This is a genomic window from uncultured Tessaracoccus sp. (assembly GCF_947286155.1).
GTDB lineage: Bacteria > Actinomycetota > Actinomycetes > Propionibacteriales > Propionibacteriaceae > Arachnia.
The window spans coordinates 1-50,955 of the sequence record NZ_CAMYPD010000019.1 but is presented as its reverse complement, the minus strand read 5'-3'; the positions used below and the strand labels follow the sequence as shown (position 1 = coordinate 50,955).

Genomic DNA, 50,955 nt, shown 5'->3' with positions numbered 1-50,955 from the left:
GCCACCGTCGGGGATGATGCGATCTTCCAGCTGGTCGCGGGTGAAACCCATCTGCTCCGCGATCTCGTTCATCGCTTCGCCGGCGCGCTTCTTGATGGCGGCGAATTTCACCTTGGCTGCGATACCTGCGATCTGCTGCAGTGCCACGTCGGTGCCGACGTTGCGCAGCGCATCCAGCCCGGTGACCGCCCGCTTGTGCTGCGACACACCTGGCCATTCGCGGATCATCGGCGTCAGGTGGTGCACGAACCGCTCGTCGCCGACGCACCCCGCACCCGTCATGAGCCACTTGTCCTTCGACGGGGCCCCGATCGCCAGCCACAGGTCCAGCAAAGCGACGGCGAAGGCGTCGCGGTGGCGCACGGATGCGTGCTCCCGCAGTGCTACCAAGAGCGGCTGGTCACTGTCGTCGGCCTGCATCGCTCCGATGACAAACCGGGCCTCTTCCTCGCCCAGCTTTGCGCCGTCGACGACGATCGGGGGCAGCCCCGCAACGTTCAGGTACTTGGGAAGCCGCTTCGACATGGTCACGTTCTCCACCGCGTCCTGCCACCATGGGGTCGACGGGTCGAACGCGCTCAAGGAGGATTCCTCGAGCACTTCCTGAGCCACGTGGCGCACACCGCCGGAGGCCTCTTCGACGATGCGTTGCAGTTGTTCAGTGGGCAGGGGACGCAGCAGTCGAGCGATGCCGGCGGCCTGCGGCACGCTGAGGTCGGCTGCGAGTACTTGCTCGAGGTGGGCCTCCAGCCAGGCCTCAGCTGCAGCGGCGTGCCGAGTGTTGGCGATCTCGAGGAACAGCGGCACCGCGGCAGGCCCGTGCAGCCTGGACGTGAGGAACCGCAGGGTGGCGTGTGCGTCGTCCTTGCCATACTCGTCGAGGTCTGAGGCGAGCTTCGAGAACCCGAGCGGCCCGACGTTGATCACCCAAGCGAGGGCTTGATACTGGTCGTTGCCATAGCGGGCTCCCAGGCGTTTGGCGTGCCGGAGGCGCTCCTCGGGCGTGGCATACAGCAACGGGAACATGGCGGTATCGGTGTACAGCCCGCCCAGCGCGCCGTCTGGCAGCTCGTCGAGGCTGGCTCGGATTTCGTCTTCCCGCCCGCCGAGGAGCCGCGCGAAGAACATCCGCAATCCGATGGGGTGATACGACTGACGCTGCGGGGAGACGAGCGGCCCTCGCAGCGCGTCGGCAAGCTCCTGCTTCTCTGCTTCGGGGATGAAGTTCCAGATTGCACGCAGCGCCAGCACCCGCATGGTGAGCGTCTCGTCACCATCTCGCCTTGGCGCGCCGGGCGGGCCATTCACGCCTTCGTTGAGCTTCTGCGCGTGCGCAAGCAGGGGCTGCTTGCCCAAGGCCTGATCGAGGATGAGGCACAGCCCCTCGGGGGGTTCCATGTACGACTTCTGCCACTGATCCGCGTCCTTACCCAACGCTGCCGTGTCGAAGAAGAACTCAGACCACCACTTGGCGCACTCGGCGCTGGGGTAACCGTCGAAGGGCTCGCCCGACAGTGCCCAGTAGCTGGCGTACTTGTTTGGGTCTTGCACCCACTCGCATATCTGCTCGGCGCGAGCGGCGGCTTCGTCGGGGCTGAAGGGCGACGTGTCTTGCAGCTGCTCGAGATCAGCCGACAGGTCCCAGCTGCGCTCCCACCAGAACAGCTCCAGGCCGAGGTCTGCTGCATCGCCTGCCGGAGCTACGGGGGCTGCCGGGGCCTGGGCGCTCTCTGCGGGCTCCGGCGCGTTGCGCTTGGCGGCTGGCTTCGGCGCCGACGTGTCCGTGACATTCTCCGACGGCGTGAGCCAGCCCTCGATGGGATCCTCCTCGTCGACGTATCCCTTCTTCAGCTTCGCGGCCACCTGCTTCTCCGCGTCGGCAAGGGCCTTCTCTTCGGAGGGATAGGCCTTGGTCTTCGTCGTGCCGGCGGTGCCACGTCGCCCGTAGACCACCGTGACCTGCTCCCCCACCTGATCGATGTACCAGAACTTGTCCGAGGTACCTTCAGTGCATATCAGACGTCGCTGCATGCCAAAAGCCTACGGCAGGGGTGGTGCAGCTGCGGTCACACCAGCGTCCGCCCGAACGCGCTCGCCAGGAGCAGCCGACGAAGTGCCTGCGCGTCGTGACGCTCGGCGAGGCCGGCGATGAGCGACGATCCGACGTCGCGGGCGCGGCGGGTGAACTCGTCGAAGGTTCGAGGGTCTCGCTCCAGTCTGTCGAGGCCTGCGAGCAGGGCGATGCCCAACAGCTCGTCCAACGCCGAAAGGAGCGCGGCGGGGCTGGTCAGCGGGCGCTTCGTCGCATCGGAGGTTGGCACGTTCCAGCCGGGCACCGCCTCGGCGATCTGCGGCTGCAAGCTCCGGTTGCCGGCGCTCACGAGCGTCGGTTCCACGGTTACGCCCCCGCCGCCCCACCGCCACACGCCGGCGACGAAGCACTCGTCGAGCACGTCGGCGCCCACCACGTCGCACCACGCCGCGAGTGCGGAGGCACCATCGGAACCGGCCCCGGCGGTGGGAAGCTGCAAGCGCGCGAGGGCGCCGTCGCAGTCCTCCAGCGAAGCGACGAATGCGGCGGTGACGGGATCGAACCCGAAGTCGACGATCCGGGTGCACCGCACCACGGCGAGCCCGGTGCCCGCTGCGCGGTCGTCGAGGATGGCCGGCAGCCTCGTCTGCTGCTCGGCCACGGCGGCCAGCGAATCAGCCAGGTACGGCGGGGACAACTCCCCCAGCGCGGGTGCGGGCATGGGCGTCGCGCGGCGGCGGCCGGGCAGAAAGTTGCCCCACCCGTCGCGTCTACCGCCTTGCACGAGCACTTGCCCGCCGCCCCAATGCGCAAGCGAGACGCTGCCGACCAGCCGCCGGGCAAGCTCCGCCGGGCTGGACGCATCATCCTCGACGCGTTTCCTCACCCGCATGGGTGCCCCACTCCGGGCATCGACGACGTGCGCGATCACCTCACGCCAGCCAGCGCCCTCCGTCACTTGGCAGCCGAGGCCTATGAGTTTGGCGCGCGACACCTCCACCTCACGGGCGGCGGAGCCCGCGACGAGCCGGTCGGGGATGCGCTCCTCAAAGCCGCTTCGGAGGCTTTCGGCCCGCGCCAGCAGCTCACCGAGCAGCCTGACGAGCCTCGTCGGATCAAACTGCACGCTGCGCGACGCGTGGCGTTCCTGTTCGTGCACCAGCTCGTCGACGAGGGCCGCCAGGTGAGGCATCTCCGTCTGTTGCAGCTGCGCACCGAGCCGCTGCCAACCGGCCCGCAGCGCGCTCCCGCCAGCCTCGACGCCCACCTGGAGCAGGGTGTCGATCTGCGCGACGATGCGCGTCAGCAGGGCTTCGTCGGGCTTCCACCCGTCGCCTGGGAGCTGACGCAGCCCGGTCTCACCGAAGGGCGCACCCCGCGCGGCTTTGACGGCGAGCGCGACGTGGATGCATGGGTCGGGGTCGGCGCAGGTGCAGCGCACGTAGCGGAGATCGGCGCCCGCCAGGAAACGCACGGTCACCGCCACGGGGTGATGCAGGCGCACCACCGCGATGTCGTTAGTCACGCCCACCTGCGCGAGGAGCCCGTCGGCCACCAGCCCCCGCGCCTGCGTCTGGATGCGCCCGAGCGCTGCGGCCAGGGCCTCGTCGGTGATGCTGCCGGGGTCGAACGGAGCCGCGGGTTCCGTCTTGGGCGGATGGGGTTGTTCGTCGAGGTTTTGCGCGTACGCCCAGCGCTGATAGGCCAGCACCGCGCGCACGAGGTGCCTGCACTCAGCACCCGCCAGGCAGGTGCACGGCCAGTCGCCGAACGGCTTGTTGGCCAACAGCTCGCAGCGGGTTCCGTCGTCGGCCGTCACAACGACGGTGCCGTCATCGCGCGCCTCGACGGTGCCGTCGAACCCATCCAGCTCTTTGAGCGCGCGGCGGACCGTGCCCTTGTTAGTGAGATCCACCAGCACGTTCTCGGTGAGCTGGAGCAGGTCGTCGCGGATCATCGCATGGCCTCCCCTACCCAGGCTGCGAGCTCGAACGGCGTCATCACGCCCACGTGCGCGCCGAGCTCCGCAAGCTCCCGGCCGAGCGCCATGTCGTACGACGCCGTGCCGGACGCATCGAGCGCGCCGAGGATGAGCACCCGCGCGCCCTCGCTGACGAGCCTGCGCACGGCTGCCTTGAGCTGGAACACGGAACCGCCCTCGTACAGGTCGGTCACGACCACCACCATCGCCCGCCGCGGGGTGTCGACGAGCTGCTCGGCGTAGCGCACGGCTCGGTGAATGTCGGTGCCGCCGCCCAGCTGCACCTGCATCAGCGTCTCGACGGGGTCGATCACTTCGTTGCTGAGATCCACCACCTCGGTATCAAACGCGAGGAGGTGGCTGCGCAGCGCCGGTATGCCGTGGAAGATCGACGCCGTCACCGCCGAGTGGATCACGGAGTCCAGCATGGAGCCCGACTGGTCGACCGCGATGATGATCTGCCAGCGCTCCGAATGGCGCTTCGTGCGCGACACGAACACCGGGTCGGCGATGACGAGTTTGCCGAGCTCCGGCGACCACCGTTTGAGGTTGGCGCGGATCGTCGCCACCGGATCAAAGTTGGTGGCCACCTTGTGTCGGCTTCGACGATGCGGCTCCAGGCGGCCCGTCACCGCGCGGCGCACGTCGGTGGCGAAGAGCTCGACGAGTTGCTGCACCACCTTGCGCACAATCTGTTTCGCTGCGGCGAGCACTTCCTGGTTCATGAGGTGCTTCGTCGAGAGCACCGCCTTCAGCAGGGTCTCGGAGGGCTCGATGCGCTCCAACACCTCCGGGTCGGTCACCAGCTCGCTCAGCCCGTAGCGCTCCAGCGCGTCGGTCTGGATGCGTTCCTGCACCGCCCGCGGGAACAGCTCGCTGATTTCGTTGATCCAGGTGGGCACTGTGAGCTGCGACGGCCCGTCGCCGCCCAGGAGGTCCACGGTCTCCCTGTCGTAGAGGAAGTCCAGCGACGCCGCGCGGCGGGCGTCGACCCCCGACAGCTCGCCGAGTTTCTCGGATCCGTCCCCCAGGATGAGCCGCCAACGGACGGCGCGTGCGTCGCTCACCAGACCTCCTCTCCCAAGAAGCCGCGGACGTGGCCAAGCAGTGCTTGCTCGAAGCTGGCCACCGCCATCACGTCGTCGAAGGAGCCCTCGAAGCGCCGCAGCACGTCGTGGCCTTGCTCGCCCAGCAGCTGATTGGCGATCTGGGCGCGCTCGCGTGGCGGGTACGCGGAGAAGGCACGACGCAGCCCCGGTAGCGCCGCGAGGAAATCGTCGTCGTCGAAGCTCGTCACCGCCGCGTCGAGAGCACTCACGAATTCGTTCCTGCGCGTGGCCGCTTCTCTCGCCACCGTGAGCAGCCCAAACACAAAGTCGCCCAGCTCCGCAGGGTTCGGCAGCAGCGTGATCGACGTGGCGAGGGCCTCGTCATCCTCCCCATCGAGTAGCCACTGGGCGCCGGTGCCGGCGCCACGCAGCGCCGCGGCCTGGTCTGGCGAGTCGCTGATGTGATGCAACGCTCGTCGCCATGCTGCGCGCGCCAACGGCAAGTCCTGGCAGCGTTCGATGACGTCAACGCCGCTGCGGATGGCCGCTACGACGGGGTCCGTCGACGGCGCGTCGGGGAGCGCCCCGATACGTTCCACAAGCATGGCGAGACGTTCGAAGGCGACGGTGATGAGCGCACCGAGGTCGGCTCGTCCGGTGGTCTGCCACAGTGCGTCGTAGCGGTAGAGGCGCAACAGTGAACGCAGTGCGTCGCCAAGTCCGCCGATGTTGCCGGTGGTGGCGAACAGGGTCTCGGTGCGGGCCTGGAGGGCAGTGCCGAGGTCGTGCACCCCACACAGTGCCGCGCGGAGCATGAGTTCAGCGGCGGCGCGGGGATCGTCGACGATGTCCACGGCGTCGGCGAGTAACCGCGTCGTCACGGCCTCGTCGCGGGTGCCGCCATACCTGGAGGCTTGGACGAGCGAGCTCTCGTATTCGGGGGTCCACCACAGCCGCCAGTGCTCCACGCCGTCGGCATCCGCGCTGCGCACCAGGGCGCCGACGCGCACATCCAGTGCCACGAGGCTGTGAAGCAGTCTGGAACCGCGAAGACCGTCGTCGCTCGTGAGGTCGACCTTCGCGATGCGCTCCTTCGGGTGAGGAGTGAGCCCCAGAGCCTCCAAGTCGGCGACGAGTTCCACCACCAGCGGCGGGCGACGCGTGCCGGGCGCGAGCTGACCCACCCGGTTGCCGCGCAGAATCTCGTGCACCCTCGCGACGAGCGGGTGGGCGGCGCCGTCGTCGTCCTTCACCAGTGCGCTGATGACTCCGTCGACGAGATCGGTGCGCCACACCTCACCGTGCCCGCGGAGCGCGGCGAGCGCCTGCGCGGTGGTGGAGACGGCAATGAGGTCGGCGACGGAGATCCGCTGCTTGGAGTCGCGGAGCCCCTCGGCAATGCCTTTCAGCAGCCGCTCGGCGGTTCCCGTGCGCCCGGCGCATCGGTCGGCGTACAGCGCTTCGTAGAATCCGGGGTTGCGTTGGCCGGCGTCGTAGCCGGTGAGCGCGTCGAGGGCGGCGTAGGACGTCGGGGTGAGCGCGACGCCGTAGCGTTCGTCGTCGGGCGATTCCCAGCGGGCAACGGGCTCGAACCCGGCGGTCAGGCAGTGCCGCAGCCCCGAGATATGCGCTGCGCCGCACACGACGAGCACCGTCCCCGACGTGCGTTCCCCGGCCTCGCGGATGCGGGAGGCCATGTAGCGCTCGCGCTGGCGGTTCTCGTCGCTGTCGCTTCGTAACATCTCCCCGAGGCGTTCGATCCGGGCGCGGTAGTCGTCCATGCCGAGCGCGGGATCGAGCTCCAGAAGTTCGTCGATCAGGGCATCGACGTCGTCGACGCCCACTTCACGAAGCAGTGATTCCAGCGCCGATTCCTGCAGTTCAGCGGGTTCCGCCAAGAGGTTCGCCGCGTTGGCATGCTCGGCGCGCGCGCCCCAGGGTAAATCGATGAACTCCAGCGCGATACCCCGCTCCTGCGCGGCGCGCACGGCCGCCCACTCAGGCGCGTAGGCGCTGAACGGGTAGAACGCCCCGCGACGATCGGACCACTGCTCGCTGCCCGGTTCCGCGTGCGGGTGCATCGGCGCCCAGGTGTAGATCATCACGGGGAGCTTGTGCGGCAGCGCGAGCTCCTCCAGGTAGTCGTTGTATTCGCTCGGTCCTTCGACGAGCACCGCCTGGACGTCGTCGGCGCGGATTCGCTCAGCGACGAGCCTCGCCCCTGCTGGCGAGTGGTGCCGAATCCCGAAGAACTCAACCTGATCGGCCACGGTCAACCCGGCAGCGCATCCTGCGCCTCGGGCGACGGCCGCTGCAACTGCTTTGTCATGGATGTCCCTCCTGGACGCCCAGCCTAGCCGGGTCAAGTGGTCAGACGCAGTCGTCGAGGTGCCTTCGTTTCTCAGCCTCTCAGCCGGCAAGGCAGATGACACATGATCCGCTCAGTTGCCGCACAGGTTACACCGGCCCTGCATCAGCCCTTGATCGCGTTGATCGTGGCCAGCACTTCGCTCACGACGGCACGCGGCGCCTGAGCCCACGGAACGTGCTGCACGTGCCCCAGGATGGCGACGGTCTCCGGGGACAAGCTGCGGCCGGGCATGGCTCCCATCCCGAGCGCCTTCGGGTCGATCGCACCTCGCAGCAGATACACCGACGAAATCCGCTGCGGGAACTGCGCTGTCACCGGCCCCATGCCGAGCCCCGGGGTGAGCTGGATCACCGCCGTCACGTCGCCTTGCGGGAAGTAGCGCCCCATGAGGTGGTAGACGCCTCCGTCCAGCACCTTGCCGGGCTCCCAACGGTGTTTCTCCCGCGCCCCGACAACATAGCCCGCATCTACCGAGTCTGGCCGGAGGCCGTGCAGCTCGAGATCTTCGCCCTGGCTGGCAGGCAGCTCGAACCAGGGACGGGACAGTTGCGGGAATGATTCCACCAGCTCGTAATCGGCCTGCACCCGACTCCAGCGGGCACGTTCGTCGTCGGAGAGCTCTGCGGGATGCACGATGTACAGCTCGCGTCCGGCAAGACTGATCGGCGCGTCGTCGGCGTCGACGAGGATGCCTTCCTCATCGAGGCGGCCGAGCCCGACGCGGGTAGCGCCGTCGAGCACTCCCCACACCACCGCCTGCAGCAGGACGCGGAAGATCGGCTTCGGCGCCAGATGGTGCTGGAACTCCTCTGCACACCACCTCCTGCCGACAAGCATCGCCTGCTCCAGCCTTGTCCGCTGCAACTTCGCGCTGCCGGTGAGCGTCTTCTTCAGCTCCTTGAACTCGGCCCGGGCCTGGTTAGCGAGCCGACTGTCGTCGGAGCCGGTCACCGGCGGCAGCGTCGTGCGCGTCTTGCCGGTAGGACGCCCGTCGTTGTCCAGCTTCCGCACGGCGATGGTGCCCTTGGGGGTGAGGGCTGCGCGGAACCGGCGCGTGCCGTAGCTGAACTCCCGCGTCCCCCGGGCGTCGAGGCCGATGTCTGCGACGCTGCGGTCCTCGAGCTGGTCTCGCGTGAGGCCCAGCTCGCTGGCGACATCCTCGATGAGCTCGCCTGCCGCCTTCTTGATCATGGCGGTCTTCATCGTGCTAGCGACGGTCATGAGTGCCTTCAGCGCCGCATCAGAGCCGACGTCGCGAATCGCTTTGAGGGTGTCCACGGCACGGTTGTACTGGGACCGTTCGCGCCAGTAGTTCACCAACGGTTCGATTCTGCGCACGAACCCATCGCCGCCCACACAGCCCGCGCCCCACATGAGCCAAGTCTCATATGCACGAGTCCCCCGGGCGAGCCACGTCTCCAACAGTTGGATCGCGAAGCGGTCCCTGAGTTCTTCCGGCACGTGCTCCCGTATCGCTATCACCAGCGGATCGTTACGACGCCACCGCTGCAACAGTGCCAGCAGCAGCTGCAGTTCAGGCTCCGCGAGGCGCTGGCGCTCGTTGACAACGAAGGTCGGCAACATCGCGGCGAGGCGACGTTGCACAGCCGCTGGCTCCGTTCCCTGCGCGGCCTCGGCCCACCACGGAGTCTGGGGGTCAAACGGCTCGAACTCACGCTCAGCGAGCACCTCCTCAATCACGGCGCGTACACCGTCGGAGGTGTCCTTGACGACGCTCTTCAGTTCACGGGTGGAGACGGGTCGCAGCACGACCGACAGCGGCGCCGCGTCCTGGGCGGAGAGCTTCGCGGCGTAGATGAGCGGACGGTTGGCCTGCAGCCACTCCAGTGCCTTTTGAGCGTAGGAGCTGTCGAGGAGCCTCGTGAAACCCAGCACTGCGCCCGGGCCGTGCAGGCGAGCGGTGAGGAGCTCCATCTCCAAGGTGGCGGCGTGCTTGACGGTGTTGCCCTTGATCTGCTCGGCGAGTAGCTCGAATCCAGGCGAACCTGTGTTCTGCAGCCAGGCCAACGCCACGTCGGGATGGATCAGGCTCACACCCAGCCGCCGCGCCTCACGCACCCGCTCCTCAGGTGTCGACGCGAACAAGCTGAGGCCGGGCTCGTCGTAGACCCACTTGCGGGTGAACCAGCCGTCCTCGAGCGCATCGATGGCCTTGCGTGTGTCGTCGGCATGGGTGCCAAGGAGCGCGGAGAGATAGGGCAGTTGCCGCCACTCCACTTGAGTGAGCTGCCCATGAAACCACCACCGGGCGTCGACAACGCTGGCCAGCTCAGCGCGTTGTGCCTCGTCCACGTGCGGCCAGAGCGCACGAAGGCCAAGCCAGTTGAACCTCGATGAGTGCGTATGCACACAGCTGCCGCCTGCACACCACTGGGACTGCGTCATGCAGTTCTCGAACGTTGCGATCAGCTCGGGCAGCGTGTCCCCGCCTGTCAACACGTCCAGCATCACTGCCAACGGACCGGGTAGCACCACGTAATCCGCGGGCAAGTCCAAGCCGGTGTTGTCCGGGTCCTTGAGGTACTGCAGCCACCAGGCCGCACGTTCACGACTGGGCACGCCCTCGAACGGCGATTCCTCGAAGATCCAACGCCCGAACAGGAGGCCGTTTTTGCGGCAATAGACATACCTGGCGATCCGCTGCGCCCGCTCCCGCTCCGAATCGGGGTCGAAGGGCCGATCATCGACCGCGTCTACGATTGCTCTGGTGAAGTCGGTGCCCTGTTCGTGCCAGAACACCTCAAGGCCCAGGTCCTGCGGTTCAAGGTGGTGGGGAGTCTGCTGCATGCGCCCCATGCTAGGGCCCAGGCGAGTCATCGGCGCCGGAGCGCGCGTTGCGAGGCCCTTTCGGCCAGCCTTGGGGCCCGAGAACGCCGGCCCAGGCCGGCTGCTGGTGCCGGATACGGCAAGGGCTCAACCTGGTCGGCCGCGGTCAATCCAGCAGTTCGCGATGCGCCCACGCCTGGGCGCGAATCGGGTCCTTCGCCCCCTGCATGCGTCGCTCGTAGTAGCCACGCAGCCGCGAGCGATCCTCGAGGTCATCCTTCAACGCAGACCCGGCGAGTGCTGACGTGAGTTCCTTGCCTCCAGGTGTGCCGTCGCCGAACCAGGCCGATTCCAAGCCTGCGGCGAGCCCCGTCGACACCGCCTCTGCCGTCGACATCGCGCTGCTCAGTCGCTCGACGCCCTGGTCGCCCGCGCGCCCTGAACGCAGCTCTCGAAACACCTCGACGATGACCCTCGTCAGGTCGCGCGGCAACCGGGCGGGGACTCCGGCCTCCGCGAGCAGCGCGTCGGTCTCGCGCTGCACGAGCGCGGCCTCGACATCGGCGTCGGGGATGGGGCCGATGGTCTCGAAGTTGAACCGTCGCTTCAACGCTGCGGACATTTCGTTGACGCCGCGGTCGCGGGTGTTGGCGGTGGCGATGACGTTGAAACCGCGTAAGGCGTGCACGGTGCGGGCGTCACCGTCGAACTCGGGGATGGTGAGGACGCGGTCGGAGAGAATCGACAGCAGCGCATCTTGCACCTCGGGCGCGCAACGCGTGATCTCCTCAAAGCGCACCACCTTGCCCTCAGTCATGCCACGGTGGATGGGGGCGGGCACCAGGGCGCGCTGCGTCGGCCCCTCTGCCAGGAGCAGCGCGTAGTTCCACGAGTATTTGATGGCGTCCTCCGTGGTGGCGGCCGAGCCTTGCACGGTCAGCGACGTGTCGCCCGAAACCGCCGCCGCCAACAGCTCGCTGAGCAGCGACTTCGCCGTGCCCGGCTCACCGACGAGCATCAGGCCCCGGTTCGTCGCCAGGGCCACCACGCAGCGCTCCACCAGTGCCCTGGAACCGACGAATTTCGGCGAGATCTCTGCGCCGTCGCCGAGCACAAACTCCACGACGGCAGGAGCCGACAGGCGCCAGCCCTCTGGCGCAACCCTGCCCAGATCCGCATCCCGTGCTGCGAGCGTCGCTAATTCATCAGCGAAACGCACTTCGGCTGGCAGGCGTTGTATGCGTGCGGCCATGATGGCTCCTTTCTCGATGACGCAACGAGCCTAGCTTCGCTGGCGTGCATCCGAGTGCCGCGTCACTGTTCCTCGACCGCCGCGTCACGTTGCCGGTCTCCCCGCCTGGGCAGGCTCAGTTCGTGGGTGTAGAGGCCCCACGCGATCACCGCTACGAGCACGAGCATGACGGGCCAGGGGCCGTTGCGCATGCCGAAATTCAGGGCGCTAAACGTCAGCAACCCGGCGGTGACAAGCATCGCAACACGCATGAGGCGTTGCGGTGGGCGGCTCATCGGCAGCAGCACCGCGCCCCACAGGAAGTACCAGGAGTGCATCGCGGGCACCCACAGCGCGAACCACAGCAGCGACCACGACACGAAGCGCAGCGGCTGGGTGCCGAGGTATTTCACCGCGAACACCACCATGCCGACGGCGATGATCACGTATCCGAGCTGACGGACGATCTCGAAGGCCACCGCACCTGCCGCCGCGTGCCCCGTCGCGGCGAAGAGGTATTCCACGCCTCTACCCAGCAGTACGACGATGGCCACCGTGTCCACCTGGCCGGGCACGTCGGAGGAATGCAGCCAGCCGAATCCCAGCCTCGTTGCGAAGGTGATGGCGCAAAACGTCAGTACGCCGATGCCGAGCGACAGCAGCGAACGCCCCAGCGCCATCATGAGAGGCTTCGCTTTGAACGATGTCCATGGACGCACGAGAAATGGCAGCGCCACCGTGGCGATGATGGCTGGCTGCTTGATCGAGGCCCCCACGCCGACGGCCACTGCGCCGACGAGCACCGCGAACCAGCGATCCCGGAAGCGGAGCGTGAGCCAGATGCCGAGCACCATGAAGCCCGTCATGAGCGCGTCGTTGTGTGCGCCGCCGACGAAGTCGATGAGCAGCAGCGGGTTCAGTGTCACGAACCAGCTGGCGAAGCCTCGGTCGAGTTTGAGGAGCCCGGCGATGCGTGGCACGGCGAAACCGATGAGCGCGACGCCGACGATGGCGGGGATGCGGTGCAGGAGCGCGGCTTTCAGTGGGTCGAAGCCGCCGAGTAACATCAGCCCTTGCGAGATGCGCAGCGACAGCGGCCCGTACGGTGCAGGCGTGTCGCGCCACACCCACGCCACCTGGTCGGCGACGTACCCCGGCAGCGCGCCCGGGCCCACTTGGTACGGGTCCAGGCCGTTGTGGAGCAGCCATCCGTGCGCGACGTAGGAGTACACGTCGTGGGAGAACACGGGCGGCGCGAGGAGCAGCGGGGCGCAGGCGATCACGAGCACAGCCCAGTTGCGCAGCGGGGAGCGCTCTCGAGCGTGGCGGTCGCTCGGGCGAAGGCGGAACCAGGCGACGAACATGAGCGCCAGGCCGAGCATCACCAGTACCGTGCCGAGCCAGCGCAGCACTTCGACGCCCTGTGATGTGTGCGGCAGCACGCTCCAGAACGGAGACGCCTGCGGCAGGTATGCGGGGCTGAGCGAACCGAGCAGGATGCACAGCGAGCCGGCGAAGGCGCCCCACACTGCGCGCGAGCCCGCAGCCAGCTGCAGATCGCGGAGCCTTCTCGCAACCATCAGACGTCCTCAGGCGCGAGCGCAGCTTTGCCGTGCACGAGATCGTCGAGCCGATTCGTCGGTATGACGCGGCTGTCGCTCCACTCCAGCGCATCCGTCGGGCACTGTTCGATGCATACGCCGCAGAACATGCACAGCGACCAGTCGATCGAGAACGTGTCGAGCACGTTGTGGGTGCGTGGCCGCGCCCCGGGGGCAGGCACCGTCTGTTCTTGGTGCGAGGTGAGGCGGATGCACCAGGTCGGGCACTCGCGCGCGCAGATCATGCACGAGGTACACAGGGATTCTCGAAGCTGGATGGAGCCGTGGGTCATCGACGAACCCGCACTCTCGTTCCCGTCGCGCTGAGCGCAACGTCTTCCGCCGTCGCGGCAGGATTCTCAGCGACCGCGGGGTCCGGCACGCCGACCGGCAGCAGCGAGCGTCGGCTCGGGGATGCACTGCCTGGTTCCAGTGCGCCCGGCCACGACGTCTCGCCACGCTCGGGCAGGAGGAACTCTTTGCGCAGCGGATGGCCTTCGCCGTGGTGGATAAGCGGGGCGTTGTCGGCGCCGTCGAAGGTGATGCCAAACATGTCATGCACTTGTCGCTGCAACCAGCCTGCGCCAGGCAGCAGATCATCGATACGCGGCGCGGTGGGCTCGTCGCGGCTCGTGGAGTGCGAACATTCGCGGCGCTCACCGTCGCTCGGGCGCTCCAGCATGGCCACGACGCGGAACCCGCCGTCGCGGCCCAGCTCGTCGACGGCGGTGAGGAACAGGAGGAAGGTGAACCCATCGTCGATCGCGTGTTGCACCGATTCCCGGAACTCAGCCACGTCGCACCTCCTCGATGACTTCGGCAAACGCCTCGGGTGGAGGCGGGCAGCCGGCGACGAAGTGGTCGACGTCGACGAGGCCGCCGGCCCCCTTCTCCACCGCATAGGAATCCCAGTACGGACCACCGATGCAGGCGCAGGCACCGAACGCCACCACCGTCGGGCGCGACGGCAGCGCGTCGATAGCGGCTTGCGCGGCGGGAGTCATGGCGTGCGTCAGCGTGCCTGACAGCGTGAGCACCACGTTCGCGTCGGCGGGGAGTTCGTCGACGGGCACCCGCGGCCGGGCAGCGAGTGCGGCCTGTGACTCGAGGGCGCAGCAGGCGAGCGCGAGGTCGACGACGTACACCGAGCCGTCGGAGCACCAGTCCACTGCCTGCAACATGGCAGACAGTGTACTGACACCGTGGGCTTCACCACTCGCACCCGCCTGGCGACGACGTCAGGCGAAACGCACCTGGCGACCCAGCGTGCCGCGAAGGCGCTCCGGGTCGGGCTTTACCGATCTCGCCCACTCGAGACGCTCCGCGAGGCCGAGGCGTTCACTCGCCTCCTGGTTCGTGGGATCGGCCATGAACTCCTCGATCGCGGCGATAGAGCGTTCAAGGAGAACACGTTGGTTATCAGCGGCGGACTGCAGACGCTCGGCGTACCACGCGGATGCGAGTACCGACTCCCTCGTGAACATCCCACGGAACTCCGGCGAGTCCAGCGTCATCCCTTCGTACTCCCCGTACGCCATGATGCCCAGCAGCGCCTTGATCGGCGGCACCGCGTACTCGACGGTGCCGTCGTCGAAGTAACTCTGCCCCACTCGCTGGTGCGTGGTGACGATGGTCTCCACCGACGACGCGTACTGCGCTGCATCCTGTTCTTCCGGGTGCAGCATGTCGTCGGAGAACACCACGTGCGGGTGCAGGAAGATGCGCCCGAAGTACTTCGTGGTGAACTTCTGCGTGATGCGGTAGCCCAGACGGCTGGCCTCATACGTCTTGCCTTCGAACTCGAAGTCGGGCACCGGCTCGAGCGCCCCTTCGTCGATGAGGTGCTTCGCGTCGCGTTCCTCGGGGCTCATCCGTGAGAAGAGCTCGGGGATGAGCAGCGAGATGTCGTGGTCAACGCGCACGTTGGGGCCGACCACACCGGCCGACGACAACCAGCCGTCGTAGCCCGTGAGCACGAACGACAACAGCGCCGCGTTGAGGTCGTAGGTGGTGGGCAGTGCATTGAACGGCTTCTTCGTCATCGCGCCTTCGGAGCCCGCGCCGGTAGTGGAGGGCGATTTGCCCGTCATCGACGAGATGAACTCCATCATGAGCTCCGGCAGCTCCATGTAGTGCAGCGGCGCGTAGGCGCACAGGGCCGGGACACCGTCGGAGGCAGCGTTGTTGCGCCGCCCGGCGGCCACCACGTCGACGCTGTGCCTGAGCGGCTCGTCGTGGCGAAGCCCAAGCGCCATGCGCTCACCCAACTCAGCGAGTTGGGTGGCGCGCGCATTCGCGATGTCGGGACGCACCTGCAAGTAGCGCGGGTTCTTCGTCCGAGCACCGTTCACGATGCGTGGGTGCGCCGACGACACCACGTACGTGGCCTTGCTGTGGCCGGCCGCGAAGCGTTCGAGGCGACGCCGCATCGGCTTGGTGAACTGCGAGAAGCCCACCGCGTCTTGGGTGATCTCCTGCACTTCCTCGCGCGTGAGCGGCGCGAAGTTCGACAAGAAGGCGCCCTCCGCGATGTCCTTCTCAGTCTGCTTATCGTAGCCACGGTGGATGGCGTCGTCGGGGCGCTGGAAGAGCAGGCGCTCCGCGTTTTCGACGTATTTTCGGCTCAGCCCCTCGGCGATTCCGTGCTCGCCACCGGGCGCGACGATGGATGCGGTGATGTCGTCCTCGGTTTGCACCTTGGCTGCCGGGTGGAAGTCGTGGCGCAGCCCAAACAGCCGCCACGAATCGCCTTCCTCGTAGCCGACGCGCAACATGTTGACGCGAATCTTGTCGCCATCCAGGCGCAACGCGTGCCCGGTGCGGCCGTTCAGGCTCGGCACCGCGAAGTGGCTCGCCCAGTCGTCGCCCCACTCGGGCCGGTAGAAGCGTTTCACCACGAACACGAGTTCCTTGATGTGGTTCGGGATGCTGTCGAGCCAGGCGTTGTACTCGTCGGTGTAGTCCGCCGACGGGCTCAGCAGCTTGATGACCGACCCGACGCTGCGCTCGTCGGAGAGCAGCGGGCGAACGTCGTGCGTGGCTGGATCCTTGAAGCGGTCGGAAAAGTCGCGACCGACGATGTCGGCTACCTGGCGCATGTCCTCGTCGAAGTTCTCAACGTAGGCGTTGCCGACGATGAACGCGTCGGTGATGTCCTTCGAGATCTCTGATTTACCGCCGCCGGAGACCGTGGCCGGCTTGTGCGCCTCGGTGGCTACCGCGACGGTGCCGACGAGGGTCCACTGGCTGCCGTCGACTTCCAGGTGCAGCGGCTCGATCTGGTACCCGTCGGGCGTGATGTAGGTGTGGTCGCCCTTGAGCGGGAGCGTGTGCTGCCCTTGTGCGTTGCGCCACGTCACCGTGGAATCGCGCAGCGACAGCTCGGTGTTCGGCGGAATCAAGAGGAGCCGTTCGATGTCTGTCGCGACGGCATATCCCTCAGGCTGTACGTCCCAGCGCTCCGGATCGCGTTCGACCGCCTGCTCGAAGGTTTGGTTGGGGTTCTCGTCGGTGGTGAATGTCTGACCGAGGTTGTACCTGGGGTAGGTTCGGGCGCCGCCTGAGTGCTCCTCTTCGACGAGGCCGAGGAGGTTGCTGGCGTAGCTGATCTGCGCTTTGACCTCTTTCTTGCAGTAGCCGAAGTAGTTGTCGGCGATGACGGTGCAGATGACGCCCCGCTCGTCGCGCACGCACAGCTTGAACGCCGTGCCGCCGTTGTAGCGCTCCTCCGGGTCGCTCCAGCACTGGCCGTCTCGACGCTGGCGCTCGGTGGCGTCGTCGATGTGGGGCAGGCCGAGTTCCTTCTTGGTGAGGTGCGTGAGGTGTGGGGCCAAGATGACGGCGCCGGTGTGGCCGGTCCAAGTCTCCGGGTCGAGCGCGGCGTCATTGTCCGGCAGCAGCGGGTCGCCGGCGTTGCCGAAGATGCCCTCGACGAAATCAAGGTTGGCCATGAGCGTGCCGGGCGCGAAGAAACGGACCTCCATGGTGCGGCGCGGGGTGAAGCCAGGCACCGGAGGCACCACTACTGGGCGAAGGAGGAGCGACGCCCAGCAGTAGGCAGGCTCTTCTTCCTCCGCCGTGTACGGCAACAGCATCGCGTCCTTGGGCGGCTGCAGAGCTGCGGCGAAGATGCGGGCAGCCACCTCGCGCGGCACGGCAATCTTGTCGTCTTGGATGGGGAGACCACCTTCGGCGATGTGGAACACGCCCTTGGTGGTGCGACGGTCATTCGCAGGGTTGTGCAACACCCCGTTGGCGAGGCGGTAGCTGCTCAGCTGTTCGGAGTGGAACTCGTCGCTGTGGCGCGGGAGGGTGAGTTCGCGAGCCAACCCCGGCTGATCGAGTACGAAGGAGCGGCTGGGAAGCTTCTCATCCCAGTCGGTGCCCTCGAAGTAAGAGTCGAGGAACGCCTGAATGCGGTCGTCGACGGGAGGCATTGCGAAACTCAGCCGACGGTTCAGCTCGCGCTGGCGCTCGAGAATGGGGCTGACCAGAGCCGCTTCCTGCTCACGTCGTCCCTTGCGAGGCCTGTAATACCCCAACAGTCCAAGTCGAAGCTCAATTGCTGCAGTCGTCATGTCATTGGCCATGCATCCATTGTCACCCTCAAGGAAAACCAGCCAAAGGGCACCCCTCACTTCAGTCAGCGCTCCTGCTCGTTTCGCGAGCGGCGCGCGACGAACACTAGGGGCGCTTGCGGCGGCGTTTGCGCACGCGGCTGCGCACCGACTCGATGAAGTGCAGCGTCGACGGGTAATTCCTGGCACCCGACAACAACAGCCCGCCCACAACGAGCGCGGTGATACCGGTTGCCGCACCTCCCACAAACACCGACGCCCTCGCACCGAAGTAGTCGCCGATCCAGCCCACTAGCGGGGCTCCGATGGGCGTGCCGCCGAGGAAGATGGCCATGTAGAGCGCCATCACGCGCCCGCGCATCTCGGGTTCGGTGGTGAGCTGCACGCGGCTGTTGGCTGCGGTCATGACGGTGATGGACAGGAACCCCGTGGGCACCAGCAAGAGGGCGTAGAGCCAGTACCAGGGCGTGACGGTGAGCGCGCACATGGCCAGCGAGAACCCGAAGAGCGCACCGACCAGTAGGCGAAGCCTCGGGTAGCCGCGACGAGCTGCGAGCACCGCACCGGTGAGCGTGCCTGCAGCCATCATCGAGCCCAGTAGGCCGTACTCGCCCGCTCCGAGTCCGTAGGCTTCCGTCGCCATGAGTGCGTTCGTGATCTGAAAGTTCAGCCCGAAGGTGCCGAGCATGAACACCATGATGAAGATCTTCACCAGGTCGGAGCGTTTCAGCACGTAGGCGATGCCCTCCCGGATGGCGCCCTTCCCCTTGCGTGGCTTCGGCGGGTGGAGTTCGTCGACGCGCATGAGGGCGAGGGCGGTCACGGGAGCCACGAAGCTCACCGCGTTGATCCACAGCGCCGGCACCACTCCGAACGCGCCGATCAGCACGCCAGACACAGCCGGGCCGATGAGGCGTGCGCAGTTGAACTGCATCGAGTTCAACCCGACGGCGTTGGGCAGCAGGTGCTCCTCCACCATCTCGGAGACCATGGCCTGCCGTGCGGGAGAGTCGAACGCCTGCACCAAGCCGGTGAGCGCAGCCAGCACATAGATGTGCCACAGTTCGGCCACGCCAAAGGTGACGAGCAGCGTGGTACACAGCGCGGTGACGCCGAGCCCCACCTGCGTGAACTGCAGCATGCGCCGCTTCGACATGCGGTCTGCGAGCGCGCCGGCATACGGGGAGAAAATGGGAATGGACAAAAATTGCAGCCCGGCGACCAGGCCGAGCGCGGCCGCGTCGTTGTCCGTGAGGATGGTGAGCACCAGCCAGTCCTGGGCGATCACGCTCATCCAGCCCGCGATGTTGGAGATCAGCGACGCAATCCAGAACAGCCGGAAATTGTAGACTTTGAGCGATGTGAAGGTGGAGTGACGACTCACGCGATCACCCGCTGCAGGATGGCCGCCGCACGCTTGAGCACTTGGCGCTCGTCGCCACTCAGTGCGGTGAGGCGCTGCTCCATGAAGGAATCCCGGATGCCGGCGGTACGTCGAAGCTCAGCCCGCCCCTCGTGGGTGATGCACACGTTGCGACGACGACCGTCGTCCGGGTCTTTACTGCGCTCGATGAAGCCCAGCGCTTCGAGTCCGTCGAGGGTTTTCGTGATCGACGGAGCGCTCACCTGCTCCGCTTCAGCGAGTTCGCCGGGCGACTTCGGGCCACGATTGAGGTTCCACAGCACGGACAATTGGTGAGGTGGAATGGAGGAGCCAGATTCGAAGCGCACTTTGTGGCTCACGAGCTGACACGCCAGACGTACCTCGTTGGCGAGCTTCGTCGTCGATTCCTTGCCACCCATGTTCTTTGCCCAATCTAATTAGCCACAACTAGTTAGCCGAGGTGAACTGTATCACCTCGGGCAAGAGTGTCAGGCTGAGTGGCCGGAGCCCCGAAAGCCAAGAACCAGCCGACGCCCTGCAGCTACCTCGCGCGGATGGAACCGAGCCCCTGTACAGTTCTTGGAGACTGGCGCGCCATCGGAGACCGCCGGCGAAACGATCATAAGGAAGTGGTTCACATATCCCCCACTGATGGACTAGTCAGGGAGGAATCCGAGGTTCCGGCGGCAAGGGCCCACAGCGGCAATGCTGCCCCGGCCGCAGTGACCAGATATTCCAAAGGCACCAGCTGGGCAGCAACCAACCACTATCTGGTGGTCGGCTGAACGGGGGAGTCTTTGGCTGATGGAATGATCCGGTCACGAAGTTCCGCTACTCGTTCGACTACATCCATCCACCAGCTTGCTGAACGGAGACGAGTAATGCACCGATGGTTCGACGGTGACGGCCGGTGGCTATGGACAGGCCTTTGTGCCTGTTTCGCCGCTTTGGCAGCGTTTCTCCCGCTGCAGACGGCAGACACCGTGGCCCTCAAGGTGCTCGAGTCATTCGGACATGACGGAGCCACCCTGTCTCAGGTGGTGGTGGCGCCCCCTTCCGAGATCGATCGTTCTCGTCTCACAACGGAACTGACGGACTTGGTGATCCGTCATGGCGGGGCTGTCGCCATGACTAAGGACCCCGAATCCGGGTTCGTCGTGGCACTCGATCCTGCCGGGATGTTCCATCCAGCATTCGCGGATTTGCAATCAGGACAAATACTCGTAAGCCCCGGCCTCGCGGCTGATGAAGGCTTCCTGGAGACAATGGACAAACGCGGCCACACTGTTGTCGGCACAATACCCTCAGACGCCGAGTTCATGGACGCTGCCCCGTTCCTCGTAGCCAAGGCTCGCCCAGAGTCATTCAGCGCTGGGTACTACCTGTTTGCAGCACCTCGGGGGCAGAACGTCGATGCTTTGGCCGACGACCTCGAACAGTTGTGGCAGGAGCACGGCCTCGACGTCGTACATGACGCACGAGACCCCGAGCCCTCGAGATGGGCGGCCCTCGGGACGCTGCACAACCCTTACACAGTCTTCGTCTTGGTCTCGCTCGGCGCATCGCTGATCGGGCTCATGTTCATCGCAGACTTCCCCTCCCAACAGACGAGAGATTCGCTGCGTATCGCCGCCTCATGCGGGGCGGCCAAGGGTCAGGCCCTGCTCCGGGTATTCGCACCATACGCATTCCGCGCCATCGCTGGCACAATCATGGGGTTCGTCACAGCTCTCTGGGCCGCCTTGGCCATCGGACAGCCGATCTTGGCTTCTGACCCACCATACCTGTTGCTGGAGATGGCCGCCGGGGCGCTGACAGCCCTTGCAGTGGCGCTACTCGTCGCGCTCATCACAGTGGCAGCCGCATTGAGGAGAGTTGGCCGTGAGATTCTTTGGTGACCTCCGGGCTGCCGGGCCATGGTTGCCGGTTGCCGCGGCCACCTTGGGCATAGTGTCGGCCGTCGGGCTGCTCTTTGCTCTCGAGGATGTCAGCCGGAGCCCGTGGGGGCAAGAGCCGTCCGACGTCACCCAAGTCATTCGACTCGGCGCTGTGCACACCGGCTCGAGCTTGGTCCACGAGTACCGCAGCGAAGCGGAGCTGGCTGCCTCACGACTCGACGATCCGGGAATGCATGTGCTGATGTCCGCCATCGCCGAGGATCCAAGGATGCGACTCTCCGTCGCTCCCGGCCGGCTGAACGGTCAAACGGACGGCGACGTTGACTTGGTCATTGCGAGCGCCACGGAGCCTGGCCCGGATGCTGTCACCGCCTACGGGGGCCACCTATTCCACGCGGGCGCTGTCCGTTTCTCCCCGGCATCGATCGATGAGCTCCTGCAACTTGGAGTCGCGCCCTCGGTGACCCCATCCGAATTGGTTCGCGGGTTCGTTTGCGAGCCCTGCTCACTGTCCGAGGTTCGCGAGTTAGCGCAACGTATGTCCGACGCAGAGACTTCCACGGGTACCGGGACCGCCTACTTTGCGCTTCCCGGAGACGGAGATCAGACCCAGGCGCAACGCATGCGGAACAGGGCCCAGACGCTGGAGCGATGGCACCTTGGACTCGCTGTATTCACAGCCCTGCTGTTCGCCGGTGGCATCGTGAGTCATGTCTGGCGCAGGCGCCGAGACGCCTACCGCATCGATCTTCTGGCCGGCGCTTCACTTCTGCACATCTGGGGACGTGCCCACGGCGTGCTGTTTCTGGGCGCAACGATGCCCGCTGGATTGATGCTCTTGGGGCTCCAACGGCTCACGTCGACCGACGACATGGCCAACCCCCTCTCGCTCGGCAGGTTCATGATCACGCTGATCCCGTTAGCGATCTTCCACGGCACTGCCAGCTGCTACTTAGCGATCCAAGCACGGCACCTGCAAGCGACCTTGGCGGAAAGGACTTGATGATGGATGGTACGGATCTGGTGCTCCAGGTGAGAGGCCTCCACCATGCGTTTCAGGATGGGCCCACCATCAGGCGGGTTCTGCACGATGTCTCAGTGCACGTCGGGGTAGGCGAGATGGTGGCGATCACCGGGCGATCCGGCAGCGGCAAGACCACGCTGCTGCACATCGCAACGGGCCTCCTCACGCCCGATAGGGGTGACGTCGAGGTGTGCGGCCACAGCCTGACCCCGACGTCCCGTGGCTCGATCGCGCACATTCGTCGAGAGCACATCGGCCTCTCCTCACCCCAGTTCGGCCTTCACCCCAAGGAGACCGTCGCAGCCAACGTCGAGTTGCCGTTGCTGTTCCAGCAGCCCCGCCGACCTACCGCAACTCGACGTGCCGCAGTCGCCGCTGCGCTCGAGCGCGTCGGTCAGACTGGCTTGGCTTCGCAACGGGCCGCAACGTTGTCGACAGGTCAGGCGCAGCGCGTGTCTCTTGCCCGGGCTATCGCCACGCGTCCAGCGCTCTTAGTCGTCGACGAGCCCACAGCAGCCCTCGATGAGGAGGCTGCTGCCGGGATCGTGGCGGTGCTCAAGTCCGTCGCCTCCGAAGGTACGGGCATCCTGGTTGCCACCCACGACATGCAAGTCAGCCGCGCCAGCCACCGAGTGCTGCGCCTCCGGGACGCCAGGTTGGAACCGTGCGCAGTCGGCCGTTGAACAGCGTCGGCGCTTGCCCCTGATCTGCTTCTCAGCTGAGCTGAGGCCACGCCACCCGTGCATTCCGGCATCCACGCAACTACACTGGCGAGGACGTCTACCCACTAGTTTCGAGGATTCGTGACCAAGCAACTCAACAGAGTCGTCATCCGCTTCGCCGGCGATTCCGGCGACGGCATGCAGCTGACCGGTGACCGCTTCACCGCAGAATCGGCTAGCTTCGGCAACGACATCGCCACACTCCCCAACTTCCCCGCCGAGATTCGCGCGCCGCAGGGCACACTGCCCGGGGTGTCGAGCTTCCAGCTCCACTTCGCCGATTTCGACATCGTCACCCCCGGCGACGTGCCGGACGTGCTCGTCGCGATGAACCCGGCCGCGCTCAAGGTGAACCTCAGCGACCTCCCCGCCGGCACGGTCATCATCGTCGATACGCACGACTTCACCGCGCGCAACCTCAAGAAGATCGGGTGGGATACGAACCCCCTCGAAAACGGCACGCTCAGCAATTACACCGTGCATGAGCTGGATCTCACGACGCTGGCGCAGGGCTCCGTCGAAGGCTTCGGCCTCACGCGCAAGGACGCGTCGCGGACGAAGAACATGTTTGCGCTCGGCCTGCTGAGCTGGATGTACTCGCGCCCCACCGAAGGCACGGAGCAGTTCCTCTCGTCGAAGTTCGCGAAGAAGCCTGACATTCGCGACGCCAACCTCGCCGCGTTCAGGGCCGGCTACGCGTACGGCGAGACCACCGAAGCGTTCGCGGTGCAGACCGTCGTCGATCCGGCCCCGATGCCGCAGGGCCGCTACCGGCAGGTCTCCGGCAACCTCGCCACGGCCTACGGCCTCATGACGGGTGCCCACAAGGCCGGCATGCAGCTCTTTTTGGGCTCGTACCCCATCACCCCTGCCTCCGACATCCTGCACGAACTCTCCCGCCGCAAGGACGTCGGCGTGATGACGTTCCAGGCGGAAGACGAGATCGCCGGCGTCGCGTCCGCGCTGGGCGCGAGTTTCGGCGGTGCGCTCGGCGTCACCACCACGTCGGGCCCCGGCGTCGCGCTGAAGTCGGAGACCATCAGCCTCGCCATCATGACCGAGCTCCCGTTGGTGATCGTCGACGTGCAGCGCGCCGGGCCGTCGACGGGTATGCCGACGAAAACCGAGCAGGCCGATCTGTTGCAGGCGCTCTACGGCCGCCACGGCGAGGCTCCGCTGCCGGTGCTCGCGGCGAAGTCGTCCACCGACTGCTTCGACACCGCGCTCGAGGCGTGCCGGATCGCCGTCACCTACCGCACGCCGGTCATCATGCTCTCCGACGGGTACCTCGCGAACGGTGCCGAGCCGTGGCGCATCCCCGACCTCGACGCGATCCCGGCCATCGAGCCCAACTTCGCCGACCGCGTGCACGACGACGATCCACACTTCATGCCGTACCGACGCGACCCCGAGACGCTCGCGCGCGAGTGGGCGAAGCCCGGCACACCAGGGCTGGAGCACCGCATCGGGGGCCTGGAGAAAGACCAGCTCTCCGGCAACGTCAGTTACGACCCGGACAACCACGATGCGATGGTGCGCACCAGAGCTGACAAGGTGGCCGGCATCGTGCGCGACATCCCCGACCTCCAGGTGGACGATCCAACCGAGGACTCGAAACTACTCGTGCTCGGCTGGGGGTCGACCTACGGGCCGATCACGGCTACGGCCAGGCGCATGCGTAAGAACGGCCACAAGATCGCGACGGCGCACCTACGCCACCTGAACCCCATGCCTGCCAATGTCGGCGACGTGCTGCGTCGTTACGAGCACGTCATCGTCCCGGAGATGAACATGGGCCAGCTCGCGCACGTGCTTCGGGCGAGGTACCTCGTCGATGTCGAGAGCTACTCGCGCGTGCGCGGGCTGCCGCTGTCCATTGCGGAGCTGGAGGAAGATTTCGTACAAGCAGTGCAGGCATTGGAGGAGCAGCGATGAGCGGTCTTGCAGGCGTTCCACTGGCCATCGAGCCCTTGCAGCGCAAGAAGATGGTGAGCGATCAAGAGGTGCGCTGGTGCCCAGGCTGCGGCGACTACGCAATTCTGTCTACGTTCCAGCAGATGGCGGCGGGGCTCGGCATCCGGCGCGAGAACATCGTCATGATCTCGGGCATCGGCTGTTCGTCGCGTCTGCCATACTACGTCGACTCGTACGGCATGCACTCCATCCACGGGCGCGCGCCCGCCATCGCGACGGGGCTCGCCGCCACGCGCGAAGACCTCAGTATCTGGGTCATCACCGGCGACGGCGACGCGCTCTCCATCGGCGGCAACCACCTCATCCACGCGCTGCGCCGCAACGTGAACATCAACATCTTGCTGTTCAACAACCGCATCTACGGGCTCACGAAGGGGCAGTACTCCCCCACCTCCGAGCTCGGCAAGGTGACGAAGTCAACCCCGTACGGTTCGCTCGACGAACCGTTCAACCCACTGTCCGTGGCGTTGGGCGCGGAGGCGACGTTCGTGGCTCGCGCCGTCGACTCCGATCGCGCCGGGCTCACGGAGGTGATGGAGCGCGCGGCCCAGCACCGCGGCGCATCCTTCATCGAGATCTTCCAGAACTGCCCCATCTTCAACGACGGCGCATTCGATGCCATCAAGGGGCCTGAGGCCGTCGAGACCCTCATCCCGCTGCGTCACGGCGAGCCCATCACGTTCGGCAAGGACGGGCACAAGGCGGTGGTCCGCGACGAGTACGGTGCGCTCAGCGTCGTCCAGACCGCCGACGTGGACCCGTCGGCCATCGTGGTGCACGACGAGACGCGCGACGACCCAACGTACGCGTTCGCGCTGTCCAGGCTCACTCAGCCAGGTGTGCTTGATCAGGCCCCGATCGGGGTGCTGCGTTGCGTGGATCGCCCCACCTACGACGATCTCGCGCGCGAGCAAATCACCGCTGTCGCGTCACCTGACCGGGCTGCTGCGCTAGCCTCAGTCATCGCAGGACCTGACACGTGGGAGGCTCGGACACAATGAATCAATGGCGGCCGTCTGCGCCACCTCCACCGGGTGGCTGGCAGCCGCCAGATTCCGGGCGCGCACGCGCGCCAGAACCTCGCCCCTCCGCTGCGCGGCCTGACGCGTCGCAGGAGCAGGACCCGGAGGCGATCCAGTCCATCTTGATGCGCGCTCGCGACCAGTCGCGCTACGAGGCGCCTGTCATCGAGGAGGAGCGCTCGCGCGGCCCCTTCCCCTGGAAGATGGTCGTCGCAGTGTTCACGGTCGTGGTCGTGCTCGCCGTCGCGGCCGGCACGTTCTATGCCCTCGTGCTGCGCAAGCCCACCGTCGATGAGCGCACCATCGTGAAGCCTTCCGGCAGCGAGTCTGCGGGGACTATCCGCACTCCGCAGGCGGCCGTCTCCGAGTATCTCCATGCGCTCGCCGACGGCGATATCGACAAGGCCTTATCCCTCGGGAAGCGCGGGGGCGACGAGACCAGCACGATGGTGCTGCTCTCCCGCAAGGCGCACCAGGCGATGCGCGAGAAAGCGCCTATCGATGACATCAAGATCCTGACCACCGACAAGAAGGCGTCGGACGTGGAGGTGAGCTACACACTCGCCGGGCAGCCTGTGCACACAAGTATCCCCGTGGTGCTCGACGACCGCGGGAGTTACGAGCTGGAGCGCACCACCGTTACCGTCGTGATCGAGCTCGTGCAGGCCGAGTCACTGCCGCTGAAAGTGAACGGCGTCGAGGTGCCCAAGATGCAGCCCATCGAGGTGGTGCCCGGCGTGTACAACCTTTCGACGGAATTGCCGTTCATTCAATACCCCTCTGACAACAGCTTCACCATTGGCTCGCTACAGTTCGCGGAGGAGACGCTGCTGCCGGCAACGCCGGCCTTCACGAACGCCGGTAACGACGCGTTCCGTTCAGCGTTGGAGCGTTCTCTCGAGCAGTGCGTGGAGATGCAAGCTCCCAGCTCGAAAGGGTGCCCGCAAGGGGTTCGTCCAGCGAAACCCATCAAGCCAGGCTCGATCCGGTGGAGCCTCGTCGGCAATCCTTTGGTAGGGGTGCAGCCCAGCCTCAGCACCGACGATCTGTCCATCGGTGTGGCCACGCTGGATATGACCTTCAACCTGGAGTTCGAGTACGCCGACGGTTCCAACCCAGGCACCCAGGAGCTCAAGGTCACTGCCCGCGCATCGGCGAACATGCTCGCTGAGAACCCCGATGAGGTCATCATCACCTGGAACAAGTAAGTAGCCGCACGCCGAGCGCCAACTAGGCTGGACGGCATGACTGGACTCGATTTTTCTCACCGCGACGACGAGGTGCGCCTCGTCGACGACCTGTTCCGCCACTTCCACGGGCGTTGGCTCGCCACCGCGCAGATCGATCCCGATAAATCGTCCGCCGGTGCCTTTGTTGATCTCCGCGACGATGCGGAGGCGAATGTGCGTGCGATCGTCGAGGGCATCCGCAACGCTGAACCCGGCTCCGAGGAAGCGAAGATCGCGCAGCTCTACGCGTCGTTCATGAATGAGCAGAAGGTGGAAAAGCTCGGTGCCGCACCGCTGCGCCCGCTCCTGGAGGCCATCGAGGGCATCACCGACGGCGCCTCGCTCGCCAGCTACCTGGGTGACGCGGCGCGTCGGGGGTTGCTGAGCCTCGTCCACTTCGGCGAGGAAACTGACCCGGGAGACCCTTCTCGCTACGTCTTGTTCATCGCGCAGAGCGGGCTGGGACTGCCGGATGAGGAGTACTACCGACTCGAGGAACACGCCGAGACCCGAGCTGCGTACCGTGCCCACGTCGAGCGCATGCTCGCGCTCGGCGGTGTTTCCGACGCCGCCGATCAGGCCGACGCCGTGCTGGCGCTCGAAACCAAGATCGCTGCGCAGCATTGGGACAAGGTGCGGTGTAGGGACATCGTCGCGATGTTCAACCCGAAGTCGTGGGAGGAGCTGCAGAGCGTTGCGCCTGGATTCGCTTGGGAGCGGTTCCGCGAAGGGGCGGGCATCCCCGTCGAGAAGCTGGAGTACGTCGTCGTCGAGCAGCCGTCGTTCGTGGAGGCGCTCGCCAGGCTCGTCGAGGAGGAACCTGCCGATGCGTGGCGCGCGTGGGCGCGCTGGCACGTGATCTCGAGCGTCGCGCCTTACCTGTCGTCGCAGTTCGTCGAAGCCAACTTCGACTTCTACGGGCGCACACTCTCCGGTACCCAGGAGTTGCGTCCCAGGTGGAAGCGCGGCATCGCGTTCGTCGAGGGTGTGATTGGTGAGGCCATCGGTAAGCTGTACGTGGCGAAACACTTCAAGCCCGAGGCCAAGGCCGCCATGGATGCGCTCGTCGGCAACCTCATCAAGGCCTACGACCAGTCCATCCGCGAGCTCACGTGGATGTCCGAGACGACGAAGGAGCAGGCGCTCGAGAAGCTCAGGGGATTCACGCCGAAGATCGGCTACCCGTCGCGTTGGCGTGACTACTCCGCGCTGGAGGTGGGCGACGACCTGCTCGCGAACGTGCTTGCCAGCAACGAGTTTGACTTCGAGTACTCGCTGTCGCGCGTGCTCGGCCCGGTGCAGGAATCCGACTGGGCCATGCTGCCCCAGACGGTGAATGCGTACTACCACCCGCTGCGCAACGAGATCGTGTTCCCCGCGGCGATTCTGCAGCCGCCGTTCTTCAACATCGACGCCGACGATGCCGTCAACTACGGCGCCATTGGTGCGATCATCGGGCACGAGATTGGGCATGGCTTCGACGACAAGGGCTCGACGACCGATGCCGAGGGCAAGATTCGTGACTGGTGGACCGCCGACGACAAGGCCGCGTTCGAGCAAGCCACGGCCCGACTCGTGAGCCAGTACAATGGGCTCTCCCCCGAGGGCGTCGACGGGCACGTGAACGGCAAGCTCACACTCGGTGAGATCATCGGTGACCTCGGCGGCGTCGGCATCGCGTACAAGGCGTGGTTGATCGCGGGCGGGCGCCCCGACGGGGAGCCGATCGACGGGTTCACTCCCGCGCAGCGGTTCTTCCTGTCGTACGCGCAGGTGTGGCAGTCGAAGCGCCGCCCGGAGATGGCGAAGATGCTCCTCAGCGTCGACCCCCACTCCCCCGCTGAGTTTCGCGTGAACCAGATCGTAAAGAACGTCGATGCCTTCCACGAGGCCTTCGACACAGCCCCTGGCGATGGTCTCTGGCTCGAGCCTCAGGAGCGCGTCAGCATCTGGTGATCGGGTCGCCCTGCTCAACCACCGGTCAGGTCCAGCCCATCGAGTAGGCGACGCAGTCGCCGTATCGAGATGCTGTCTCCGTGAAGAAGTAACCCAATATCCACACGCGTTTGCCGTAGAAGGCGTTTTTGGCCGATTTTCGGAAACGAATGTGGATATTGGGTTAGATGACGGATGCGATGTGGTTTCGATACGCCCGCTCCGCGGGCTACTCAACCACCGAAGATCTGTGGCTCAGTGCTCGCGGCGGACGAGCTCGTCGCACACTTCGAACAGCGCGGTCTTGGCGTCGCCCTCCGGGAGCGGAGCGAGCGTCTGGCGGGCGAGCGCAGCGTGGCGTTCCACCTCGGCCTTCGCTTCGTCCATGATCGGGTGGGCGCGGAGCTGCCGCAGCACCTCCGCCAGCGTGGCGTCGTCGGTGAGGTCACCGTCGATGAGCGTCAGCAGCTCGGCGTCAGCCGGGTCGTTCTTCTTCCGCAGCATCAGCACCGGCAGCGTGGGCACGCCCTCACGCAGATCGGTACCGGGCGTCTTGCCGGTTTGCTCAGAGGTGATGTCGATGAGGTCGTCGGAGAGCTGGAACACCACGCCGATCTCCTCACCGAAGCTGCGCAGCGCCTCGATATGCTCGGCGCTCGCGTTCGCAGCCATCGCACCGAAGCACGCCGACGCCGCGATGAGTGAGCCCGTCTTGTCGGCAATCACCTGCAGGTAATGCTCGAGGGGGTCATCTTCCTCCGACGGGCCAATCGTCTCCGCGATCTGCCCCTGCACGAGCCTGGAGAACGTCCTGGACTGCAGCTGCACGAACTCCGGGCCGAGACCGGCCACCATGTCAGAGGCCTGCGAGAACAGGAAATCACCGACGAGGATCGCCACCGAGTTGCCATAGAACCGGTTCGCCGACGGCGCTCCTCGCCGCACGTCAGCCTCGTCCATAACGTCGTCGTGGTACAAGCTCGCGACGTGCGTCAACTCCATCACCATCGCGGCGTTCTGGAGTCGCTGCTCGTCGCTCACCTCTCCGAATTCACTCGCCACGAACACCAGCATGGGGCGGAATCGTTTGCCTCCTGCTTCGATCACGTGGCGCGCTGCCTGCGTGACGTACGGAGTGTTCGCCACGGCCGCAGCGGCCAGAAGCGGCTCGAACTCGTCGAGCCGCTTCTGGATCCGTGCGTCAAAGGATGCAGTCATCAGCGGATGAACTCCGAGAACTGTCCGAACAGGTCAAGGACACCGCCGGGCACCAGGCCGAGGATCACCGTCGCGAGCGCGGAGATCACCACGAGGCTCCACACCCACAGCGACGGAGTAGCCACGACCACTTCGGAGTCCTCGTCGGCGGAGTCGAACCACATCACGACCGTCACCTTGAGGTAGAAGTACGCCGCCACCACGCTCATGATGATCGCGACGATCACCAGCCACGCGTAGCCACCCTGGAAGGCCGCCGCGAACACGGCGAGCTTGCCGACGAAGCCGGCCGTGAGCGGAATGCCAGCGAAGCTCAGGAAGAACAGCGTCATCACACCAGCCAGCAGCGGGTTGCTCTTGCCGATGCCCTTCCAGTCGTCAAGGGACGTGGCTTCGCCACCCGCCCGACGCACGCACATCACGAGGCCGAACGCACCCAGCGTCGCCACGCCGTAGGTGAGCAGGTAGAAGGCCACCGCGCCGAGGGACGTCACGAACACGTCCTTGTCGAGCACAACCGCGCCGACGACACCCACGAGGATGAAACCAGCATGCGTGATGGCCGAGTACGCGAGGAGGCGCTTGATGTCGGTCTGCCACAGCGCGATCACCGCGCCGACGACCATCGACAACACCGCGACGACCGCGATGAACGGCTGCCAGTCCCATCGGGCGCCGCCCAAGCCGACGAACAGCACGCGCACCAACGCAGCAACGGCGGCGGACTTCGTCGCAATCGCCATGAAACCGGTGACCGGGGTCGGGGCGCCCATGTAGACATCGGGCGTCCACGAGTGGAACGGCACCGCGCCGATCTTGAACAGCAAGCCGACGGACACCAGCACGAGGCCCAGCAGCAACAGCCAGTAGTTGTCGGTCTGCGACTTCACAGCCTCTTCGAGGCCGGTGAGCTTCAGCGAGCCCGAGTAGCCGTACAGCATGGCCACGCCGTAGAGGAAGATACCCGAGGCGAGCGATCCGAGCAGGAAGTACTTCAGACCAGACTCCTGCGACAGCAGGCGACGGCGTCGCGCCATCGACGACAGCAGGTACAGCGGCAGCGAGAACACCTCGAGCGCCACGAACATCAAGATGAAGTCGTTGGCGGAGGCGAACAGCATCATGCCCAGCAGCGTGAACAGCAGCAGCGGGAATACTTCGGTGTGCTCGCGACGAAGGCGCACGGCCTCACGTTCGAGAGGGGATCCAGGGGCCGCCGAAGCCGACGGCGCGAATGCCGACTGGCCGTCGGAGACGCCCCGCTCAGCGAACAGCGCGACGCCACCCAGCCCGAACACGAGCAGGAGGACCCAGAACACCAGTGTCGGACCGTCGTACGAGATCGTGTCCATCGCAAGCTTCTGCGGCTCGAAGTTGCCGAGCTGTAGCGCGAGAGCCGCGCCAGCGCCCAGGATGGTGAGCGACGCGAGGCTGGTCTGCACGACGTAGCGCGAGCTACGGGGCGTGAATGCCTCGACCACGACGGCGAGCACGGCGCCGCCAAACACCACGAGCAGCGGTGCGAGCAACGCCCACTCGATAGTGGGTGCCGTAATCTCCAGGACGTTCATCAGCGTCCGCCTTCCTTCATCTGTGGGGCGGGATCCGAGACACCTGCAACCGTGAGGAAGCCCGTCGAGGCTTCATCAATGATCTGCAGTGCCGGCTTGGGCAGGAAGCCCAGGACGAGGAGCAGCACGATCAGCGGGAACACCGCCGCCTTCTCGCGAAGGCTCAGGTCCTTGCTCACCTTCTCCTCAACTTGCTCGGTGACGGGGCCGGTCATGGTGGTCTTGTACAGACGCAGCACGTAGCTGGCAGCCAGCACCATGCCCACCACCAGGAAGGCGACGTGCACGGGGTACCGCTGCCATGTGCCGGCCATCACCAGGAATTCCGAAACGAAGCTCGACATGCCAGGCAGTGCGAGCGCCGACAGGCCAGACAGCAGGAAGAAGCCGGCCAGCACGGGGGCTACCTTCTGCACGCCGCCGAAGTCGTTGATGTCCTGGCTGCCGCGGCGGGCGACGAGGAATCCAACGACGAGGAACAGCGCCGCCGTCGAGAACCCATGGTTCAGCATGTAGAAGATCGAGCCGGTCATCGACTGCGTCGTGAGCGCGAAGATGCCCACCACCATGAAGCCGAAGTGGCTGATGGATGTGTAGCTCACCAGGCGCAGCATGTCGGTGGCGTTCAGCGCCATCAGCGCGCCGAAGAACATCGAGACGATAGCCCAGACGATCACCACTGGCGCGGCCCACTGCACCGACTCGGGGAAGATCACCAAGCAGATCTTGATGATGCCGAAGGTGCCGATCTTGTCCAGCACGCCGACGAGCAGCGTCGAGGTGCCCGGAGACGCGGCCGCGGCAGCGTCGGGCAGCCAGGAGTGTACGCCCACCAGGGGCGCCTTCACGGCGAACGCGAAGAACACCGCGATGAACAGCCAGTGCGCGGTCGACGTCGCCATCTCCAGCGAACCGAGATCCTGAATCAGCAGGCTCGGCTGACCCTGCGAAACGGACACGGCGTAGAGCCCGACGATGCCCACCAGCAGCACCAAACCGCCGGCCAGCGAGAAGAGCAGGAACTTCACCGCAGCGCGCTGCCTGCCCTCGCCGCCGAAGCGTCCGATCAGGAAGTAGATCGGAATGAGCGTGGCTTCGAAGGCCAGGTAGAACAGCAGCAGGTCGCCCGCGAGGAACACGAACAGTGCCAGGCCCTGCATGAGCAGCGCGAGCGAGAAGAAGCCCGACGCAGTGCCGCGCACGTCGCTGCGCTCGTCGATGTGCCACTCAGCGAGCAGCACGACCGGCACGAGGATGACGGTCAGCAGCACGAGCACCGCGTCCATGCGGGTCATGTCGAGGGCGTAGAACGCACCAATCGGGCGAATCCACGGCACCGAGATGGCGAGCGACATCGTGCCCGAGATGCTCATCGCGGCAGTCACGACGCCGAGCACCAACGTGGTCAGCGCAAAGCCCATGCCGATCAGCTTGGCGGTCTGCCCCTTGAGCAGGGCAACGACCACCGAACCGACGATCGGTAGCAGGGCGAGGATGGTCAACAACATAGTTTCAAATCTCCTTAGCCCAGCTGTCCCAGTACGACGACGAGCAGCAACACGACGACACCGCCGACGAGCGTGAGTCCGTAGCTGCGGGAGTACCCGTTCTGGGTCTTCCGCAACGCACCGCCGAGGCCGGCCGCCACCGACGCTCCGCCCTCGGGGATCCCGTCGAGCGTCGTGCGATCAAACCATGCGAAGCCCGACGCGATGCCCTTGACCGACTGAATGACGGCGTACTTGTTGAATTGGTCACCGTAGAGATCCGCGCGGCCAGCGAGCAGCAGCGGGTTCTTCGTAGCGGGGGCCTCCTTCGGAATGTTGTCCTTGAACATGAACCAGCCGACGAGCACACCCACGGCGACCGTGGCCATGGTGAGCCATCCGATCGACGTGATGTGCAGCAGCCCGGTCTCGTGGACCTCGTGGCCGGTGGGAACAGCGAGCCATTCCTGAATCCAGCCGTTCATGAACAGGCCAGCCACGAGCGACAGCACCGCGAGGATGATGAGCGGAATCGTCATGCTCAGCGGCGACTCGTGCGGATGCACGTCCTTGTCCCAGCGCTCCTGACCGAAGAACGTCATCATCATCAGGCGCGTCATGTAGAACGCGGTGATACCCGCGCCCACCAGTGCGAGGATGCCCAGCACCATGTTGGTGTCGAAGGCGGCTTCGATGATGTGGTCCTTCGAGTAGAAGCCCGAGGTGAAGGGGAAGCCGATGATGGCGAGGTACCCCATCGCGAAGGTGAGGAAGGTGATTCGCATCGCCTTCGACAGCCCACCGAAGTTGCGCATGTTGACGTCGTCGTTCATGCCATGCATGACGGAGCCGGCGCCCAGGAACATGTTGGCCTTGAAGAAGCCGTGCGTGATGAGGTGGAAGATCGCGAACGCGGCACCGATCGGGCCGAGACCGGCCGCGAGCATCATGTAGCCAATCTGTGACATGGTCGAGCCAGCGAGCACCTTCTTGATGTCGTCCTTGCTGGAACCGATCCAGGCACCAGCCAGCAGCGTGACGGTACCGACGATCGCGACAGCGAGCGTCGCCTCGGGGCTTTGCGCGTAGATCGCGTTCGAGCGGATCACAAGGTACACACCGGCGGTGACCATCGTCGCCGCGTGAATGAGCGCGGAGACCGGTGTCGGGCCTTCCATGGCGTCGAGCAGCCAGGATTGCAGCGGAACCTGCGCCGACTTACCGCACGCGGCCAGCAGGAGCAGGAAGCCGAGCAGGGTGGCCCAGCCGCCCATGTTCGGCGCCGCCTCGTTGACCGCCTGGAAATCGACGGAGCCGATGAGGGCGAACATGGTGAAGATCGCGGTGGCCATGCCGAGGTCACCCACGCGGTTGACGATGAACGCCTTGTTACCAGCCGCTGCAGCGGACTCACGGTGAGCCCAGAACGAGATGAGCAGGTACGAGGCGAGACCCACGCCTTCCCAGCCGATGAACAGCATGAGGTAGTTGTTGGCCAGCACCAGCGTCAACATCGCGGCGATGAAGAGGTTCAGGTAGGCGAAGAAACGTCGACGACGGGGATCTTCGGCCATGTACCCGATGGAGTAGATGTGGATGAGCGAACCCACGCCCGTGATGAGCAGCACGAACAGGATGGACAGCTGGTCGACCAGCAGGGCGATGTTCACGCTCCACGAGCCGGTGGCGAGCCACTCGTACACCTGAATATTCACGGCTTCGGGCTGCTCCAGCATCTGCAGGAACAGCAGCAGGCCGATGACGAAGGAGGCGATGGGCGCCAACGTCGCCAGCCAGTGCCCCCAGCTGTCCGACACCTTGCCGAGCAGCAGGAGCAGGAACGACGTCGCAAGCGGAATCGCGATCATCAACGGAGCGAGCGCAAAGAGGCCGACGGCCACGTTCGCTTCCAGGGTTTCGAGAAGAATCACGGTTTCGCCTCTCAGAACTTCATGAGGTTCGCGTCATCGACCGAAGCCGAGCGACGCGTCCTATAGACGGCAACGATGATGGCGAGGCCAACCACGACCTCAGCGGCGGCAACGACCATCACGAAGAAGGCCGCCATCTGCCCCTCGAGGCCGCCGTGCTGGCGGGCAAACGCGACGAACGCGAGGTTCGCAGCGTTCAGCATGAGCTCGATCGACATGAACGCGATGATCGCGTTACGGCGCAGCAGGAATCCTGCTACTCCGACCGTGAACAAAATCGCGGAAAGCACGAGCAGTGATGCGGTGGTCATGCCTGGCCTCCTTCGATGTCGGCGCGAGCGGATTCGATGGCCTTGCGGACCTCGTCGGTGGGTGCGCGCAGCTGGTCGACGTCGACGGCGATGCCGCGGTCGAGCAGCGTCTGCGAGAGCGAGGTCTCAGCGACGGAGCCGTCAGGCAGCAGCGCCGGGGATGCAATCGAGTTGTGGCGCGCGTACACACCGGAGCTGGGTCGGGGCCCGGGGTGAGCGCCTTCCTCGGCGTAGGCCTTGGTGCGCTCGGTAGCGGAGCCCCACTGGCTGACCTTCTTCTTCAGCTCGTCGCCGTGGGTAAGAATGAGTGCGCCCATGGGTGCGACGATGAGCAGCGCTGCAGCGAGCTCGAACACGATCACGTAATCGTGGAAGACGAGTTTGGCGAGGCCCTCGACGTTGCCGGCCTGGTTGGCAGTCGCCAGCCCAGCGGGTTCCCCGAAGGTCGCCAGCTGTCCGACCACCGCGATGATCAGGATGCCGAAGCCAAGCGAGGCGACGATCGACGCGGCGCGGTGGCCCTTGATGGTTTCCACCAGCGAATCGGTGCTGTGCACGCCGATGATCATCACGACGAACACGAACAGCATCAAGATGGCGCCCGTGTAGACGATGATCTGTGCCACGAACAGGAAGGGAGCGTCCAGCGCACCGTAGAGCACCGCCAGCCCGATCATAACGCCGGCCATGCACACTGCCGAGTGCACCGGCTTGCGGGAGACAATGAAACCCAGAGCGCAGGCCACCATGATCGGCGCTGCGATCCAGAAGGCCACATCCGATGCCGTGGCCAAGGGAATGAAGGTCGTCATTCAACCGCTCCTTGGGTGGTGGCGCTGCGGGTATCCAGCTCTCCGGTGGCGGGGAGTCCGGCGTAGTAGTCGTCCTCGTCGTCGCCGAGTCGACGCGGGTGCGGCGGCTCTTCCATACCGGGCAGCAGCGGTGCGAGCAGCTGGTGCTTCTCGTAGATGAGGCTCTCGCGCGTCTTGTCGGCGAGCTTCCACGTGTTCGTCATGGTGAGCGCCCGTGTGGGGCATGCCTCGATGCACAGGCCGCAGAAAATGCAGCGCAGGTAGTTGATCTGGTAGACGTGCCCGTAGCGCTCGCCGGGCGAGAACCGCTCGTCCTCCGTGTTGTCTGCACCTTCGACGTAGATGGCGTCTGCCGGGCACGCCCAGGCACACAGCTCGCAGCCGACGCACTTCTCCAGCCCGTCGGGCCAGCGGTTCAGCTGGTGACGTCCGTGGAAGCGCGGCTGCAGTACCTTCTCAGGTTCCTTGTGCGGGTAGTCCTGGGTGAAGGTCTTGCGGAAGATCGTCTTGAATGTGATGCCAAATCCGGCCCACTCATCGGTGAATCCCATCAGGCGTCCTTCCCAGTCGTCTCGGTATCTGCGTCGTCCTCGTCGTCGGTGGCCCCGGCGACGACACCCGCGAGCTCAGGCAACACCTGGCCCTTGCGCGGCGGCACAGGATAGCCGCCCGCGAACGGATCGAATACCTCGGGGTGCTCCGGTTCGGGTTCAGGCGTGGGCTCGAGATCGTCGCGACGCTTCGAAGCGAGGAGCCAGAACCCGCCGATGGCGACCAGCACGCCGGTGAGCGCAGAGGCCTGCGGGAACAGCATCACGAGCACGAGGTAGACCAGCACGATCTCGATGAGGTACTTCCAGCCGAGGTTCATGAACTGGTCGTAGCGGAAACGCCAGGTTGCGCCGCGCAGCCACATGAAGAAGCTGAAGACGAGCTGTACCTTGATGATGAACGAGAGCACGCCCCACCAGCCCGGATCAGCGAGGCCCGGGATGAGGTTGAGCGGCCACGGCATGAGGTAGCCGCCCAGGAAGAGCGTGACGCACATCGCCGACACCGTGAGCATGTTGATGTACTCCGCGAGGAAGAACATCGCGTAGCGGAAGCCGGAGTAGTCGGTCATGAATCCCGACACCAGCTCCGACTCACACTCGGGCAGGTCGAAGGGTGCGCGGTTGGTCTCGCCCACCATGGAGATCACGTACACCACGAAGCACGGGAACAGCAGGAAGAAGTACCAGCCGGTGATGTGGTGGTTGCCATCCATGAACAGCTGGTTGGTGAACGGAATCGCGAAGGGAATCGGTTCGTTCTGCGCCTCGACGATCTCCCACGTGGACATCGAACCGGAGCGCATCAGCACACCGACGATCGCCAGGCCCATCGCGAGTTCATAAGAGATCATCTGCGCTGCCGAGCGGATCGAACCGAGGAACGAGTAGGAGTTCGACGACGCCCAGCCCGCCAGCACGATGCCGTAGATACCGATGGACGCAATCGCCATGACGAACAGTGCCGCCACCGGAAGGTCCGTGAGCTGGAGCCTCGTCTCGACGCCGAACATCGTGACCTCACCGGCGAAGGGAATCACGGCCCAGCCGGTAAAACAGGCAAAGCCTGCGAGGATCGGTGCGAGGTTGAAGATGAACGCGTCGGTGTTTGCCGGACGGTAGTCTTCCTTGAAGATCAGCTTGGCGCCATCGCCGAGCGCCTGCCCCAAACCGAACGGGCCGTTCATCACTGGGCCGATGCGGTTCTGCATCTTGCCCAGCAGGCGCCGCTCGTACCACACGTTGAAGATGGTCCAGACCAGCAGCACTACGAACAGCAGCAGGATCTTGACCACGGTCAACCAGAACGGATCGTGGAAGAAGACGGGATTCATGCCATTGCTCCCTCGTTGATCGTGACGGCGGTCACCGTCACGGGTGTGCCGGGCAGCGCCGCGAGACGGCCGCCCCCCGGATTCAGCGGCGCCCACACGACGTCGTCGACCATGCCGCGCACCACCTCGACGGGCAGCACCTGCTCGCGCCCGTCGCATTCGATGCGGGCGTGAGTGGTGAGGCCGAGCCGCTCAGCCGTGGCGGCGGAGACGCGTGCGACGGCGGGGCGGGCGGTCTTGCGCAGCGCGACCTCGTGGTCGTTACCGCGCGAAGCATCCAGCAGCTCACGCCAGCCGGCGAACAGGACGCCGTCAGCCTTCGTGGCAGGGGCGCACTGCGGTGCGGAGGCGCGAGCGCCTTCCCAGTCCTGCAGTTCCTGGAAACTCGCCCAAGCGGATGCGGTAGTGCGAATGCCCAGGTCGGAGCCCAGTGCGTCCGACAGTGCGGCAAGGATGCGCAGGTCTGTCATCGGCGAGTGCGTCGACGACGTCACCAGCCCGATCGGCAGCTCTCGGCCTTCCCAGTTCAGGAAGTGGCCGCTCTGCTCCTCCACAAGCGCGGCGGGGAACACGACGTCGGCGCGCTCCGTCACCTCGGAGGGGCGCTGCTCGATGCTCACGACGAACTCCGCGGCTTCGAGCGCCGCCAGGGCGGCGGCTGGATCAGCCATGTCGCCCGGCTCGACACCAGCCACGACGAGCGCCTTCAGCGTGCCCTGCTGTACAGCGTCGAACTGCTGCTGCGCGTTCAGCCCTTCGGCTTCCGGCAGCGCGTCGACGCCCCAGGCGGCAGCGACATCGACGCGGGCTCCCGCGTCGGAGACCTGCCTACCCCCCGGCAGCAAACCAGGCAGACAGCCTGCATCGAGCGCGCCTCGGTCGCCTGCACGCCGCGGCATCCACGCCAGGTGGGCGCCGGATGCGTCGGCGATCCTGGTAGCGGTGCTGAGCAGACCGGGGATGGTGGCCGCCCGCTCCCCCACCATGATGATGGTGCTGTCGTCGAGATTCTCCAGCGCCTCCAGCGCCGCAACCTCGTCGCCAGGAGCGGTCGGGATCAACGTCGCGGACAGCTTCTCGGAGCCCTTCGACGCGAATGGCGCGATCACCTGCACATTGAGGTTCTGCTTGCGCACCGCCTTGCGCAACCGCAGGAAGGCGATGGGCATCTCATCCTCGGGCTCGAAGGCGACGAGGATCACGGTGCTCGCCTGTTCCACGTCGGCCCAGCTGACCTGGGTGCGCCCAGCGACGCGGGCTGCCAGGAATACTGCTTCCTCGTCGGCGGACGGGCGGGAGCGGAAATCGATGTTGTTCGTGCCCAGCACGGCGCGTGCGAAGCGCGAGTAGCCGAGCGCATTCTCGACGCTGAGGCGTCCACCGGTTTGTACACCGACGGCGTCGCCGGCCTGCTTGAGGCCTGCCACCGCAGCATCGATGGCTTCCGGCCACGAGGCGGGACGCAGCACCCCGTTCTCACGTACGAGCGGGTGGGTGAGGCGATCCTCGCGGGCGTAGACGAAGCCAAAACGGCCCTTGTCGCAGCTCCATTCCTCGTTGATCTGCGGGTTGTCCCCGGCGAGACGACGCTTCACCTGGTGGTGACGGTGGTCGACACGCAGCTCACAACCGGCAGCGCAGTGCTCGCAGGTGCTCGTCGTCGACACGAGATCGAACGGGCGAGCCTGGAAGCGATACGCCGCCGAGGTGAGCGCACCCACCGGGCAGATCTGCACAACGTTGCCAGAGAAGTAGGAATCGAACGGCTTGGAGTCGTCGATAGCGATCTGGCTGACCGCACCACGCTCGGAGAGGTGGATAAGCGGGTCGCCCGCAATCTGATCTGCGAAACGGGTGCAGCGCTGACACAGAATGCAGCGCTCGCGGTCCAGCAGGATCTGGGCGGAGAGGTTGATGGGCTTCGGGTAGGTGCGCTTGGCGAGGCCGTAGCGCGACTCCCCCGTGCCGTGGCTGAGCGACTGATTCTGCAGGGGGCACTCGCCGCCCTTGTCACAGATGGGGCAGTCGAGCGGGTGGTTGATGAGCAGGAACTCCATCTGCCCCTGCTGCGCCTTCTCGGCGACGGCGGAGGTGACCTGGGTCTTCACCACCATGCCCTCGGCCACCGGCATGGTGCAGGCGGGCTGGGGCTTCGGGAAGCCGCGGCCATTGCCGGCGTCCGGAATATCGACGAGGCACTGGCGGCAGGCACCGGCTGGATCGAGCAGCGGGTGGTCACAGAAGCGAGGGATGTTCGTGCCGATGCTCTCCGCCGCGCGGATGATGAGGGTGCCCTTCGGCACGCTGACCGACACACCGTCGATGGTGCACGTGGTGAGTTCCTCCGGCGGCAACACCTGGGCTGCGCTCTTGGCGTCGACGCTCATCGCGTGGCTCCTTCCTTGGCGAAGATGGCGCTCTTCTCGTAAGGGAAGAGTTCCCGTGCAGACGTGTGATACCCCTGCTCGAACTCCTCACGGAAGTGCGTAACGGCGCTGCGAACGGCTGCGACGGCGCCGTCGGCAAGCGCGCAGAACGAACGACCGCCGATGTTCTCGCAGATGTCGAGCAGCTTGTCGACATCGCCTTCCTGTGCTTCGCCGCGCTCGAACGCCATCAGCAGCTGCACGAGCCACCACGTGCCTTCACGACACGGGGTGCACTTGCCGCAGCTTTCGTGCTTGTAGAACTCGACGAAGCGCAGCGTGGTGCGCACGATCGAGACGGTGTCGTCGAACACCTGCAACGCCTTGGTGCCCAGCATGGTGCCGGCACCAGCCATGCCCTCGTAATCGAGCGGGAGGTCGAGGTGCTCGTCGGTGAGGATGGGCGTGGAAGAACCACCCGGGGTGAAGAACTTCAACTTGTGGCCCTGGCGGATGCCTCCGGAGAGTTCGATGAGCTCCCGCATGGTGATGCCCATGGGTGCTTCGTACTGGCCCGGATGGGTGACGTGCCCAGACACGGAGTACAGCGTGAAGCCCTTCGACTTCTCAGTACCCATGGCCTGGAACCATTCCTTGCCGTTGGCGATGATGGACGGCACAGATGCGATGGATTCGACGTTGTTCACCACCGTCGGCGACGCGTACAGGCCTGCGACGGCGGGGAACGGTGGGCGAAGTCGCGGCTGGCCGCGCCGGCCCTCGAGCGAATCCAGCAGCGCGGTTTCCTCACCGCAGATGTAGGCACCGGCTCCGGCGTGGACGATGATGTCCAGATCGTAGCCGCTACCGAAGATGTTCTTGCCGAGGTAGCCCGCGTCGTAGGCCTCTTGTACAGCGGCCTGCAGGCGACGGATGATGTGCACCACCTCGCCACGACAGTAGATGAATGCCTGGTGCGAGTTGAAGGCGAAGCAGGAAATGATGATGCCCTCCACCAGGGTGTGTGGGGAGGCCATCAGCAGCGGCATGTCCTTGCAGGTGCCGGGTTCCGACTCGTCGGCGTTGACGACGAGGTACTTCGGGTTCGGGTTGTCCTGCGGCACGAAGCTCCACTTCATGCCCGTGGGGAAGCCAGCGCCGCCACGACCGCGCAGGCCGGCGTCCTTCACCAGGGTGATGATGTCGGCGGGCTGCATGCCCAGCGCCTTGCGAGCGGCCTGGTAGCCGCCCGTCGACTCGTACTCGGCGAGCTTCCACGACCGCTCCTTGCCCCAGTGGGCGGAGAGTACCGGGGTGAGTGTGTCGGTCACTTCGCGTCCTCCTCAGCTGCGGGCGGCTCAGGCAGATTGTTCGGGTCGGGAGCGGTCCAGCCACGCTCCCGGGCGATCTCGACGCCGCGCAGCGACGCGTGGCCAGCGGAGGGCCCTTCGTCGACGCGCCCGTCGGGGAATCCGGCAAGCACGCGCTCGGTGTCCTTCCAGCAGGTGATGGCCGCGCCGCGCGAGGAGCAGATGGGCTTGTCGTTGCTCAGTGCGTCGAGCAGCTCTGCGGTTTTCTCCGGGTCCATGTTGTCGAAGAATTCCCAGTTAACCATCATGACCGGCGCGTAGTCGCACGCCGCGTTGCACTCCAGGCGCTCGAGCGAGATCTGGCCGTCTTCGGTGGTCTGGCCCTCGTCGATGCCGAGGGTGTCCTTCACCTGTTCGAGCAGGATGTCGCCGCCCATCACCGCGCACAGCGACGTGGTGCACACACCGAGGTGATGCTTCCCGGCTGGGCGGCGCTTGTACATGGTGTAGAAGGTGGCCACGCCGGACACCTGTGCTGCGGAGATGCCGAGCACCTCGGCACACGCTTCGACACCGCGGGGGCTGATGCGTCCGTCGACCGACTGCACCAAGTGCAGCATCGGCAGGAGCGCCGAGCGCGGCTCAGGGTAGCGGTCGGCGATCTCCTGCAGCTCGTGCATGGTGACGTCGTCGATGTTCGTTGACGTGTCGGAGTAGTCAATCGTGCCCGAATCCGCGAAGTGCGTCTTGAACTCACCACTCATCGGTCAACACCTCCAAGAACTGGGTCGATGCTTGCCAGGGCGACGACGACGTCGGACATCATGCCGCCCTCGCACATGTAGGGGATGGATTGCAGGTGGTGGAATCCAGGGTCGCGCATGTGCACGCGGTAGGGTTTGGGCCCGCCGTCGGAGACGACGTGGCAGCCAAGCTCTCCCTTGGGGGATTCGATGGCCATGTACGCCTGGCCGGCAGGCACCTTGAAGCCCTCGGTGACGATCTTGAAGTGGTGAATGAGCGCTTCCATCGAGCCCGTCATGATGTGCTTGATGTGCTCGTTCGAGTTGCCCTGACCGTCGGCTCCGATGCTGAGCTGTGCGGGCCAGGCGATCTTCTTGTCTTCCACCATCACGGGCTGGCCCTGCGTCTTCTCCAGACGCTCGAGGCACTGTTCGACAATCTTGAGTGACTGCCAGGTCTCGTCGAGACGCACGCGGAAGGCGCCGTAGGAGTCGTCCCCCGTCCAGGTGACCACGTCGAAATCGTAGGTTTCGTAGCCGCAGTAGGGTTGCTTCTTGCGCAGGTCCCACTCGTAGCCCGTGGCGCGCAGACGCGGGCCGGTGACGCCGAGCATCATCGCGCCGGTCAGGTCGATGCGCGCGATGTCCTTCATGCGGCCGATGAAGATGGGGTTTTCGTTGCAGAAGCCCGCGTACTCGGGCAGGTGCTTGTGCAGCCAGTCGATGACGCTGCGGAGGTGGTCGAGCCCGCCCTCGGGCAGGTCGTTGGCGACACCGCCGGGACGGATGAACGCGTGGTTCATACGCAAGCCGGTGAGCGCTTCGAAGAAGTCGAGGATCACTTCGCGCTCACGGAACCCGATGGACATGACCGTCGTCGAGCCAATCTCCATGCCGCCGGTGCCAATGGCCACCAGGTGCGAGGCGATGCGGCACAGCTCCATCACGAGCACGCGAATCACCTGAGCGCGCTCCGGGATGTCGTCGGTGATGTCGAGAAGCTTCTCCACAGCCATGCAGTACACGGCCTCGTTGAACAGCGGAGCGACGTAGTCCATGCGCGTCATGTAGGTGACGGCCTGGGTCCACGTCTTGAACTCGGCGTTCTTTTCAATGCCCGTGTGGAGGAAGCCGATGCCGGGGCGGATGGAGGTGACCGTTTCACCCTCCATCTCCAGCATCAAGCGCAGCACGCCGTGCGTGGATGGGTGCGAGGGGCCCATGTTGATGACGATGGTCTCGTCGCTGCGCTCGGCCTGTTCTGCGACGATCTCTTCCCAGTCGCCACCCTGGGGGAAGTAGGCGTGATCGGCTGGCTTCTCGCCGGGGGCCGCGTAAACGTCCTGGCTCACGAGTAGCTCCTTCGCGTGTCCGGCGCCGGAACCTTGGCGCCCTTGTACTCGACGTCGATGCCGCCCAGCGGGTAATCCTTGCGCTGCGGGTGGCCTTCCCAATCGTCCGGCATCAGGATGCGGGTGAGGCCGGGGTGGCCGTCGAAGATGATGCCAAACATGTCCCACGTCTCACGCTCGTCGTAGTCGGCCATCGGGTAGGTGGCGCACACCGAGGGGATGTGGGGGTCGCCGTCGGGGCAGCTCACTTCGAGCCGGACGCGACGGTTGTGCGTGTAGCTGAGCAGGTGGTAGACGGCGTGCAGCTCGGCGCCCGTCTGCTGGGGATAGTGCACGCCCGAGACGCTCATGATGACCTCGAAGCGCAGCCACGGGTCGTCGCGGAACGTGCGGGCAACCTTGGCCAGCTGTTCACGCGGCACGTAGATGGTGAGTTCACCGTTGTGGAAGAGCATCGGGAAGTGCTCGGCCTCGGGCAGCGCGTCGACCGCACGGCGGTAGATCTCGTCGGCGTCCGCGTCGTCGAAGGGCGGGGTGGGGATACCCGGCATGGAGATTTCTCGCACCATGCCGCCATACCCCGACGTGTCACCCGAGCCACGCGACCACATGCCCTGCTTTGTTTCAAAAACGGGCGCGCCCTTCGCGGGCTCTTGTGCGCGCTGCGGGATGTGCTCCTCGCTCATCGCATGAGTCCCTTCTGCTCCACCTTGGCAGGCGCAGCCAACGCGGCCTGCTCAAGTTCTTCGATTTCCGCCGCGCGGTGAGCGCCCATCTTCGTGTTCTTCCATACCTCTTCACGGAGTTTGAAGATGCCGTCGATCAGCTGATCGGGGCGGGGCGGACAACCGGGGATGTACATGTCCACGGGGAGGAAGTGGTCGGCGCCCTGGATGATGGCGTAGTTGTTGAACATGCCGCCCGAGCTGGCGCAGGCGCCCATGGAAATCACCCACTTGGGGTTGGGCATCTGGTCGTAGATCTGGCGCAGCACCGGGGCCATCTTCTGGCTGACGCGGCCGGAGATGATGAGGAGGTCGGACTGGCGTGGCGAGCGGAACACTTCCTGCCCCCAGCGGCCGGCGTCGAACCTCGGCGTACCGAAGGCCATCATCTCAATGGCGCAGCATGCCAGACCCATCGTCGCGGGCCACCACGACGTCTTACGCATCCATCCTGCGATGGCTTCCACCGACGTCAGCAGGACGCCTGCCGGAATCTTATCTTCGAGACCCATTGCACAACTTCCTTTATCTGATCAGTCCCAGTCCAGGCCCTTGCGGCGCAAGACGTAGAAGAATGCGACGAACACCAGCGCGATGAAGATCACCATCTGGATGACGACGAAGAAGTCCATCTGGTTGCGTGACACCGCGAAGGGGTACAGGAATACCACCTCGATGTCGAACACGATGAACAGCATGGCCGTGATGTAGTACTGCACCGGGAAGCGGCCACCGCCGGCAGGCTGCGGGGTGGGCTGGATGCCACACTCGAACGCATCATGCTTGGAGCGGTTGTAGCGCTTCGGGCCTACCACTGCGCTGAGCAGCATGGATACCACCACGAATCCCGTGGCCAACACCATCATTCCCACAATGGGGATGTAGGGGTTCATGCGGACTCCTTCACTCGATTGTTGTTGCTCATGCCGACGGCGCCGCCTTCGAGAGCACATTGATGATGTGATCAGCCCAATCGCCATCATGGGCGTCACGCAGGTCTGCGAGCAGTTTCATGACGAGGTGCATGAGGTGCTTCCGCGGAAGGCCATACTTCGTGCACAAACGCATGATCGTCGGGTTACCGATGAGCTTCGCGAAGATGGTACCGAGTCGGTAATAGCCGCCTAGCTCCGCCCTCAGTTTGATGGGGTAACCCTGGAGCGCGCGCTCTGCGGCAGGCGTGCCGATGCCGCGCGCGAACGCGTCAGCGCAGGCGTCGGCGGCCCATTCGGCGGCCTCCATCGCGTACGCGATGCCCTCACCGTTGAAGGGGCTCACCATGCCGCCTGAGTCGCCGACGAGGAGCAGCCCTCGGCCATAGTGCGGCTGGCGGTTGAAGGCCATGGGCAATGCGGCGCCTTGCACCTTGCCCACCTGGTTCTCGTCGCGGTAGCCCCACTCTTCGGGAGTGTTGTCGAGCCAGCGCTTCAGCATCGCCCGGTAGTCGGTGTTACCGAACCCCTTCGACGTGCTCGTGACACCAAGACCAACATTGACCGTACCGTCGCCCATGGGGAACACCCAGCCGTAGCCGGGAAGCAAGTTGGAGTTGCCGGGCTCACCGTCCCAGAGTTCGAGCCAACTCTCGAGGTGGTCGTCGTCGTGGAGCGGGCTCTTGTAGTAGGTGCGCACGGCCACGCCCATCGGGCGGTCTTCACGCTTGTTGACGCCCATCGCGATGGCGAGGCGGGCCGAGTTGCCGTCTGCGGCAACGACGAGCGGTGCGTGGTATTCGTCGCCTGCCTTGGTGCGCACGCCGGCGATACGCCCAGTGCGCTCGTCGAGGATGGGCGCGGACACGTTCGCACCCTCAATGAGGCTCGCCCCGCTGGCGACCGCAATCTTGGCGAGCATGTCGTCGAAATCGGCTCGCGGCCGGGTGAGGCCGAAGCTTGGGAAGTCGTGCAGCTCGGGCCACTGGAAGAGGTATGGCTCTTTTCGGCCGGCGTACACCCTGAGGCCGTGGTTATGGAGCCAGCCGTTGCCCTCTGACACGTCCACGCCGAGACGGATGAGTGCCCTTGTAGCGCGAGGCGTGAGCCCGTCGCCACAGACCTTGTCGCGGGGGAAACGAGACTTTTCGAGCAGCGTGACGTTCAGACCGTGGCGGGCTAGGTAGGTGGCAGCGGTGGAGCCGGCTGGCCCGGCGCCGACGACGATGACGTCCGCTTCACAAGCGGGTTGAGCCATTCCTGCCACCTCAAACATCTATCCAGCGTTGGTTATTCCCGGGTCAGTCTAGGCCTGCCCGACGATTGGTGCCAGCTGGCCACACCGTCGCCAATTAGGTGACTATCAGCTTGCGAAATGTTGGGGCGATTCCGAGGTGCGTACAGGGTGAGACGGGCGTCGAGGGGGAGCGCGTCGCACCGCTGCTTGAAGTCGACGAAAGACGCTCCCGCTAGTAGAAATGGCGCTGCGCAGCACATCACGCAACCAGCGCAGCACGACGTGCAGTCGAGCAACCCAACCAACCTCGCTATGCTCGGTCGGGTGATGCTGGATTTTGGGACCGCTCGGATGCGGGCAACCACGGTCGCTATTGACGACCCGGGGCCGCTGGAACGCTTTCTTCCGGCATCGGAACCTGCTGCCGCATTCCTGCGTAGGGGTGAAGGGTTCATCGGCATTGGCGAGGTGGCCCGGTTCGAGACCGACTACATCGATACCGCCGACGTGTGGTGGGGCGAGATTGCCTCACAGATCGACCATGACTCCGAGCTGCCCGGAGTCAGCGGCGTTGGCCCGCTCGCCTTCGGCTCTTTCGCCTTCGACCCCGATCGTTCCGCCTACCGCTCCGTACTGACAGTGCCGCGAGTCATTCTGGCCCGGCGTGGAGAGCACGCGTGGCTCACGAAGCTGGGCGACCACCGCGAGATGCTGTTACCCGACCCCGGCGAGCCGCTGAACACCCCCGCGCTCACGCTCGACACCGGCACCATCACCCAGGATGCGTGGGCAGACATCGTCGCGCAGTGCGTGGAACACATCCGCCGCGGCGACCTGCACAAAGTAGTGCTGGCTCGAGACCTCATCGCAAAATCTGCCGAAGCCATCGATTTGCGGGCGCTCCTGGCGCGCCTCACCGAGCGCTACCCGATGACGTGGGCGTACCTCGTCGACGGCATGATCGGCGCCACACCGGAGCTTCTGGTTCGGGTGTCCGACGGGCTCGCCACCTCACGGGTACTCGCGGGCACGGTCTCCGTCGATCCGGATCACACCGACCCGCTTGCCAAAGCGATGCAGTTGGTAGGCAGCGAGAAAGACCTGGGCGAGCACGCGTTCGCAGTCGACTCCGTCGCCGACGCGCTCCGACCGTTCTGCAAGGCAATGAACGTGCCCGAGACCCCGTCGGTGTTGCCACTGCCCAACGTGCTGCACCTCTCCACTGACATCACCGGGGTTGTTGAGGAGGGCTCGAGCTCCCTGCGGCTGGCCGCCGCCCTCCACCCCTCGGCAGCCGTCTGCGGCACGCCGACGCACCTGGCTCGCGACATGATCGCCGACCTGGAGCCCATGGATCGCGGGCGCTATGCGGGCCCCGTCGGGTGGGTCGACATGCACGGCGACGGCGAATGGGCCATCGCGCTTCGAGGCGGCCACGTGCGCCCTGAAGCGCCCAACGAGATCCGCATCTTTGCCGGCGCAGGCATCGTCGCTGATTCAGATCCTCGCCTCGAACTCGAAGAAACTCGCGCGAAGTTCCTGCCGATGCTGCAGGCCTTCGGCCTGGAGTAATACCGGCTAGCGCTTGCCGCGCTGCACTCGGATCTTCTCCTTCGAGCCGCGCGCCTTGGCCTTCTCCTCCTCGAGGAGCCGCTGCTGCTCCTTCGACTGCTCCATCAGCCCCTCCTGATCCAGGCCAGAGCTCAAGAAGAAGAACGCGATGGCGGCGATCACCATCGACACCCAGGCCGGCAAGCCGAACAGCAGCGGGAACGTGACCAGCGCGATCATGTCGAAGCCGCGGATCATCGAGAACATGAGCCCAGGCGGCATAGCGCCAGTACCGGTGGCGACCAGCGGCCCGTTGTAGTTCGCCGGTTTCGCAGACACCCACCGCACCGCACCGAGGAAGCCCGCGACGGCTGCGACGAGCGTCGGCGTAAGGCCATCGACCAGGGAGAACTGCTTGTCGGCAGTCACTCCGGCGAAGGCGGGCAGCGTGCCCGCGGCCCACACCAGCGCAAGAATGCCGGGCACCACCATGAGGGACCGGCGCAGCTGGGCGGGCGCGAATGGGAAGGCGCGCGCGAGTCCCTTGGTTCTCGAAACCACGCGCAGGGAGTTCATGAACGGAATCAGCGCGGCCATGAGCACGATGCCGGAGATCGCGACGTTGAGCGCCTGCAACCCGAGCGCGAGCACCGCGTAGGGCACCACCATGGTGATGAGCAGCACCACCAGATTCAGCGGACTGCGCAGGAGGCGCTGCACGTCACGCAGCATCAGCGCGCGCGTGCCAGAGCCGGAGCCGCGGGTAGGCCGCACATGCCCCTTCTCCTTGCACTTGTTCTCGACGAGGATGTCGCGGATGAGCGCGAACTCCAGCGCGAACGCGGCGCCCTGCAAGCCGCTCAGTAACGATCCGCCCGACGTGAGCCGCTGACGCCGAATGTTGCGCAGCCGGAGGAACCCGCTTGCCCCACACGCGATGAGCAGCACGAGGCCGGCGCCGCCCACGATGAGCGCCAGATCCGACGACACGCTGGGCGGCACGTCGATCCATCCCGCCGCAGCAGCGACGAGCGCCCCCAGTGCGGCTGCCGCTGAGAGCCCGAGCAGCCACTGCACGGTAATGACGAGCCACCGTCGCTCGTAGGTCTGCTCCATGCCGGCGAAGGCAGTGAGTCCGGCGGCGCCGAGGCCCGCGGACAGCGACCAGACGCCGACGTTCGTCAGCGTCTGCCCGCTGAGCGCGGACACCAGCGCGGCCACTACAGCGCTGATCACTCCCGAGAGGATGATGGCGACGGCGAACCGCCCGCGCAGGAGCCGTCGGCGATCCATAGGCGAGTCCATGAGCCAAAAGCCCTCGGCCGAGCTCGCCAGCACCGGCCCGAACATACGGCTGAACACCAGGGTGAGTGCGAGGATTCCTGCTGCCGCCGCCCAGGGTAGGAGCCCGCGGCCGGCCAGGCATCCAGCAGAATCGCAGCTCGACGCGGAGCGCTGGGCGTCGAGGATGGCAGAGCCGATCATCGCGCCGAGCACGACGACGGAGAAGACCATCACATAGGAATCGGCCACCGCAGCCCAGAACGTGCGGTCGGCGCGGCCGTTGCGCCAGTCGCCCATCAGCTGCTTGATGGCGCGTTCGTCGGGTACTCCGATGGGTTCGAAGCGGGCGTTCAATGCATCTGCGCTCAACGCTGTTCTCCCAGCCGTACTTCGCGGGCACCAATGGCCTCTACCAGGGATGGCTCGTGGCTCGCCAACACGACGGCCAACCCGTCGCGCATGTCCTCCTTCAGCCGTCTGCCCAGCCACTCGACGCCCTCGACGTCGAGCCTCTGCTCCGGCTCGTCGAGCACGAGTACACGTCTGGGGCGCACGAATGCGGTAGCCAGCGCCAAACGTCGGCGCTGTCCCGACGAAAGCGTGGCCGGCAGCTGACCCGCCTGCTGCACGAGCTGCACCTCTTCCAGCACATCGTCGACGATGTCGTCGGGGAAGTCGATGCCGTGTGCCCGGGCGAGCAGATCGAGGTGTTCCACGACGGCGAGGTCGGGGAAGAAATCGAGGTCGTCAATGACAGTGGCGAGGTCGCGGCGGATCTGCGGGTTCGTCTCTGACATGCGGTTGCCGCAGATAGTGACCGTGCCCTCATCGGGACGATCAGCACCCACCAGGCAGCGCAGCACCGTCGATTTTCCGGCGCCGTTGCGTCCGACGAGCGCGACGGCCTCACCTTCGCGCACCTGGAGGTTGAACCCTTCCACGATCGTCACGGGACCGTACGCTTTCTTGAGCCCTTCGGCCTTCAACACCACGTCTTTCTTAGCCACGCCCGCCATTGTCTCAGGCGTGTCAAAGTGGGGCTAGTCTGGAACAATGAATGCTCAACGGCAGCCGCGTGAGGGGATCCGCGCCACGCTCGACAAACGTCGCGACGATGTGGCCAGCATGTTCGACAACATCGCCCCACGCTACGACCTCTTGAACGGCGTGCTCTCGCTCGGCCAAGACCGCGGGTGGCGGCGCGAAACTATCAAGGCCGTCGAGCCCCGGCCCCGCCAGTTGATTCTCGACCTGGCGGCGGGCACCGGCACCTCGTCGCAGGTGCTGGCGGAGTCGGGTGCGACGGTGGTGCCCGCAGATCTGTCGTTCGGAATGCTCCATCAGGGGCGCAAGCAGTACCCAGCGCTCTCGTTCATCAACGCCGACGCGCTCCAGCTCCCCTTCCCCGACGAGACATTCGACG

At 65.7% G+C, this 50,955-nt stretch carries 40 protein-coding genes; 9 read left to right on the top strand and 31 right to left on the bottom strand.

Translation table 11 applies throughout. The annotated features are described in order from the left end of the window. From Q0X68_RS06570 to Q0X68_RS06510, 13 genes are all read right to left on the bottom strand, one after another. A partial coding sequence (locus Q0X68_RS06570) for a WGR domain-containing protein (protein ID WP_297749259.1) occupies nucleotides 1–2,031 on the bottom strand: 2,031 nt, incomplete at its 3' end. A gap of 35 nt (nucleotides 2,032–2,066) precedes the next feature. After that, entirely contained in the window at nucleotides 2,067–3,989 is a 1,923-nt protein-coding gene (locus Q0X68_RS06565; RefSeq protein WP_297749256.1) for a hypothetical protein, read from the bottom strand. Continuing rightward, on the bottom strand, nucleotides 3,986–5,080 hold the full coding sequence (locus Q0X68_RS06560) for a VWA domain-containing protein (RefSeq protein WP_297749252.1): 1,095 nt from the start codon (nucleotides 5,078–5,080) through the stop codon (nucleotides 3,986–3,988). The genes Q0X68_RS06565 and Q0X68_RS06560 overlap by 4 nt, the downstream gene beginning before the upstream one ends. Further along, nucleotides 5,077–7,332 carry a DUF5682 family protein gene (locus Q0X68_RS06555; protein WP_297749250.1) on the bottom strand — a complete coding sequence of 752 codons (2,256 nt, stop codon included), beginning with the start codon at nucleotides 7,330–7,332 and terminating at the stop codon, nucleotides 5,077–5,079. Before Q0X68_RS06555 ends, Q0X68_RS06560 begins: the two co-directional genes overlap by 4 nt. 203 nt (nucleotides 7,333–7,535) lie before the next feature. Next, nucleotides 7,536–10,241 (bottom strand): DUF4132 domain-containing protein, encoded by a 2,706-nt coding sequence (locus Q0X68_RS06550; protein ID WP_297749247.1) that lies wholly within the window; start codon nucleotides 10,239–10,241, stop codon nucleotides 7,536–7,538. 145 nt (nucleotides 10,242–10,386) lie between these two features. Beyond that, a complete protein-coding gene (locus Q0X68_RS06545; RefSeq protein WP_297749244.1) occupies nucleotides 10,387–11,472 on the bottom strand; it encodes an AAA family ATPase in 1,086 nt (361 codons plus the stop codon). A 62-nt stretch (nucleotides 11,473–11,534) separates the two neighbouring features. Beyond that, the gene (mptB, locus tag Q0X68_RS06540; protein ID WP_297749241.1) at nucleotides 11,535–13,031 is read right to left on the bottom strand and encodes a polyprenol phosphomannose-dependent alpha 1,6 mannosyltransferase MptB; all 1,497 of its coding nucleotides are present in this window, start codon (nucleotides 13,029–13,031) and stop codon (nucleotides 11,535–11,537) included. After that, nucleotides 13,031–13,345, bottom strand: a complete 315-nt coding sequence (locus Q0X68_RS06535) for a 4Fe-4S binding protein (RefSeq protein WP_297749238.1) — start codon at nucleotides 13,343–13,345, stop codon at nucleotides 13,031–13,033. The genes mptB and Q0X68_RS06535 overlap by 1 nt, the downstream gene beginning before the upstream one ends. After that, complete coding sequence (locus Q0X68_RS06530; RefSeq protein ID WP_297749235.1) at nucleotides 13,342–13,848, bottom strand: NADH-quinone oxidoreductase subunit C; 507 nt, start codon at nucleotides 13,846–13,848, stop codon at nucleotides 13,342–13,344. Before Q0X68_RS06530 ends, Q0X68_RS06535 begins: the two co-directional genes overlap by 4 nt. After that, nucleotides 13,841–14,230 carry a proton-conducting membrane transporter gene (locus Q0X68_RS06525; protein WP_366127893.1) on the bottom strand — a complete coding sequence of 130 codons (390 nt, stop codon included), beginning with the start codon at nucleotides 14,228–14,230 and terminating at the stop codon, nucleotides 13,841–13,843. The genes Q0X68_RS06530 and Q0X68_RS06525 overlap by 8 nt, the downstream gene beginning before the upstream one ends. A 60-nt stretch (nucleotides 14,231–14,290) precedes the next feature. Further along, complete coding sequence (locus Q0X68_RS06520) at nucleotides 14,291–17,641, bottom strand: hypothetical protein (protein ID WP_297749230.1); 3,351 nt, start codon at nucleotides 17,639–17,641, stop codon at nucleotides 14,291–14,293. 94 nt (nucleotides 17,642–17,735) lie between these two features. Further along, nucleotides 17,736–19,013 carry an MFS transporter gene (locus Q0X68_RS06515; protein WP_297749228.1) on the bottom strand — a complete coding sequence of 426 codons (1,278 nt, stop codon included), beginning with the start codon at nucleotides 19,011–19,013 and terminating at the stop codon, nucleotides 17,736–17,738. Continuing rightward, nucleotides 19,010–19,432 carry a MarR family winged helix-turn-helix transcriptional regulator gene (locus Q0X68_RS06510; RefSeq protein ID WP_297749226.1) on the bottom strand — a complete coding sequence of 141 codons (423 nt, stop codon included), beginning with the start codon at nucleotides 19,430–19,432 and terminating at the stop codon, nucleotides 19,010–19,012. The genes Q0X68_RS06515 and Q0X68_RS06510 overlap by 4 nt, the downstream gene beginning before the upstream one ends. A 708-nt stretch (nucleotides 19,433–20,140) precedes the next feature. Between Q0X68_RS06510 and Q0X68_RS06505 the strand changes: the two genes are divergently transcribed. The 7 genes from Q0X68_RS06505 (at nucleotide 20,141) to Q0X68_RS06475 (ending at nucleotide 28,838) form a co-directional block, all read left to right on the top strand. Beyond that, the gene (locus Q0X68_RS06505) at nucleotides 20,141–20,911 is read left to right on the top strand and encodes a hypothetical protein (protein WP_297749224.1); all 771 of its coding nucleotides are present in this window, start codon (nucleotides 20,141–20,143) and stop codon (nucleotides 20,909–20,911) included. Continuing rightward, nucleotides 20,895–21,914 (top strand): hypothetical protein, encoded by a 1,020-nt coding sequence (locus Q0X68_RS06500; protein ID WP_297749222.1) that lies wholly within the window; start codon nucleotides 20,895–20,897, stop codon nucleotides 21,912–21,914. Before Q0X68_RS06505 ends, Q0X68_RS06500 begins: the two co-directional genes overlap by 17 nt. A gap of 2 nt (nucleotides 21,915–21,916) precedes the next feature. Then, nucleotides 21,917–22,618, top strand: coding sequence for an ABC transporter ATP-binding protein (locus Q0X68_RS06495; RefSeq protein ID WP_297749220.1), 702 nt, complete (start codon nucleotides 21,917–21,919; stop codon nucleotides 22,616–22,618). Between the two features lie 120 nt (nucleotides 22,619–22,738). Further along, a complete protein-coding gene (locus tag Q0X68_RS06490) occupies nucleotides 22,739–24,592 on the top strand; it encodes a 2-oxoacid:acceptor oxidoreductase subunit alpha (RefSeq protein ID WP_297749217.1) in 1,854 nt (617 codons plus the stop codon). After that, entirely contained in the window at nucleotides 24,589–25,632 is a 1,044-nt protein-coding gene (locus Q0X68_RS06485) for a 2-oxoacid:ferredoxin oxidoreductase subunit beta (protein ID WP_297749214.1), read from the top strand. The genes Q0X68_RS06490 and Q0X68_RS06485 overlap by 4 nt, the downstream gene beginning before the upstream one ends. Continuing rightward, nucleotides 25,629–26,861, top strand: a complete 1,233-nt coding sequence (locus Q0X68_RS06480) for a hypothetical protein (RefSeq protein WP_297749211.1) — start codon at nucleotides 25,629–25,631, stop codon at nucleotides 26,859–26,861. The genes Q0X68_RS06485 and Q0X68_RS06480 overlap by 4 nt, the downstream gene beginning before the upstream one ends. Nucleotides 26,862–26,897: 36 nt before the next feature. After that, a complete protein-coding gene (locus Q0X68_RS06475; RefSeq protein ID WP_297749209.1) occupies nucleotides 26,898–28,838 on the top strand; it encodes a M13 family metallopeptidase in 1,941 nt (646 codons plus the stop codon). A 234-nt stretch (nucleotides 28,839–29,072) separates the two neighbouring features. Here the strand turns inward: Q0X68_RS06475 and Q0X68_RS06470 are convergent, their stop codons facing one another. From Q0X68_RS06470 to Q0X68_RS06395, 16 genes are all read right to left on the bottom strand, one after another. Beyond that, nucleotides 29,073–30,035, bottom strand: coding sequence for a polyprenyl synthetase family protein (locus Q0X68_RS06470; protein ID WP_297749207.1), 963 nt, complete (start codon nucleotides 30,033–30,035; stop codon nucleotides 29,073–29,075). After that, complete coding sequence (gene nuoN, locus Q0X68_RS06465; protein ID WP_297749205.1) at nucleotides 30,035–31,606, bottom strand: NADH-quinone oxidoreductase subunit NuoN; 1,572 nt, start codon at nucleotides 31,604–31,606, stop codon at nucleotides 30,035–30,037. The genes Q0X68_RS06470 and nuoN overlap by 1 nt, the downstream gene beginning before the upstream one ends. Continuing rightward, complete coding sequence (locus Q0X68_RS06460; RefSeq protein WP_297749202.1) at nucleotides 31,606–33,114, bottom strand: NADH-quinone oxidoreductase subunit M; 1,509 nt, start codon at nucleotides 33,112–33,114, stop codon at nucleotides 31,606–31,608. Before Q0X68_RS06460 ends, nuoN begins: the two co-directional genes overlap by 1 nt. 14 nt (nucleotides 33,115–33,128) lie before the next feature. After that, nucleotides 33,129–34,961, bottom strand: coding sequence for an NADH-quinone oxidoreductase subunit L (gene nuoL / locus Q0X68_RS06455; protein WP_297749262.1), 1,833 nt, complete (start codon nucleotides 34,959–34,961; stop codon nucleotides 33,129–33,131). 74 nt (nucleotides 34,962–35,035) lie between these two features. Continuing rightward, nucleotides 35,036–35,335 carry an NADH-quinone oxidoreductase subunit NuoK gene (gene nuoK / locus Q0X68_RS06450; RefSeq protein WP_108870253.1) on the bottom strand — a complete coding sequence of 100 codons (300 nt, stop codon included), beginning with the start codon at nucleotides 35,333–35,335 and terminating at the stop codon, nucleotides 35,036–35,038. Then, the gene (locus Q0X68_RS06445; RefSeq protein WP_297749198.1) at nucleotides 35,332–36,147 is read right to left on the bottom strand and encodes an NADH-quinone oxidoreductase subunit J; all 816 of its coding nucleotides are present in this window, start codon (nucleotides 36,145–36,147) and stop codon (nucleotides 35,332–35,334) included. Before Q0X68_RS06445 ends, nuoK begins: the two co-directional genes overlap by 4 nt. Further along, nucleotides 36,144–36,698 (bottom strand): NADH-quinone oxidoreductase subunit NuoI, encoded by a 555-nt coding sequence (gene nuoI / locus Q0X68_RS06440; protein ID WP_297749195.1) that lies wholly within the window; start codon nucleotides 36,696–36,698, stop codon nucleotides 36,144–36,146. The genes Q0X68_RS06445 and nuoI overlap by 4 nt, the downstream gene beginning before the upstream one ends. Then, the gene (gene nuoH, locus Q0X68_RS06435; RefSeq protein ID WP_297749192.1) at nucleotides 36,698–38,032 is read right to left on the bottom strand and encodes an NADH-quinone oxidoreductase subunit NuoH; all 1,335 of its coding nucleotides are present in this window, start codon (nucleotides 38,030–38,032) and stop codon (nucleotides 36,698–36,700) included. The genes nuoI and nuoH overlap by 1 nt, the downstream gene beginning before the upstream one ends. Next, nucleotides 38,029–40,419, bottom strand: coding sequence for an NADH-quinone oxidoreductase subunit G (locus Q0X68_RS06430; protein ID WP_297749188.1), 2,391 nt, complete (start codon nucleotides 40,417–40,419; stop codon nucleotides 38,029–38,031). The genes nuoH and Q0X68_RS06430 overlap by 4 nt, the downstream gene beginning before the upstream one ends. Continuing rightward, entirely contained in the window at nucleotides 40,416–41,729 is a 1,314-nt protein-coding gene (gene nuoF / locus Q0X68_RS06425) for an NADH-quinone oxidoreductase subunit NuoF (protein ID WP_297749185.1), read from the bottom strand. The genes Q0X68_RS06430 and nuoF overlap by 4 nt, the downstream gene beginning before the upstream one ends. Next, nucleotides 41,726–42,472 (bottom strand): NADH-quinone oxidoreductase subunit NuoE, encoded by a 747-nt coding sequence (gene nuoE, locus Q0X68_RS06420; protein ID WP_108870266.1) that lies wholly within the window; start codon nucleotides 42,470–42,472, stop codon nucleotides 41,726–41,728. The genes nuoF and nuoE overlap by 4 nt, the downstream gene beginning before the upstream one ends. After that, nucleotides 42,469–43,803, bottom strand: coding sequence for an NADH-quinone oxidoreductase subunit D (locus Q0X68_RS06415; protein ID WP_297749180.1), 1,335 nt, complete (start codon nucleotides 43,801–43,803; stop codon nucleotides 42,469–42,471). Before Q0X68_RS06415 ends, nuoE begins: the two co-directional genes overlap by 4 nt. Next, nucleotides 43,800–44,489 carry an NADH-quinone oxidoreductase subunit C gene (locus Q0X68_RS06410; RefSeq protein WP_297749178.1) on the bottom strand — a complete coding sequence of 230 codons (690 nt, stop codon included), beginning with the start codon at nucleotides 44,487–44,489 and terminating at the stop codon, nucleotides 43,800–43,802. Before Q0X68_RS06410 ends, Q0X68_RS06415 begins: the two co-directional genes overlap by 4 nt. Then, nucleotides 44,486–45,040 (bottom strand): NADH-quinone oxidoreductase subunit B, encoded by a 555-nt coding sequence (locus Q0X68_RS06405; protein WP_108870272.1) that lies wholly within the window; start codon nucleotides 45,038–45,040, stop codon nucleotides 44,486–44,488. The genes Q0X68_RS06410 and Q0X68_RS06405 overlap by 4 nt, the downstream gene beginning before the upstream one ends. A gap of 21 nt (nucleotides 45,041–45,061) precedes the next feature. After that, nucleotides 45,062–45,421, bottom strand: coding sequence for an NADH-quinone oxidoreductase subunit A (locus tag Q0X68_RS06400; protein WP_108870274.1), 360 nt, complete (start codon nucleotides 45,419–45,421; stop codon nucleotides 45,062–45,064). Between the two features lie 28 nt (nucleotides 45,422–45,449). Next, on the bottom strand, nucleotides 45,450–46,718 hold the full coding sequence (locus Q0X68_RS06395; RefSeq protein WP_297749175.1) for a geranylgeranyl reductase family protein: 1,269 nt from the start codon (nucleotides 46,716–46,718) through the stop codon (nucleotides 45,450–45,452). A gap of 306 nt (nucleotides 46,719–47,024) precedes the next feature. Here Q0X68_RS06395 and Q0X68_RS06390 point away from each other — a divergent pair, with 306 nt between their 5' ends. Next, entirely contained in the window at nucleotides 47,025–48,269 is a 1,245-nt protein-coding gene (locus Q0X68_RS06390; RefSeq protein ID WP_297749171.1) for an isochorismate synthase MenF, read from the top strand. A gap of 6 nt (nucleotides 48,270–48,275) precedes the next feature. On the opposite strand, the gene Q0X68_RS06385 is transcribed toward Q0X68_RS06390, so the two are convergent. Next, nucleotides 48,276–49,901, bottom strand: coding sequence for a DUF6297 family protein (locus Q0X68_RS06385; RefSeq protein ID WP_297749168.1), 1,626 nt, complete (start codon nucleotides 49,899–49,901; stop codon nucleotides 48,276–48,278). Next, nucleotides 49,898–50,548, bottom strand: coding sequence for an ABC transporter ATP-binding protein (locus Q0X68_RS06380; protein ID WP_174202221.1), 651 nt, complete (start codon nucleotides 50,546–50,548; stop codon nucleotides 49,898–49,900). Before Q0X68_RS06380 ends, Q0X68_RS06385 begins: the two co-directional genes overlap by 4 nt. 37 nt (nucleotides 50,549–50,585) lie before the next feature. On the opposite strand from Q0X68_RS06380, the gene Q0X68_RS06375 reads away from it, so the two are divergent. Beyond that, nucleotides 50,586–50,955 (top strand): class I SAM-dependent methyltransferase (locus Q0X68_RS06375; protein ID WP_297749164.1); only part of this gene is annotated, 370 nt, incomplete at its 3' end.

Excerpts from the sequence above, each read along its gene's own strand:
- Q0X68_RS06565 (WP_297749256.1), bottom strand. The coding sequence starts at position 3,989 with ATGATCCGCGACGACCTGCTCCAGCTCACCGAGAACGTGCTGGTGGAT.
- Q0X68_RS06550 (WP_297749247.1), bottom strand. The coding sequence starts at position 10,241 with ATGCAGCAGACTCCCCACCACCTTGAACCGCAGGACCTGGGCCTTGAG.
- Q0X68_RS06545 (WP_297749244.1), bottom strand. The coding sequence starts at position 11,472 with ATGGCCGCACGCATACAACGCCTGCCAGCCGAAGTGCGTTTCGCTGAT.
- mptB (WP_297749241.1), bottom strand. The coding sequence starts at position 13,031 with ATGGTTGCGAGAAGGCTCCGCGATCTGCAGCTGGCTGCGGGCTCGCGC.
- Q0X68_RS06535 (WP_297749238.1), bottom strand. The coding sequence starts at position 13,345 with ATGACCCACGGCTCCATCCAGCTTCGAGAATCCCTGTGTACCTCGTGC.
- Q0X68_RS06520 (WP_297749230.1), bottom strand. The coding sequence starts at position 17,641 with ATGGCCAATGACATGACGACTGCAGCAATTGAGCTTCGACTTGGACTG.
- Q0X68_RS06510 (WP_297749226.1), bottom strand. The coding sequence starts at position 19,432 with ATGGGTGGCAAGGAATCGACGACGAAGCTCGCCAACGAGGTACGTCTG.
- Q0X68_RS06505 (WP_297749224.1), top strand. The coding sequence starts at position 20,141 with ATGACTAAGGACCCCGAATCCGGGTTCGTCGTGGCACTCGATCCTGCC.
- Q0X68_RS06495 (WP_297749220.1), top strand. The coding sequence starts at position 21,917 with ATGGATGGTACGGATCTGGTGCTCCAGGTGAGAGGCCTCCACCATGCG.
- Q0X68_RS06485 (WP_297749214.1), top strand. The coding sequence starts at position 24,589 with ATGAGCGGTCTTGCAGGCGTTCCACTGGCCATCGAGCCCTTGCAGCGC.
- Q0X68_RS06480 (WP_297749211.1), top strand. The coding sequence starts at position 25,629 with ATGAATCAATGGCGGCCGTCTGCGCCACCTCCACCGGGTGGCTGGCAG.
- Q0X68_RS06475 (WP_297749209.1), top strand. The coding sequence starts at position 26,898 with ATGACTGGACTCGATTTTTCTCACCGCGACGACGAGGTGCGCCTCGTC.
- Q0X68_RS06470 (WP_297749207.1), bottom strand. The coding sequence starts at position 30,035 with ATGACTGCATCCTTTGACGCACGGATCCAGAAGCGGCTCGACGAGTTC.
- nuoN (WP_297749205.1), bottom strand. The coding sequence starts at position 31,606 with ATGAACGTCCTGGAGATTACGGCACCCACTATCGAGTGGGCGTTGCTC.
- Q0X68_RS06460 (WP_297749202.1), bottom strand. The coding sequence starts at position 33,114 with ATGTTGTTGACCATCCTCGCCCTGCTACCGATCGTCGGTTCGGTGGTC.
- nuoL (WP_297749262.1), bottom strand. The coding sequence starts at position 34,961 with ATGATCGCGATTCCGCTTGCGACGTCGTTCCTGCTCCTGCTGCTCGGC.
- nuoK (WP_108870253.1), bottom strand. The coding sequence starts at position 35,335 with ATGACCACCGCATCACTGCTCGTGCTTTCCGCGATTTTGTTCACGGTC.
- Q0X68_RS06445 (WP_297749198.1), bottom strand. The coding sequence starts at position 36,147 with ATGACGACCTTCATTCCCTTGGCCACGGCATCGGATGTGGCCTTCTGG.
- nuoI (WP_297749195.1), bottom strand. The coding sequence starts at position 36,698 with ATGGGATTCACCGATGAGTGGGCCGGATTTGGCATCACATTCAAGACG.
- nuoH (WP_297749192.1), bottom strand. The coding sequence starts at position 38,032 with ATGAATCCCGTCTTCTTCCACGATCCGTTCTGGTTGACCGTGGTCAAG.
- Q0X68_RS06430 (WP_297749188.1), bottom strand. The coding sequence starts at position 40,419 with ATGAGCGTCGACGCCAAGAGCGCAGCCCAGGTGTTGCCGCCGGAGGAA.
- nuoE (WP_108870266.1), bottom strand. The coding sequence starts at position 42,472 with ATGAGTGGTGAGTTCAAGACGCACTTCGCGGATTCGGGCACGATTGAC.
- Q0X68_RS06410 (WP_297749178.1), bottom strand. The coding sequence starts at position 44,489 with ATGAGCGAGGAGCACATCCCGCAGCGCGCACAAGAGCCCGCGAAGGGC.
- Q0X68_RS06405 (WP_108870272.1), bottom strand. The coding sequence starts at position 45,040 with ATGGGTCTCGAAGATAAGATTCCGGCAGGCGTCCTGCTGACGTCGGTG.
- Q0X68_RS06400 (WP_108870274.1), bottom strand. The coding sequence starts at position 45,421 with ATGAACCCCTACATCCCCATTGTGGGAATGATGGTGTTGGCCACGGGA.
- Q0X68_RS06395 (WP_297749175.1), bottom strand. The coding sequence starts at position 46,718 with ATGGCTCAACCCGCTTGTGAAGCGGACGTCATCGTCGTCGGCGCCGGG.
- Q0X68_RS06390 (WP_297749171.1), top strand. The coding sequence starts at position 47,025 with ATGCTGGATTTTGGGACCGCTCGGATGCGGGCAACCACGGTCGCTATT.
- Q0X68_RS06380 (WP_174202221.1), bottom strand. The coding sequence starts at position 50,548 with ATGGCGGGCGTGGCTAAGAAAGACGTGGTGTTGAAGGCCGAAGGGCTC.